This window comes from Actinomadura sp. 6N118, assembly GCF_044326415.1.
GTDB lineage: Bacteria > Actinomycetota > Actinomycetes > Streptosporangiales > Streptosporangiaceae > Spirillospora.
On record NZ_JBIRAZ010000008.1, the window covers coordinates 57,672 to 113,920 of the forward strand.

Sequence of the window (56,249 nt, forward strand, 5' to 3'; positions counted from 1 at the left end):
AGCGGGCATGTGACGTTGGAGCTCTCCAACGTGGCGACGTTGCCGATCAAGTTGTGGCCGGGGATGAAGATCGGGCAGATGTGCTTGTTCCGGACCAGCTCGCCGGCTGAGTTTCCTTATGGGTCGGAGCGGTACGGGTCGCGGTACCAGGACCAGCGGGGGCCGACGCCGTCGCGGAGCTTCCTCAACTTCCACCGTACGAAGGTGTGACCGCGTACGGCCCCTGCCTTTTCTGGCGCTTGTCACGGGACTTTTGTCGTCGGGATCGACGGTGCCATGGGCGTTTCGGAGGAATCGGCCGAGGGCGTTCGGGCCCTGGTCACTGAGGTGAGCCAGGTCACGGAAGGTGAAACATCTGGTGGATAGGGGTAGTTTCGGTTGCCGCAAAGTGTTGGCATCCGGGTGACGCTCCCTTTACCTCGCCGGATGCCTCCCTAGGGAACGGCTAGTTTTCCGCGGCCAGGTGGGTGTGATCGCGGAGACCCGAAAGGAGACCGTGTCCATTCTGCGCGCGGAAAGCGTAACCAAGTTGTTCGGCCGGAGGACGGCTGAGGCGGCCCGGAGACTGGGTTCGGGGGCCGACATCCGGGATTTGGGTGTCACGGCCGCCGTGGCGGATGTCTCGTTCGAGGTCCATCAGGGTGAGATCTTCGTGGTCATGGGACTGTCCGGGTCGGGCAAGTCCACGCTGATCAGGATGCTCAACGGCCTGCTGGAGCCTACGTCGGGCAAGATCCTCATCGATGGGACTGACCTTACGGCGCTACCGCCCAAGGCGCTTCGGGAGTTGCGGCAAAAGAAGGTCAGCATGGTCTTCCAGCACTTCGCCCTGTTCCCGCACAGGACTGTGTTGGAGAACGCGGCGTACGCCCTGGAAGTGCAGAACGTTCCTAAGGGGGAGCGGCTGGAGAAGGCCACGGAGTACCTGCGGTTGGTGGGCCTTGATGGCTGGGGCGATCGGTTCCCGGACGAGCTGTCGGGCGGTATGCAGCAGCGGGTCGGGATCGCTCGCGCGTTGACCGCGGGCACCGAGATCCTGCTCATGGACGAGGCGTTCAGCGCGCTCGACCCGCTCATCCGGCGGGAGATGCAAGAGCTCTTGCTGGAGCTGCAGAGTGAGCTCGGCAAGACGATCGTGTTCATCACGCATGACCTGAACGAGGCGATGCGGCTGGGCGACCGGATCGCGATGCTCCGGGACGGGCGTGTCATGCAGATCGGGACCGCCGAGGAGATTCTTACGGATCCGGCGAATGACTATGTCGCGCAGTTCGTGGCGGATGTGGACCGTACGCGGGTGCTGACGGCGAGCTCGGTGATGGAGAAGCCGCTGTCGGTCGTCGATCCTGGGAACGGTCCACGGGCCGCGGTGCGGACGATGAGGGAGAACCAGACCGCCGGCGCGTTCGTGGTGGGCCGTGACCGCAGGCTGGTCGGGGCTGTCTACGCGGAGCGGGCGGCGGCAGGCGTACGGGACGGTGCCGGTTCGCTGGACGGGCTGGTCGAACAGCTGGAGGTGGTCAGTCCGGATACCCCGTTGGCCGAGCTGTTCAGCCGGAGTGCGGAGAGCGCGTTGCCGGTGCCGGTCACGGACGGGGCCGGGCGGCTGCTCGGCGTCATCCCGCAGGTCACGCTGCTGGCCGCGCTGGGCAATATGAACGGCTCGACCGAGCTCGACACCGATGAGGTGATGACCAGTGCGTAAGCTCCCCATCGGTGACTGGGTGAACGATGCCGTCGGCTACCTGACACGCCACGGCCGGCCGGTGTTCGACGCGATCAGTGACGCGGTCAGCGGCCTGGTCGGCGGGTTGGAGTCGGTGCTCAGTGGTCCGCCCGCGCTGGCCATGGCCGCCATCGTCGCGGTGCTGGGGTGGTGGCTGCGCGGTCCGCTGTTCGCGGTGCTGAGCTTCCTCGGCCTGGCGCTCATCGACAACCTTCGCGAGTGGGACTCGGCGATGTCGACGCTCGCGTTGGTGCTGGTGGCGAGCATCGCGGCGCTGGTCATCGGGGTGCCCCTCGGCATCCTGGCGGCCCGGAGGCCGCGTGTCGCGACGGTGGTCCAGCCCGTGCTGGACTTCATGCAGACGATGCCCGCCTTCGTCTACCTGATTCCGGCGATCTTCTTCTTCGGGGTCGGGCAGGTGCCCGGTGTCATCTCTACTGTGATCTTCGCACTGCCGCCCGGGGTGCGCCTCACGCAGCTGGGCATCAGCCAGGTCGACAAGGAGATGGTGGAGGCGGCCGACGCGTTCGGCACACCGCCCGGCCGCACCCTGACCCGGGTGCAGCTCCCGCTGGCGCTGGGCACCATCATGACCGGCGTCAACCAGGTGATCATGCTGTCGCTGTCCATGGTCGTCATCGCGGGCATGGTCGGCGCGGGCGGTCTGGGCGGCGAGGTGTTCGGCGCGATCACGCAACTGGACGTCGGCCGCGGTTTCGAGGCGGGGCTGTCGGTGGTCATCCTGGCCATCATTTTGGACCGGTTGACTGGTGCGCTGGGCGTTCGGCTGAGCCCGGTGACACGTGCCCGGTCCGCGGCGGCGACCGCCACCCGCGGCTGGCAGGCGGCGCTGCACTACCGGCCGCGGCCCGCGTTCGCACTCGCGGGCGTGCTCGTTCTCGCACTGGTCTCGGCCGGATTCGGGCTGACCGGCGACGACGAGGGGCAGGGTGGCAAGAAGCAGCTGACCATCGGTTACATCCCGTGGGACGAGGACATCGCCGTCAGCTACCTCTGGAAGGGCGAGCTGGAGAAGCGCGGCTACGCCGTCAAGCTCCAGCAGGTCGACGCGGGTCCGCTCTACTCGGGGCTCGCCGCCGGTCAGATCGATCTGTTCCTTGACGCCTGGCTCCCGGCCACGCACGCCGACTACTACGCCAAGTACAAGAACAAGATGGAGGACCTGGGCACCTGGTACGACAACGCCAGCATGCAGCTCGCCGTCCCCAAGGACGACCCGGCCAACAGCGTCGCTGACCTGGCCGCGAACCCCGGGCGCTACAAGGACCGGATCGTCGGCATCGAGCCCAGCGCGGGCGAGATGAAGATCGTCAAGGACAAGGTCATGCCCGGGTACGGCCTGGACGGCAAGTTCAAGCTCATCCAGGGCAGCACGCCCGCGATGCTCGCCGAGCTCACCCGTGCGACGAGCGCCAAGCAGCCGATCGTGGTGACGTTGTGGAAGCCGCACTGGGCGTACTCCACGTTCCCGATCAAGCCGCTGGCCGACCCGAAGGGCACCTTCGGCTCTGCCGAGAAGCTCCACATGCTCGCCCGGCAGGGCTTCAGCAAGGACTTCCCGGAGCTGACCGGCTGGCTGAAGAAGTTCAGGATGGCCGACCCGCAGCTGTTCCCGCTCGAAAACCTGATCATGAACAAGTACAAGGGTCAGGAGCCCAGGGCCGTGGAGGAGTGGGTCAAAGCCAATCCCGACTTCATGAAGAAGATCACCGGCTGATCACCACCCGGCGAACGCGCTGATCACCACCTGGCAAACAGGCTGATCGCCACCTGGCGAACGTTACGAAGGCCGCTCGGACATCGCGTCCGAGCGGCCTTCGGCCATCCTGTCGCGCACAGGGTCAGGACGCGTGGATGGCGACTGTGCGCCCACGGCAAGATCTCCGCCGTACCCCGGCAGGATCTCCGCTGCGGCCAGGTACCAGGAATGCCCGTCGATCTCGGGCAACGGAACGGTAACGATCTTCTCGACCCGCCCCCCACGCTACATGATCACCCGAGTAGCGTCCCTCCCGCAAACGATCTTGATCTTCGACGCCCCGAGACACCCTGAGGCGCCCCGAGACTCCCCTGAGACGCCCCCGCCGAGCCACCCCCGAGACGCCCCGAAGGGAACCGCGCCCATGCGTCGGCTTACCGCCACACTCACCGCCACCCTCGCGTTCGCCGCCATCACCGCTTGCTCCGCCGCCACCCCGAGCCAGGAAGGCTCGCTCGCCGGCGCCCGATCAAGCACGGGCACCAAGACCACGGCACTCGCGGGCAAGCTGCGCACCACCGCCAAGCAGGCGTTCGTCGGCGCCCGCGGCCCCGAGCAGCTGAACGGCCCCAACCTGCAGCCCATCTGGGGCCCGAACGACCCCGGCACCTGGGGCCAGGACACCTACGACCAGATCAAGGCCAAGGGCTTCACCGCGGTCCGGATGGTCCTCTTCTGGGACGACTTCGAGCCGAGCAAGGGCCGCTGGAACGAGACCGCGTTCAGCACCCTCTCCACGGCCCTCAACCGCGCCAAGGCCGCCGGCCTCTACGTGGTCTTTGACTGCGTGCACCTCGTCGGCACGCCCGAGGGCCAGTCGCGCGTGCCCGCCTGGGCGCAGACCGCCGACGGCATGGGCGCGGTGGCGACCAACGGCTTGGGCTTCCTCCAGCAACTGGCGACCCGCTTCGGCGCCAACGAGGCGCTCGCCGCGTACGACCCGGTGAACGAGCCGTACCGCTGGCCGGTTGATCACAAGAGCGTCCTCGCCGACTATACCAAGATCATCAACGCCATCCGCACCAAGGACACCAAGACCAGCATCATGATCGAGCCGACCTACGGCGACGCCAAGGTGCCGGACGCCGACCTCGCCGGGCTCACCCCGGCGAACCGCACCAACCTGATCTGGTCGTTCCACGACTACTACGTCGGCGGCAAGGGCGAGGGCTACAACTCCAACGGCATCGGCGTCACCCCCAACGCCTCCGACGGCGACACCGGCTACGACCCCGCCCACAAGGCCGACCTCGCCACGCATCTCCAGGTGCAGATCAACACGGCGACCAAGGCCGGCATGCCGCTGTGGATCGGCGAGTTCGGCATCGGCGCCGGCGCAACCGGCCACGACCAGTTCATCAAGGACAAGGTCGCCCTCTACAAGTCCAAAGGCATTGGCTACTCCTGGTGGGAGTACAAGGACAACGCGGGCGCCTTCAGCATGATCAATCACGAGGACGATTCCTGGAGGCCTTGGGTCGGCCTTCTCTTCTGACCAATGAACGGATGCTCATGCACCGCATAGCCATATCCCTTGCAGGCGCCGCGGCCCTCGCGGTCACCGCGACCGCCTGCTCCGGCGCCGAACGCCAAACCGGCCTCACCGCCGGGGCCGCTCCGGCCGCCCAAGCTAACCAGTCCAACCGGTCCGACCAAGCCGACCAGTCCAACCAGGCCGCCCAGGCGGCTGCGCTCAGCAAACTGCACACCACCGCCAAGGAGGCCTTCGTCCTTCCCAACGGGAAGGCTGTACGCCTGAACGGCCCGAACCTCCAGCCGATCTGGGACGCGAACTCCTCCGGCACCTGGAATCAGGCCACCTACAACGCCATCAAGGCCAAGGGCTTCAAGGGCGTACGAATGGTCCTCTTCTGGGACGACTTCGAGCCGCGCAAGGGCCGCTGGAACGAGAAGGCCTTCAAGACGCTCTCCACGGCCCTCGCCCGCGCCAAGGCCGCCGGCCTCTACGTCGTGCTCGACTGCGTCCATCTGTACGGCAAGCCCGAAGGCCAGTCCCGGGTGCCCGCCTGGGCCCGCAAGGCCGACGGCATGGGTGCGGTCGCGGCGAACGGACTGCGTTTCCTCCAGCAGCTCGCGTCCCGCTACGGCAAGAACCCGGCGGTCGCCGCGTACGACCCGGTGAACGAGCCGTACCGCTGGCCGGTCAACCACAAGAGCGTCCTCGCCGACTACACCAAGATCGTCAACGCCATCCGAGCCAAGGACACCAAGACCACCATCGTCCTGGAGCCGACCTACGGCGACGCAAAGGTCCCGGTCTCTGCGTTCACCTCGTTCAAGCCCGCCAAGCGCACCAACCTGGTCTGGTCGATCCACGACTACTACGTGGGGAACGCGGGTGTGGGCTACGACCGTAACGGCGTCGGCACTTCACCGAACGCCTCCGACGGCAAGACCGGCTACAAGCCCGCCAACAAGGCCAACCTGGCCAAGCACCTGAACGTCCAGATCGCCATGGCCAAGTCGGTCAAGCTGCCGATCTGGATCGGCGAGTTCGGCATCGGCGCGCGCGCAGCGGGCCATGACCAGTTCATCAAGGACAAGGTCGCCCTCTACAAGTCCAAGGGCATCGGCTACTCCTGGTGGGAGTACCACGACGGCAGCGGCGCGTTCAGCATGATCAACGCCAACGACTCCTGGAAGCCCTGGGCCACCTGGGTCCGCTGAGAGCGGCACCACGCCCGCACGGAAGTCGAGAACCGAAGACGCCCCGGCGATCCATCAGGATCACCGGGGCGTCATCGTTCAAACCCGCACGTCCTACTCGGCCCCGACCGGCTCCTTCTCGGTCGGCGCGGCGCCCTCGCCCTTGATGGAGCGGATGAGCAGCTGGGAGACGTCCACGACTTCCAGCGACTCCTTGGCGGCGCCCTCGTTCTTCTTCTCGTTGATGGCGTCGCCCAGCATCACCAGGCAGAACGGGCAAGCCGTGGAGACGGTGTCCGGGTTGGTCTCCAGTGCCTCGTCCACGCGCTCGGTGTTGATGCGCTTGCCGATGCGCTCTTCCATCCACATCCGGGCACCACCGGCGCCACAGCAGAAGCCGCGGTCCTTGTGCCGGTGCATCTCCTGCGTCTTGATGCCGGGCACCTTGGCCATGATGTCGCGCGGTTGCTTGTAGACCTTGTTGTGGCGGCCCAGGAAGCAGGGGTCGTGGTAGGTGATGTTCTCCTCGATCGGGGTGACCGGGGTGAGCTTGCCCTCGTCGACCAGGTGCGCGAGCAGCTGGGTGTGGTGCACGACCTCGTACTGGCCGCCGATCTGCGGGTACTCGTTGGCCAGCGTGTTGAAGCAGTGCGGGCAGGTGGCGACGATCTTCTTGACGCCCGCCTCGTTCAGCGTCTCGACGTTCTGCTGGCCGAGCATCTGGAAGACGAACTCCATGCCCAGGCGCCGCGCCGGGTCACCGGTGCAGGCCTCCATCGGGCCGAGCACGCCGAACTTGACGCCCGCGATGTGCAGCAGCTCGGCGACCGCCTTGGTCGTCTTCTTGGCCCGGTCCTCCAGGGCACCGGCGCAGCCGACCCAGAAGAGGTACTCCATGTCCTCGGGCATCTTCTCGTCGACGACCTCGACCTCGAAGTCCAGCTCCTCGATCCACTCGAGGCGCTTCATCTCGGACATGCCCCACGGGTTGCCCTTGTTCTCGAGGTTCTTCAGCATGACGCCGGCCTCGCTCGGGAACGAGGACTCGATCATCACCTGGAAGCGGCGCATGTCGAGGATGTGGTCGATGTGCTCGATGTCGACCGGGCACTGCTCGACGCACGCACCGCAGTTGGTGCAGGCCCAGAGGACGTCCGGGTGGATCACGCCGTCCTCGGCGACGAGCTCCTTGTCGACCTGCATGGCGAGCTTCTGCTCGTCGGTGAACTTCTCGCGCTCCTCCTCGGAGGCGAGCATGTACGGCGCCTTGGCGAACGCGTGGTCACGCAGATCCAGGACGACCATCTTCGGCGACAGCGGCTTGCCGGTGTTCCAGGCGGGGCACTGCGACTGGCAACGCCCGCACTCGGTGCAGGTGGCCATGTCGAGGAGACCCTTCCAGGTGAAGTCCTCGATCTTGCCGCGGCCGAAGGTGTCCTCGTCCGGGTCGGCCTCCTCGAAGTCCAGCGGCTTGCCGTTGCTCATCATCGGCTGGGCGGGGCCCAGGCCGTCGGGGCGGCGCTTGAACATGACGTTCAGCGGCGCGATGAAGATGTGCAGGTGCTTGGAGTTGACGACGATGACGAGGAAGACCAGCGCCACGCCGATGTGCAGCAGCAGGCCGACCGACTCCAGCACTTCGAGGGTGTCGTGGCTCATGCCGTCGAAGAGCTTGCCGGTGAGGTAGGAGAAGTACGCGCCCTTGCCGTACGCGAGGTTGCCACTGGCCGACGCGATGCCCCGGAAGAAGAACATCGTCCAGATGACGTTGAAGATCATGAAGAGGATGACCCAGGCGCCGCCCAGGTGCGATCCGCTGAAGCGGGACTTGCGGCCCAGCTTCTTCGGGGCGTTCTTGAACCGGATGGTCGCGAACGTGATCAGACCGGCCGTGCAGAGGAGCGCGATGGTGTCCTGGACGAACCCGATCGGACCCCAGGTCTGGATGAACGGAATGTGCTTGTCGAGCCCGAAGAGCAGGGCGACGCCCGCCTCCAGGTAGACGGTGGCGAGCAGGATGAAGGCCCACATGACCGCGGCGTGGGCGAGGCCCGCGACGGTCCATTTGAGCAGCTTCTTCTGCCCCATGACCTCGACGACCTGACCCTCGACGTCGGCCTTGGGGTCACGCTTGACCTGCAGGACGCGGTCGGGGTCGGGCTGGCCGCTCTTGAACAGCTTCCACAGGAACATCACTCGCCGGCCGGCGAGCGCCAACGCGACCGCCGTCCCGGCGAGCCCAATGATCAATGTGAGCCAGAACACTGTTCCGTCCTCCTGAGGTACGGGCGTTGGCTGTCAGCGTAGGGCTCGCGACAGACTGCATTTCATCCGGGGCCCGAATACTACTCGGCAGTAGCTTACGCGTCATAGCCGTCCCCACGACGAACGGGGCGCCCCCCTCGCCCGACGGCAAGGAGAGCGCCCCGAATCCGACCCCGCGATCAGCCTCCCGCGGCGTCGGCCTTGGTCGGCGCCACATTGGTCCAGCCGGCCCGGTCGATGGTCGACGAGGACAGCAGCGATCCGGCGGGCAGGTTCGCGTTGACCCCGCCCGGCTTCATGATCACGATGTCGTAGGCCAGGGCCCGGCCCCGCTTCTCATCGATGATCAACCGGTGCTCCAGCGTCCCGTTCTTCGTGCGCTCGATGAAGACCAGGGCGGTCCCCGTACGGCCCGCGCCGTCCTGCACCGGCCCGACGGCCTTGATCGCCTTGAGCTGCGCGAGCATCCTGAAGGCACCCGCCCGCACCTTCGGCGTCACCGGCATGTCGGTGATCAAACCCTTGGTCACATTCCAGAGCCAGTCGTCGGCCTTCATCGGCTCGCTCGTCGCCTCGGTGCTGTGTCCCCCGTACCAGCGCAGCAGCGAGGCCTTCAGCAGCTTGGGATCGGCGGGCAGTTCCCGCAAGTCCTTCATCGAGACGTTGCGCCCCAGCCAGAAGACCTTGTCTCCGTTGACCAGCTTCGAGTTGCTGGTCATGGCCTTGCCCGGCGCGACCTCGAAGTCCGCCGGCTTCAGGCGCCCGCTGTTGGGACCGGCCGGGAAGTGGATCTTGAACGTGGTCGGCGAGCCCGCGCGCTGCCAGGCGGCGGTGTCCTTCGCGGTCACCGGCTTGGCGCCCAGATACTGCTGCCGTGCCCAGGCCTTGCCGCCAGGCTTGTTCGGCGTCCACATCTCGTCCTTGTCCATGGTGACGATCATGTAGGGGTTCCCGCTCTTGCCCACCTGGTGGTGGTTCCTGCGGGTCGTCTCGACGTGCCAGTAGGCGCCCGTCGCGAGGGCCTCCTTGTCGGCACCGGCCGCGGCGGACAGCAGCACGGTCTGCGCGTTCATGGTCACCGGGGTCTGGGGCTCCCCCTTCGGCGTGCCACCGGCCTTCGGGCCCACCGTGCCCGGATCCCCCGGGCCGGCAGCGGTCGTGGCCACCACCAGCGCGGCCGCGGCGGCGGCGCCGACCAGGCCCAGCCCCCACATCGGCCGTATGCGGCGGCGCGCCGGGGCCACCGCATGGGAACGGGTCGAACGGGGCGGCACCGTCATCGCCCGCGTCAGTTCGGCCCTTCGGGTGGCCTCGTCGACCGGTGCCTGCGGGTCGAGCTCCCGCGGCCGGGCCTCCGCCAGCATGCGCAGCACATCTCGCGTCATGACAACTCCTCACTGGTGATCCCGACACGGGCACGGACAGCGGGGGCCGCGCCGGGCCCCGGCTCCTCGACCGCCCGCAGGAGCCGCTTGCGCGCCCGGTGCAGCCGTACGCGCAGCGCCGCGGGCGAACACCGCACGACGCGGGCCGCATCGCGCGGCGACAACCCCTCCCAGGCGACCAGGATCAAGATCTCCCGGTCGTCCTCCGAGAGCGTGGCCATGGCCCGCAGTACCGCGAGCCGTTCGGCCACCGCCTCGGCGACGTCCCCTTCCGCAGGTCGGCTCCACCTCCGCAGTTCGGCGTTGAACGCCTCCCGCCGGGCCTCGGCCCGGTAGTTGTCGCGCAGCACGTTGCGAGCGACGCCGAGCAGCCAGGGCAAGGCGGGCTCGGGCACATCCTTGAGCCGCCGCCACGCCACCGCGAAGGTCTCACTCACGACCTCGTCGGCGGCATGGTGCCCAGCACGGCTGACCGCATAGGCCCACACGCGCTGACGGCAGGCGTCATAGATCGCTGTGAAGCGCCGCGCGCTCTCGGAATCACCGGCCTCATCGGCCATCGCCCGCACCTCCGTCCATCCGTCCCGTGTTCTCCATCACCAGGAAGTGGAACGAAGGCGCCCATCGTTACCGATGAATCGCCATCAGGTGTAAATCATGGTCACCGTACCGTCATTGCAGAAGCGATTTCTGTAAGACAGACTTCCAATGATGGAGCTGTCCGGGGTGCGACGCGACATCGCACTCGCCTGCCGGGTGCTCGCGTACCAGGGTCTGGCCGCCGACGTCCTCGGACACGTGAGCGTCCGCGCCGACAACGGCACCAGCACCGACAAGGGCACGGGGACCGGCAGCAACGGCAACGGCAACGGGCGGATGCTGATCCGATGTCGCGGCCCTCAGGAGTCGGGCCTGCTCTTCACCAGACCGGAAGACGTGCATCTGGTCGACCTCGACGGCCCGTACGACGGCCTGCCCGGCGGATACGCGGTGCCGAGCGAGCTGCCCATCCACGCCGAGACCCTGCGCCACCGCCCCGACGCCATGGCCGTGGTCCACGCGCACCCGCCGGCGGTCGTCGCGGCCGACCTGGCAGGTCTGCGCCTCCGCCCGATCGTCGGCGCGTTCAACATCCCGGCGATGAGGCTGGCGGCCGACGGCATCCCGGTCTACCCGCGCGGGGTACTGATCCGGCGCACCGACCTGGCGGAGGAGATGCTCAGGGCGATGGGCCCGGCACCCGTGTGCGTGCTCCGTGGCCACGGTGTCACGACGACGGGCGCCACGATCGCGCAGGCCGTCGTCCGCGCCCTCAACCTCGAAGCACTCGCGCGCATCACCCTCGACACCGCGCGGGCGAGCGGCGCCGTCCAGTCCAGCGGCGCCGTCCATGCGGGTGGCGTCGTCCACGCGGGCGGCGCCGTCCCGCCCGACCTGCCCGCAGCGGACATCGCCGAGCTCCCGGATCTGGGCTCGACCCTGAACGAAGAGTCCGTCTGGCGTCATCACCTGGCCCGGCTGGCCCACGCCGGTCTCGGCCTCTGAAAGAAGGTCAACTGAAAGAAGGTCACCCAGTGCTCGATGTTGCAGCCGTCGTCGCCGACGTCCGGCGCGGCATGATCCCCGCGCACGTCTACAACGATCCGGAGATCTTCGCGCTGGAACGCGACCGGGTGTTCTCCCGCGCCTGGGTCTTCCTCGCCCATGAGTCGGAGATCCCCGAGCCCGGCGACTACGTCGTCCGCCGCGTTCTCGCGGACTCGTTCATCGTCGCCCGGGACGAGGACGGCACAGTGCGGGCCATGTTCAACATGTGCCTGCATCGCGGCATGCAGGTATGCCGGGCAGAGATGGGCAACGCCTCGCACTTCCGTTGCCCGTACCACGCGTGGACTTACCGCAACGACGGGCGGCTGGTCGGCCTGCCGTTCCACGTGGACGCGTACGGCGGCGAGGACGGGTTCGCCAAGGAGGGCCAGAGCCTGCTGCCGGCTCCGGCGCTCGACAGCTACCAGGGCCTGATCTTCATCAGCCTCGACCCGGATGCCCCGCCGCTGCGCGACCACCTCGGTGACTTCGCGTTCTACCTGGACCTCTACGCGCGGCAGAGCCCGGCAGGCCTGGAGCTGCGCGGACCGCAACGCTGGCGCATCAAGGCCAACTGGAAGATCGGCGCGGAGAACTTCGCCGGCGACAGCTACCACACGCCCCACACCCACGCGAGCGTCGTCGACATCGGGCTCTTCCGCGAGCCCAAGGCGAACAAGCGCAAGGAGGGCGCCCTTTACACCGCGGGGCCCGGCGCGGGCACCACCTACAAGCTCCCGCCGGGTGATCTCACCGCCAGGCTCCGCTACGTCGGCTATCCGGACGAGATGATCACGCGCATGCTGGCGTCGTGGACGCGCGCCCAGCGCGGGCTGGTCGAGGACGACGGCTTCATGGTCTCCGCGGCGACGCTCTTCCCCAACCTCAGCCTCGTGCACAACTGGCCGAAGATCGACGACAGGGGCACCGTGGTGCCGTTCATCTCGCTGCGCCAGTGGCAGCCGGTCTCGGCGAACGAGACCGAGGTGCTGTCGTGGTTCGCCGTGGACGCCGCCGCGCCCGAGACGTTCAAACACGATTCCTACAGGGCGTACGTGATGTGCTTCGGCAGCTCGGGCATGTTCGAGCAGGACGACGTCGAGAACTGGGTGTCGATCACCGACGTCGCGGCGGGCACCATGGCCCGGCGGCTCAACCTCAACAGCCGGATGGGGCTGACGTCCGCTGGAAAACCGCTCAAGCCGCCGCTCGCGGGCTTCTCCGGCCCCGGCACCGCCTACCAGGGCTTCGGCGAGTTCAACCAGAGGCACTGGTTGTCCATGTGGGGCGACCTTCTGCTCAGGCCACCGCCCTTGCACACCTCGGCCGACATGGGGGCCGCACAATGACCAGCGCAGTGAATGTGCCGCTCCGCTACACCGACCCCGACCATCAAGACGCGCACCAGTTCCTTGTCGAGGAGGCGGCGACGCTCGACCGCCAGGATTTCGCGGGCTGGCTGCGCCTGCTGACCGAGGACATCCGGTACGTGATGCCCGTCAGGGTCACCACGGCCCGCGGCGCGGGCTTCGACTCGCTCGCCGACATGGGCCACTTCGACGAGGACATGTACTCCCTGCGCAAGCGCGTCGAACGCTTCGGCACCCAGTACGCGTGGACGGAGGACCCGCCGTCGCGGACCCGCCGCCTGGTCACCAACGTCCGCACATTCCGCACGGCCCCCGGCGAACTCCGCGTCGAGTCGTACCTCCTGCTCTTCCGGAGCCGCGGCGACACCCGCGAACACGACCTGCTGTCGGCCGGCCGAGCCGACACGCTGCGCCCGGCGCCAGGCGGCCACCGGCTAGCCCGGCGCGAGATCACCGTCGACGAGTCCGTCCTCCGCACCCAGAACCTGGCCCTGTTCCTGTGACCGGGGTTCCTAGGACGGGTTCCCATGGCCGGGGTTCCCATGACCGAGGCAGGCTCCCATGACCGAACCCATCGTGATCGCCAACGAGTTCGCCGAAGTCCTCGTCGAGAAGGTCGAGACGCGCAACGGCACGCGGCTCCGCATCCGAGCGCCACGCGCGGACCGGGAGATCCTGCTCTGTCCGCTGGAGCTGGAGGCCCTCACCCGGCAGGACCACGATCTCTTCTCCCTGCTCCTTGCCGGCTGATGGGCTGGCTCAACGGGAAACGCGCACTGGTGGTCGGTGCGGGCTCGGGCATCGGCCGCGCCGTCCTCGACGCGTTCGACGCCGAAGGTGCCCGCACCGCCGCAATGGAGGTCGATCCGGCCAAGTGTGAACGGCTCGCCTACGAGCTGCCCGACTGCCTGGTCAACCACGGCGACGCCACCAGCCTGCCGCAGGCCGCGACGGCGGTTGAGGCCGTACGCGAGACGCTCGGCGGGCTGGACGTGCTGGTCAATTGCGTCGGGATCTTCGACTTCTACCGGGGTCTGACCGAGCTGGAGGACGCGACGCTGGACGACGCGTTCGACGAGACGTTCCGCATCAACGTCAAGAGCCAGCTGGTATCGGTGAAGGCCGCGCTGCCCGAGCTGCGGCTGTCGCACGGCTCGGTGGTGCTCACCGTGTCGACGTCGGGCTTCTATCCGGGGCGCGGCGGGATCCTCTACGTGGCCTCGAAATTCGCCGTGCGCGGTTGTGTCGTCTCACTCGCCCACGAACTGGCGCCCGACATACGGGTGAACGGTGTGGCTCCGGGCGGAACGCTCGGCACCGAACTCACCGGACCCCGGAGTCTCGGCCTGGACGAACGACGTCTTGGCGAGGCACCCGGCCGTGAAGAGGACCTCAAGAGCCGCACGCCGCTCGCCGTCGCGTTGACCGGTGCCGACCACGCGGGGAGCTATGTGTTCCTCGCCTCCGACCAGGCCCGTGGCATCACCGGGACGATCGTGCACTCCGACGGCGGCATCGGCATCCGCTGAGCGACCCGAAATAAGGCGGCGGACCCGAGGTCAGGAGTGGTCCCGAAGTCAGGCGGCGGACCCGAAGCCCACCAAGTGGGCCAGCCGTTCGGCCTCCTCGCCCAGGTGTGCGGCCAGGTCCCCGGCGCGTTCCCCGGACAGCCGGGCGACGGGCGCGGAGATCGCCAGCGCCGCGACCGGCCTGCCGTTCGGCCCGAGCACCGCGACCGCCACGGACGCGACACCGTCCTCGCTCTCCTCGTGGTTGACCGCGTGGCCCCGCTCGCGCACGCGGGCCAGTTCGGCCATCAGTTCCACCGGATCGGTGATGGAACGCCCCGTCTCCTTCGGTAGCGGCCGCCCGGCCGGGAAGAGGGCGGCAACCTCGGCCTCGGGCAGGGCCGCCAGCATCGCCTTGCCGGATGCCGTGCAGTTGGCCGCGAGCGTCGTGCCGGTACGGGCGGCCACTCGCAAGGACTTGGTGCTCTCCACCGCGTCCAGGTAGCGGACCATCGGCCCTTCGAGTGCCACCAGGTGGACCGTCTCCCCGGCCCACGCCGCGAGATCTTCCAGCAGCGGCCGGGCATGCAGCCGGATGTCCATGTTGCGGACGGCCGAGAGCCCGATCTCCACGAGCATCGGGCCCGCCACGTACACCCGTGAGTCCGGCTCCTGCCGTACGAAGCCGTGATAGGCCAGCATCGCCAGCAGGCGATGCGCGGTCGAGTGCGCGACGCCGAGGAACTCCCGCGCCTCCGACAACCGCACCTTCTCGTTCTCGCGGAACAGCGTCAGCAGCCGCAGGGCGTTGTCGACCGACGCGATCGGATACGCAGGCCGCGGCCCACCACCATTCCGAAGGCCGTCCTCCTCAACACCATCTTTCTGCACACCAGAACAATAGAGCGGAACGCTATGCGAACACTGTACGCACTTGCGCGCTGCCATCCTCATGCGTACAGTGTTCGCAAGACGGGAACGAGGTTCCCATGGAGTGAGGGGTGTTCTGATGGAAGCAGTGGAAGGTCGCAACCCGCGGCGCTGGTGGATCCTCGTCGTGCTGTGCCTGAGCACGCTGGTGCTGGTGATCGACAACATGGTCCTGACCGTGGCGATCCCGCCGCTGGCCGAGGACATCGGCGCGACCCCCCAGGACGCGCAGTGGATCTTGGAGTCCTACATCCTGGTGTTCGCCGGGCTGCTGCTCACCTCGGGCAGCCTGTCCGACCGGTTCGGCCGCCGGAAGGTCATGATCATCGGCTTGGCGCTCTTCGGGATCGCCTCACTGGCCGCGACCTTCGCAACGAGTCCGGAGCAGCTGATCGCGGCCCGGTTCGCCATGGGCATCGGCGGAGCGCTGATCATGCCCAGCACCCTGTCGATCCTGATCACCGTCTTCGACGACGACGAACGCCGCAAGGCCATGGCCGCCTGGTCCGCCGTCGCGATGCTCGGCCTGGTCGGCGGCCCCATCCTTGGCGGCGCCCTCATCTCCGCCTTCTGGTGGGGTGCCGTCTTCCTCATCAACGTCCCGATCGCCGCCGCCGCCATCATCGCCGCCATCGTCCTGATGCCCGAGTCCAAGGGCCCCTGGCAGAAGCCCGACCCCCTCGGCACCGTGCTCTCCGTGGTCGGCATGACCTCCTTGGTCTGGGCCATCATCGAATACCCCAAGCACGGCCTCACCTCGCCCGTCACCCTCACCGCGTTCGGCATCGCACTGGCCTCCCTCACCGCGTTCGTCATCTGGGAGATGCGCACCGACGCGCCGATGGTCCCGCTCAAGCTGTTCCGTGACCGCAACTTCTCCGGCGGCAGCCTCTCGCTGACCCTGGTCCAAGTGGGCAACGGCGGCCTGCTGCTCGTCCTGACCCAGTACCTGCAGTTCGTCCTCGGCTTCTCGGCCACCAAGGCCGGGCTCGCGTTCATCCCGATGGCCGTCTCGTCGCTGTTCTTCAACGGCCTGGGCGCCGCCCTCGGCAACAAGATCGGCAACCGGGTGCCCGCCGCGATCGGCATGCTCGTGGTGGCCGCCGGCTTCGGGATGATGGCCACGCTGTCCCCCGGGGACGGTTTCGCCAAGGTCGCCGTCGCGCTGCTGGTCTTCGGCGCCGGCGCCGGGCTGGCCCAGCCCGCGATCGTCGCCGCGCTGATGGGCGCCGTCCCCGCCGAGCAGGCCGGAGTCGGCTCCGCCCTCAACGACACCATCCAGCAGGCTGGCGCCGCCCTCGGCATCGCGATCCTCGGCAGCGTGGTGGCGAGCGCCTACACCGGCGCCATGCCGGATGACGCTCCCGAGGGCGCCCGCCACAACATCAGCGAGGCCCTCGCCCTCGGTGACAGCGGGCTGGCCACCACCGCCCGCGAGGCCTTCACCACCGCGATGTCCAGCGCCTTCACCATCAGCGCCGCCGGCGTCGTAGCCGCCGCGGTCCTGGCCTTCCTGGTGATGCGCGACAAGAAGAAGACCACCCCGAACGAGACGGCCCCGAACGCGACTGCCCCGGCCGAGGAGCGGGTCGCCACGGCGCTGAGCCACTGATCGCCCGCCCCTCCTCCGCGCAACCGCCCCGCCGATCCAATCGGCGGGGCGGTTCCGCGTTCCGTGGACGGCTACTCGTCAGGCAGGTAAGCGCTCAGGGCGCGCAGGCCAGCCAGGACCTCCTCGGCAGTCGGGGCGGATTCGGGGTCAGTGAGGTGCTGCATCATCACACCGCTGACCAGGGCCAACTGCACCGCTCCGAGTGAACGGACGGTCTCTTCGGGCAGGTCCTCCTCCGCCTCACCCGTGACCACACGCGCCATGCCGCTGCGCCCCTGCCCCTGACCCGCGGCCATCTGCGCGCGCAACTCCGAATCCCGTTGCGCCCGGAGCACGGTTTCGAGGTTGGCGATCCAGAAAGTCCGGTTGGTCGAGAACGACGCGACCAAGCGCCGCCAGAGAGCAGCAAAGGCCGCCGCGTCGCCGGCCTCCTCGTGCTCGCCGATGAACGCGTCGCCGCCATCGAGCGCCTGGAAGAGCGCCTCGTTCAGCAGCGCATCCTTCGACCCGAAGTGGTAGCCGATGGCGGCCATGCTCACGCCCGCCGCCGACGCGAGGTCGCGCACGGTCGTGCGTTCGTAGCCCTTCTCGAACAGGCACTGCTTGGCGGCCTCGAGCAGCTTCTCCCGGTTGCCCATGGCACGACACTACCAACGATCTGGGACGAGTGTCTTACGCGGACGCCTTGCACACGCGTCTTGCGCGTTTGCCCAAATTCGGGCTACAGTCCTCCCACTGACAGAGCAAGCCCGGTTGGGAGCAGGAATTGAGCACGAAGATGAGCAACAAGAGGCGTCAATCCGCCGCGGTCGCCGTCGCGGTCGTTGCGACCTTCGGCGGCACGGTCGCGGTGGGTTCCGCCACTGCGGCACCGAGCGCCCCCACGCGGGTCATGACCGTTGAGGGCCCGCTGCGGGGTGCGGTCTCCGGGGATGTCCGCACGTTCCAGGGCATCCCCTACGCGGCGCCACCGACCGGTGCTCTGCGGTGGAAGTCACCGCGACCGGTCACGCCCTGGTCGGCTCCCTTGGACGCGCGACAGCCGCGCAGCGCCTGTCCGCAACCCTCCGACCAGCCGATCGCCGTGCCCGGCACAAGCGGCGAGGACTGCCTGTACGCGAACGTGACGACTCCGGCGAAGGCCGCGAAGCGCCTGCCGGTGATCGTGTGGATCCACGGCGGCAGCTTCGTCTACGGCGACGGGGCGACCTACAAGGCCGCCAAGCTGGCGACCAGGGGCAACGCGGTCGTCGTGACCGTCAACTACCGGCTGGGCGTCTTCGGTTTCCTCTCCCACCCGGGCCTGCGCGCCCCGGCCAACCTGGGGCTCCTGGACCAGCAGGCGGCGCTCAGGTGGGTGCGGCGCAACGCGGCCGCGTTCGGCGGCGACGCCCGCAATGTGACGATCATGGGCCAGTCGGGCGGCGGGTACAGCGTCTGCGCTCAGCTCGCGTCACCTGGCGCTCGCGGCCTGTTCGCCAAGGCGATCGTCCAGAGCGCGGGATGCGCCGGGAAGGACGGCTCGATGTCAGTGAAGCAGGCGCATGACAACGGCATCGCCACTGCCAAGGCACTCCACTGCGGTGACGTGGCCGACGCCGACGCGTGCCTGCGGCGCGTGAAGACGGACGACCTGATCAAGGCCACCGCTGCGGGCCACGAGGGTTACCGTCCCGTCGTCGACGGCACGGTCCTGCCCCTGGCTCCGGCGCGTGCCCTCGCCACCGGCCGATTCCATCGGGTGCCGGTGCTGCATGGTTCCACGCACGACGAGATGAGCGGCCCGGTCGGGGCTGAGGAGGCGATGACCGGCAAACCGCTCACGCCTGAGGGTTACGCCGAGAAGGTCAACGAGTCGTTCAGCGACGACGCGGCGGCGGTGCTCGCCGAATACCCCGCCGGGAGCCACGGCTCGCCCGGCGCCACGCTCGCGGCGGTGCTCACCGACTCCGAGTGGTCGACCGCCGCCTTCGACACCCAGCGCACGCTCGCCCGCCATGTGCCGGTCTACGCGTACGACTTCGCCGACGCGGACGCCCCGTACTTCAAGGGCTTCCCCCGGCCGAAGAGCTTCTCCCTCGGCACCGGGCACATGATCGACCTCGCGTACCTCTTCGAGAACGACCTGTTCGAGCCGCTCAACGAACGTCAGGGCGGGCTCTCGGACACGGTGATCTCCTACTGGAGCCGCTTCGCGCACACCGGGCGGCCCGGCGGGCACGGGACGCCGGCGTGGCAGCGATTCACGCCGCGCGACGCGTACGTCCAGAAGCTCGCCTCCGGGAAGGACGGCATCGGCCGCACCGACTTCGCCGCCGACCACCACTACGCGTTCTGGAAGTCGCTCCAGCGATGACACCCTGTTCGGGCGCGTGGACTCCTTGCCGAACGGCTAGGAGTCCACGCGAACGGCTAGGAGTCCACGCGTTCGAATACGGCGGCCAGGCCTTGGCCGCCGCCGATGCACATGGTCTCCAGGCCGTAGCGGGCGCCGCGCCGGTCCATTTCCCGGGCGAGGGTAGCCAGGATCCGGCCGCCGGTCGCGCCGACCGGGTGGCCGAGTGAGATGCCGGAGCCGTTGACGTTGGTGCGGTCCCAGTCGGCGTCCTTGAATCCCCACTCGCGGCTGACGGCAAGCACCTGGGCGGCGAACGCCTCGTTCAGCTCGATCAGATCGATGTCGGCCAGCGTCAGCCCGGCCGCCTCCAGTGCCCTGGCCGTGGCAGGCACCGGCCCGATGCCCATGGTGCGCGGCGGCACCCCGGAACGCGCCCACGACACCAGCCGGACGAGAGGACGAAGGCCCAGCTCGGCAGCCCGTTCCGGCGTCGTCACCACGGCCACCGCGGCGGCGTCGTTCTGGCCGCTGGCGTTCCCGGCGGTGACCGTCGCCTCGGGGTCGGCCTTACCCAGCACCGGCTTCAGCTTGGCCAGGCTCTCCACGGTCGTGCCGGGACGCGGGTGCTCGTCGGCGTCCACGACGGTCTCGCCCTTGCGGGAGCGGACGGTCACCGGCACGATCTCGTCGGCGAAGCGGCCCTCCTTCTGGGCGGCCACAGCCCGCTCGTGCGAGCGTACGGCCAGCTCGTCCTGTTCAAGGCGCCCGATGCCGTACTCGCGACGGAGGTTCTCGGCGGTCTCCAGCATCCCGCCGGGCACGGGGTGGTTGACGCCGCCCGCCGTGACCCTGCCGCGGGCCAGGGCGTCGTGCAGTTCGAGCCCGGCACCGCGGATGCCCCAGCGCGCCTCCGTCGTGTAGAACGGCGCGGTGCTCATGCTCTCGGTGCCCCCGGCGAGGATGAGCTCGCTGACGCCGGTCTGCACTTGCATGGCGGCGTTCAGCACGGCCTGGAGGCCGGAGCCGCAGCGCCGGTCGACCTGGCTGCCGCCCACCTCGACCGGGAGCCCGGCGTCGAGCGCCGCGACCCGGCCGATCGCGGGAGCGTCGGAGTTCGGGTTGCACTGGCCGAGGATCACTTCGTCCACCGCGTCGCCGGGCAGCCCGGTGCGCGCGAGCACCGCCTTGATCACAGTGGCGGCCAGCTCGACCGGCGACACCGTCGTGAACACCCCGCCGAACCGGCCGATCGGGGTGCGCACCGGCTCACAGATCACCGCTTCGCGCATCGTTTGCTCCTTACGCTGGTGTTTCTCGCAGGCTACGGTTCCGGACGGCCCGCACTCCATCGTCCTTCCACTGAGTGGTTGAGTGGCAGGGGCCGGTGGCGTGGGCCACATCACGTATGAATATATTTCTAGAATGTCTTTCTAAGATGAGGGGTCGGGCATGGAGCAGTGGGCGCGGCAGGTATCGGCGATCAGGGTCATCGGCACCGGGGTGATGGGGCGCGGCATCGCCCAGCTCGCGGCGGCGGCCGGGATCACCGTGGAGCTCGCCGATGCCCGCACCGAAGCCGTGGACGAGGCCATTTCCTACATCGGCGGGATGTACGACAAGCTCGCCGCCAAGGGCCGGATGAGCGAGCAGGACGCGGCGGCGGCGAAGACGCGACTCCGTCCGTTGAACGACCCGCTCGCCGCGGCACCGGACTGCGATCTTGTGATCGAGGCCGTACGCGAGGACCTGGAGACCAAGCGGGAGCTCTTCGCCGCCCTGGAGAAGGTCGTCGGCGAGCGGACCGTCCTCGCCACCAACACCAGCTCGCTCTTGGTCACCGCGATCGCCACCGCGCTGTCCGACCCGTCCCGCCTGGCCGGACTGCACTTCTTCAACCCGGTCCCGCTGATGCGCCTGGTCGAGGTCATCGCCGGCGCCCGCACGGCCGGCTGGATCCCGGACGCCCTGACCGATCTCGTTCGGCGTATGGGACACGAGCCCGTGCGCGCTCCCGACACTCCCGGCTTCCTCGTCAACCACGCCGGTCGCGGCCTGCCCACCGAGGCGCTGCAGATCCTCTCCGAGGGCATCGCCGAGCCCGTGGACATCGACCGCATCGCCCGCGACGTGCTCGGCCTCAAGATGGGCCCGTTCGAGCTCATGGACCTGACCGGCCTGGACGTGTCCCATCCCGTTCTGGAGACCGTCTGGTCCGGCTTCTACAACGAGCCGCGCCTCCGCCCGTCCCACATCACCCGTGCCCGCTACGAGGCCGGGCTCCTCGGCCGCAAGACCGGCGAGGGCTTCTACAAGTACGTGGACGGCGCCAAGCAGGAGCCGCCCGAGCCCACCCCGCCGTCCGCCGCGCCCCGTCCGATCTGGGTGGATGTCGAAACCGACTCGGAGGCGCGCGACCGGCTCAACGCCCTGCTGCTGGAGACCGACGTCACGGTCGAACACGGCAAGGAGCCGTCCGACGAGGCGATCGTCCTGACCGCCCCATACGGTTCGAGCGTCACGACACACGGAAGCATCCACGATCTGCCGCTGGAACGCACCTTCGGCGTCGATCCGCTCGGCGGCTTCGCCTCTCGCCTCACACTGGCGGTCCATCCCGGCACGGACCCCGCCGCCGGTCGATCCGCCCTCGCCGCCCTGGCCTCCACCGGACGCCCGGTCACCGTGGTCCGGGACGCTCCTGGATCGGTGGCCCAGCGGCTCCTCGCCTCGATCGTGAACGTCGCGTGCAGCATCGCCGAGCAGCGCCTGGCAGATCCACGCGACATCGACACCGCCGTACGGCTGGGGCTCGGGTATCCGCGCGGTCCGCTGGAGTGGGGCGACCACGTAGGCCCGGAGACCGTCCGGAGCATCCTGGTCAGACTCCAGCGGGGCACCAACGACCCGCGTTACCGGCCGAGCCAGTGGCTGGTCGAGCGCGCGAAGGCGGGACTGCCGTTGACCTCCATCGGGACGACCCCCGCCGACCTCTACCGCTAAGGCCGACGTTTACCGCTAAGGACGTACGACATGGACTTGGAACTCAACGAGACCCAGGCCGCCTTCCGGAAGATGGCGGCGGAGTTCGTGGACGCGGAGATCGTGCCCAACGTGCGGGAGTGGGACCGGCGTGAGGAGGTCGATCTCGGAATCGTGCGGCGCCTGGGCGAGCTAGGCTTCCTCGCCCTCGGAATTCCGGAGGAGTACGGCGGCGTCGAGTGCGACATGGTCGGCTACACGACGGTGATCGAGGAGCTCGGGCGGGGCGACTCGTCGGTGCGCGGCATCGTGTCGGTGTCGCTCGGGCTCGTGGCCAAGTCGATCGCCGCGCACGGCACCGAGGCGCAGAAGCAGGAGTGGTTGCCGCAGCTCACCAGCGGCGAGGCGCTCGCCTGCTTCGCGCTGACCGAGCCAGGCACAGGCTCGGACGCCGGGTCGCTGATCAGCCGGGCGCGCCGGGACATGAAGGGGGCAGGGGAGGCGGGCGGGTGGGTGTTGAACGGTCAGAAGACGTTCATCACCAACGGCACGTGGGCGAAGGTCGCGCTGGTGTTCGCCCGGACGAGCGACGACGGCGGTCGCGGGGTCACGGCCTTCCTCGTCCCGACCGACCTGCCCGGCTTCACCGCCAACACCATCCACGGCAAGCTCGGCCTGCGCGGCCAGGCCACCGCCGAGCTCGTCCTCGAAGACGTCCGTGTGCCGGACTCAGCGCGGCTCGGCGAGGTCGGCAAGGGCCTCGGCATCGCGCTCGGGGCGCTCACCAAGGGCCGCATCTCGGTCGCGGCGGGCGCCACCGGCCTCGCGCAGGGTGCGTTGAACGCGGCGGTGAAGTACGCGGGTGAACGTGAGCAGTTCGGCCGCCCGATCGCCGCGTTCCAGCTCGTCCAGGAGTTGCTCGCCGACTCGGCCGTGGAGGTCGAGGCCGCACGGCTGCTCACCTGGCGGGCCGCGTCGATGGCCGACCGGGGCGCCGGACGTCAGGACCTGGCCACCGCCGCCTCGATGGCGAAGTACCACGCCAGCGAGACGGCGGTGAAGGTGTCCAACAACGCGCTCCAGGTCTTCGGCGGCTACGGCTACACCGACGAGACCCCAGTCGGGAAGTACGTGCGCGACGCCCGCGTCCTCACCCTCTACGAGGGCACCAGCCAGATGCAGAAGCTCATCATCGGCCGGGCACTGACGGGCATCGACGCCCTCGTCCCCCGCTAGAACTCGCCCCTAGGGGCGTGTGCCTGGCGGAGCCCTTAAGCGTGCGCCTGGCGTGTCCTTAGGCGTTGCCTAGCCGAGCTTGCCGAGCGGGTAGTCCGGGACCGTGTTCGTCCAGCCGTACGAGACGATCGCGCGGTAGCCGGTCACGGTCGCGGGCTTGCGCACATCTTGGTGCGCCAGCACGCGCCCGGTCGCCGGGTCGATCACCAGCCACTCCTCGTGCTGGCCGCCCTTGACGACCGGGCGGGCGATCGCCGTGCCCTTCCGGCCGAGCGGGTCGGTGACCTGGCCGACGACTCGGAGCCCCGGGTCGGTGGCGAGCAGCCGGTAGGTCGCGCCGAGCGCCTTCGGCGACGCGGGCGTGATGCCGATCTTCTGCGCGTTGCCGAACAGCCATTCCGCAGGGTCGATCGAGCCGCCCTCGGCCTTCTCCAACCGCTTGAGCGTTCGCGTCAGGAAGGCCTTGAGGGTCTGCGGGTCCTCCGGCAGCCTGCGCACGTCCGGCGGCGTGAGGCTGCCCCATTCCTGGAGGCGGAACGCGTGCCCGCCCGGCACCTTGACCTTCGTCCAGCCGGTCGGGCCGCTGTCGGTGGTGCGTTCGGGCTGCGGCTTGCCGCCGTTCTGGATGGTCCTCGGGCCGCCCTCAGGCGCGGGACCGAGGTAGCGGCTGCCCAGGCTGCGTTCTGCGGACCATGCCTCGCGGCCCGGTCCGGCGTCCCACCACCCCGACTGCCTGCTTGTATCGAACTCGCCCTTGCCCAAAGTCATCGTGTGGCGCTCCTGCGACACCATGTGCCAGTACTTCCCCTGGGTGAGCGGCGTCCGTTCGACCTTCGACGCCGCCGAGAGCAGCACCGTACGGGCCGACATCGGCACCGCCGATCTGGAGGCGTCGGGCGCGCGGGGCGTCGTGCCGGAGGACATCCCGACCGCGATGGCCGTCACCGCGGCGACCGCCCCGGCGGCCAGCGCCGGAGCCGCGATGCTCCAGCGCGGCATCGAGAACCGTGGCGTCCGCCTGGGCGACCGGACCTCCCGCACCAGCCGCGCACGTCCTTCCTCGACCGACCGTTCGGACGGCTGCTCGTCGAGCAGCGTGCTGATCATCCGCATTTCGTCCATCGCTACAGACCTTCCAGTTCGAGGGCGGCGCGCAGCTTGCGGCGCGCGCGGTTGAGACGGGAGCCGACCGTGCCGTACGGGATGCCCAGCGCGGCCGCGACCTCGTCATGGCCGAGTTCGCTCAAGGCCACGAGGAGCACGACGTCGCGTTCCTTCGCCGACAGTGCGGCGAGCGCCCGGGCAAGCTGCGGCTGGAGGCCTTCGGCGGTCACCCACGTGACGACCCGTTCCTCGTGGCTGCCGAGCGCGGGATCGGCCCCGACCTTGGCGAGGGCCTGGTAGCGGCGGGTCTCGGCGCGGCGGTGCTGCGATACGAGCTTCGTCGCGATGCCGAAGAGCCATGACCGCAACGAGCCCTTGCCCCCGTCGAAGCTCTTGCGCCGCCGGAACGCGGCCAGGAAGGTCTCGGCGGCGATGTCGTCGGCCTGCTGCGAGCCGAGGCGGCCCGCGACATAGCGATAGATGACCGTGTAATGGCGGTCGTAGACGGCGGTGAAACGTTCGGGGTCGTGCAACGACTCACTGATGAGCCGCGCGTCCTCCGTGTTGATCGCGTGATGCGGTGAATGCACGTGATGCGCCGCTCCGGAGTCCGACGTTCGGTCGTCGTCGGGCGGCGCATCCACGGGGTAGGTCATGGGGGAACCTTCCGGGATCATGTGTCCGGCTGTCACCCCTACTCCGTCGCTGCGGCCGATCTCTTTCGCTCCGGAGGGCCATCGATTTCCGCGGGCTCGTCATGGCGAGCACGGAAGAGGACCAGGGACAGCAACGAGGCGGCGAGCGTCAGCGCGGCGGCGGAGTACGCGCCGACCGACAGGCCGTGCACGAACGCGTCGCGGGCGGCGTCGGCGAGGGCGGAATCACCGAAACCGAGCGCCTCGCCCAGCGAGTGGCGCGCGGCGGCGGGCGCGTCACCGGGCAGTTCGCGAGCGTAGGCGGCGGAGATGAGGCTGCCGAGCACCGCGACGCCGAGCGCGTTGCCGATCTCCTGTCCCGAGTCGTTCACCGCCGAGCCGATGCCCGCCTCCTCACGCGGAAGGGCGGCCATGAGCGTGCTGTACGCGGGCGGGGAGCCCATGCCCGCGCCGAGCCCGAGAACCGTGAGGCCGGCCACGATCGCGGAGTAGCCGTCGCCCGGTGCGACCATGCCGACGAGCCCGAAGCCGATCGCGATGGCGAAGAAGCCCAGCGTGAGGACGGTCCGGCTGCCGAGCTTGGCGTCCAGGCTCGCACCGAGGCCGTTGCCGACTCCGGCGGCGATCGCGACCGGCAGCAGGGCGAGACCGGCCTTCAGCGGCCCATAGCCCAGGACGAGCTGGAGAAACTGCGTGAGCGCGAAGAGCGTGCCGGCGATCGAGAACGAGAAGACCGCGATCATCAGCGCGGCACCGCTGAATTCGCGGCGCCGCAGCAACCGCAGGTCGAGCATCGGCTCGGGGTTGCGGGCCTGCCACACGACGAAGCCGCCGAGTGCCAGGACGGCCACGACCAGGCCGCCCGCCGTCCGGGTGCCGGTCCAGCCGTGTTCCGGGCCGGAGATGATCGCCCAGACGAGCGCGGACATGCCGAGCGTCGACAGCAGCGCGCCGGGGACGTCCGGGCGGCGGCGCGGCCCGCGCGACTCCGGTACCAGGACGAGCAGCCCGATCACCGCCACCACGGCGACGGGCACGTTGACCAGGAAGACCGAGCCCCACCAGAAGTGCTCCAGCAGCAGGCCGCCCAGCGTGGGCCCGGCCGCGACGCCGACCATCGAGGTGGCGCCCCAGATCCCGAACGCCTTGGCGCGCTCGTCCGGCGCGAACACCTGGGCCATGATCGACAGCGTTCCCGGCATCAGGAACGCGCCACCGACGCCCATCAGCGCGCGCATCGCGACGAGCATGCCCGGCCCGTCGGCGAACGCCGCGAACGCCGAACCGCCGCCGAACAGGGCGAACCCGATGAGCATCGCGCGCCGCCGGCCGAAGCGGTCGCCGAGACTCCCGGCGGTGAGCAGCAGTCCCGCGAAGACGAGCGAGTAGGCGTCGATCACCCACTGCACGTCCGAGGTCGTCGCAGGCAGATCGGCGAGCAGGGACGGGATCGCCACGTTCAGGATCGTGTTGTCCACCACGACCACGAAAAGGCTGAGGCACAGCACGCCGAGGATCTGCCAGCGGCGGGGATGCGGGGTGAACGTCTCGGGAGGGGACATCGGCTCTCTTCTCTCGTACAGTGTTCGAGTTGACTCGCACACTGTACGAGCAAGGTCGCACACCGTTCAAGTCCCGGTACCCTGTACGAGAACCGCGAGGAAGGACTGCCCATGGCGGAGCGACCGACGTCGGTCTGGACACGGCCGCAGAAGGCACGCCGGGAGCAGCCCACTCTCGGCCGCGACCAGATCGTGGCGGCGGCGCTCGAACTGCTCGACGCCGAGGGCCTCAACGGGCTGAGCATGCGCCGCCTCGGCACGCGGCTGAACGCTGGAGCGACCACTGTCTACTGGCATGTGGCGAACAAGGACGAGCTTCTGGAGCTCGCGCTCGACCACGTCATGGCCGAGGTCCACACGCCCGACCCCGCCGGGCACGGCTGGCGGGCCGCCGTCATCGGATACGCGGGCAGCCTGCGCACGATGATCCACCGGCACCCCTGGACGGTGCCGCTCTTCGGCAGCCGTCCCATGCTCGGCCCGAACGCCGCCCGCGCGATGGACGAGCTCCTCGGCGCCTGCGACCAGGCCGGATTCAGCGCGTACGACCTGGAGTACGCGCAGGCGGTCGTCAACGACTACGTGATCGGCGCGGCGGGCAGCGAGGCGAGCTGGCGCGCCAACCAACAGGAGTTCAGTGCCGAGGACTGGATGGCCTCCATGGGGCCCTACCTGGAGGTGAACGACGAGCGGCACCCGCGCCTGACCGCCCACCTTCGGGAGGTATGGGCCAAGGAAACCAACGAGGTCATGGAGGGCCGGTTCGCCTTCGGGCTCGGCTGCCTCCTGGACGGCCTCGAAGCCCGGGCGCAAGACCGCGCCCCCGGAGTCCGTTGACTGCGAGGGCGCGATCCTTGGAGTCCGTTGACTCCGGGGGCGCGATCCTTGGAGTCCGTTGACTGCGGGGGCGCGGTCCTGGAGTCCGTTGACTCGGGGGCGCGGTTCTGGAAGCACGCCGTCGGCCTAGGTCAGAAGGGCAACTCCACCAGTGGCTTGGGTCAGAAGGGCAGCTCCACCAGTGGCTTGGGCTGGCTGTCGGTCCACCCGGCGTCCCGAGTGGCCCAATAGTCGATCACGAACCCGGGCTTCTGCATGCGGTACGGGCCGCCCGGCTTCGTCAGCACCGATTGGTCCGAGAGCACCTCACCGGTCTGGGGATCGATGATGATCTCGCCGCGTGAGCCGAAGTCCCCCTTCTCCGCCTCGGGCTCGTTCGAGAAGGTCGGCAGCGGCACATCGCGTTTGCGCTGCGGCGTGTCGATGGTCACCGCCACACCTCTGCGACCGAGCGGGTCGGTCTTCTCGCCCACCACCCGCGCGTCGGGCTGAGCGGCCAGCGCCCGGAGGAGCCCTGCGCGTACCTGGGGCGATACCGGGATGTTCAGGAGCCCGACCACGTGGCGGGCGGCGGAGTCCACCCCATCGCCGGGCCTTCTCCCCGGCGGCGGCGGCCAAGGCTTGGAATCGCGGAGCAGTTCGGCCAGCTTCGCCGGCTCGGGGGACAGCTCGCGCACCTGCCGGGTCGTCATCGTTCTGCCCCGGACAGAGAACGATCCACCGCCACGCGGGTCGGGGTCGTCCGCCCTCCACGGAGTGGCCCGCCGGCCGTAGATCTGGAAATGGTCGTTGGACCAGACCCGGAACATCGCCGGTGACCCCGCACGCCGCCAGCCCGCCTCGTCCGCCGCGGTCAGCGGCCTGGCGGGGAGGTGACGTCCATAGGACCCGGTGCCGTCGCCCTTCTTGGCACCCAACCATTTGAAGTACTCGGTGTGCGCCCCGACGATCGCGTACTCGCCGGTCTTCGCGCGGATGATGTAGGACTGCCCGGAGACCATGCTGGTGTACCAATAACGGCCCCGCGTCGCCGGGAGGCGTTCGGCCCGGGCGGCCACCGCGAGCAACAGGTCGCGCCCCGCCTGCGCACCCGGCCCGCCCGCCGGACCGCGGTCCGGCTCTGCGGGCGCGCCGCCCAGGAGCACGATGCCGGTGACCGCCGCCGCGGCCGCGGCGACCATGCCCAGCCCCGCCTGCGCACGCCATCCGAACCGGCGGCGCCGACCTGGCGTCGGCTCGTCCGTCGGCCCCACAGTGATCACTTGAACGTCGTCTGTGGCCTCTCCCACTGGTCCGGCGAAGTCGAGGCGGTCCGATCCACGGTCCAGCAGCGCGCGGGCGCGGGCGATCTCGTCCGGTGTGGGCGGCGCCGGCTGTCCGTACGCCTCGCGGACGATCCGCGTCTCATCCATGGTCGTCCTCCAGATCGAGCATCGGGTTGGTCCCGCCCAGCGCCTCGCGCACCTTCTTCCTGGCCCTGCTCAGCCGCGATCCGACCGTCCCGTACGGGATGTCCAGCGCCGCCGCGACCTCCTCGTGGCTGAGGTCGGCGAGCGCGACGAGCAGCAACACGTCGCGGTCACCTTGCGACAGCCTCGCTATGGCGTCGGCCAGCGCGCCGCGCAGGCCCTCGGCGCTCACCTGGTCGTCGACACGGTCGGCATGTCCCTCAGCGCGGTCGGCCGCCCTGCCGAGCCGCGCCCGCGCACGGAGGCCGCGTACCTCGCTGCGCTGGTGCTTCCCGATGAGGTTGGTGGCGATCCCGTAGAGCCACGTCCGGACGCCCGACCGCGCCTCGTCGTAGCGGTGGCGCTTGTTGAACGCCTCCAGGAACGTCTGGGACGCGACGTCGTACGCCGCGTCCCGGCCGAGGCGCTTCGCCGCGTACCCGTGGATCTCCCGGAAGTACGTGTCGAAGACCTCGCCGAACCGTTCGGGATCATGCAGGGACGCCGCCGCGCGTGGCGGCGCGGCGGCGAGGGATTTCCCTGTCGTCATCTGATGCCTTTCCGTGGCACGGGTGGCGGTCACAGGACGTATCACCCGATGCCCGGAATCACTTTCACACCCGCGCCCTCACAGCCCCGTGCCCTCACACCGCCGCGCCCTCACACCCGCGCCACGGACGGCGATCAGCGCGACGGCGATCAGCGGGGCGGCGCCTCGTTCGTCCAGCCCGCGTCCAGCACCGCGCGGCGCTCGACCACCGCGCCGGGCTGCACACCGGGGAAGCGGCCTCCCTTGGTGACGACCACATACTGCTTGCCCAGCACCCGGTACGTCTTCGGATCGATGATGAGCTGGACGTCGAAGACGCCGTCCGCGCCGCCGATGGTCCTTCCGCGCCCCACGAGCGCGATCCCGGTGCGGCCGCGCATGTCCCGCACGCCGTCGACCATCGTGATCCCCGGCTGCCCGGCCAGCAGCCGGAACACCGCCGCGCGCACCTTGGGCGAGGCCGCCTTCGTCAGCACGTCAAAGCTGCCGAGCAACCTGTTCGCCGGGTCGATGTGCAACGGCCGGTCACCGAGCCGTGCCTGCTGCTGCTGTTCCGGGAAGAGCAGCCGCTCCAGCCCGCCGGGCTGGGACGCGAGCTTCTCGCGCTCCATCCACGGCTCGACCTCGCACTTGCACAGCCGCTTCCGTTCGGCGCCGGTCGTGCGGAAGGTCTCTCTCGCACCCGGCCCGGACATCGTCAGCGTGATCGTGCGCGGATCGTCGGCCGTCCGCACGCGGACCGTCCGCGGCGAGCCCGCCTTGCGCCACGCCGCCTGGTCGGTGTCGGTCGCCGGGCCGATGCCCAGCGAGCGGTGGTACGCGACGTACGTGTCGGAAATGGAACGCGGAGTCCACTCGTCGCTTTCCGACTTACGGGCGACGACATAGCCGCCGGGCGCCGCGTACACGACCGGCTCAGCGACCGTTCGCGTCCGGTAGTAGCGCCCCACCTGCTCACGTTCCGCTTGGGCCGCGGCGGCGAGCAGAATAGTGTCACGGCCGTTCTCCGTGGTCGGGATCAGTCCCGGACCAGGCGACTCCGGCCCGCCCCCTCCGCCCAACGTGGTGACGGCCACCGTGACCGCCGCGGCGGTGGCCACGAACCCGGCGAGCCCGGCCTGCAACCGCCACGGCCGCCGCTGCCCGCGCTCGTCCTCCTCCGTCATGCGTTCGCGGGCGGCCGCCACGATCTGCGCGCTGGGCGCGGGCGGATCGTCGAACAACGCCCGCACTTCGGTGAGCTCGTTCAGGTCGGTCATCGGGTCCTCTCCTCGTCGCGCAGTGGATTGGTCCCGCCAAGTGCCTCGCGCAGTTTCTTTCGAGCCCGGTTGAACCGCGAGCACACCGTGCCGAAGGGGACGCCCAGCGCCTGAGCGACCTCCTCGTACGACAGCTCGGCCAGCACCACCAGCAGCAGCACGTCGCGCTGCTTGGCGGGCAGGCCCGCGACCGCGTCGGCCAGCGGGCCCCTGACCTGCTGCTGTGCGCTCACCCGCGCGGCGACCCGGTCCTCGTGGCCGGTCGCGCCACCATCGATCGGCAGGCGCGCGAGGGCGCGGTACTTCCGCGTCTCGTCGCGCCGGTGCCGGCCGATGAGATTGGTGGCGATGCCGTACAGCCAGGGCCGGGCGTCGCCGCGGGTCAGGTCGTAGGTCCGGCGTTTGCGGAACGCGGCGTGGAACGTCTCGGCGGCGATGTCGTCGGCGACATGCACGTCGAGGCGGCGCGCCACGTACCGGTGGATCTCCGCGAAGTAGGCGTCGAAGATCGCGCCGAACCGTTCGGGCTCATGCCAGGACCGTTCGATGACCGACGCGTCGTCCACCCCCTCAGGTGAGGGGGTGGCGACCTCGGGGGGAGCGGTCATGCGTGGCTCCTTCAAGATGAGGCCTCATCCATCGGCGTGGACAGATTTACCCCTTCTCATCCGAAGGCCGCTCCGCACTTCCATCAGGGGGCTTTAGGGATGCTGGGCCGCTCGTCCGTCCAGACGGCCTCCAGGAAGATCACTCTATGGAGCCTGCGCATTTTCGAGAGGACGGCGTACTCGGCAAGGAGCATCCCCGTGTTGGGGTCCACCAGGACCCGTTGGACGCCCTTGGGGTCGAATCGCAGCTCCCGCCCCACCCGTCCCTCGCTGTCCCGGACGTTGCCGCCGCTCTTGATACCCGGTCGCGCCGCCAGGGCACGGAACGCGGCGGCGCGGGTCTTGGGCAGCGCGGGCGTCTGGGCGAGCAACCCCACGAGGAAGCGGTCCACGAATGACTCACGGTAGCTCTCACTGGCCCGTGGGAAGTGCTTCTTGGCAGCCCCTCGTGCCCAGGCGACGACACCTCTGGGATCAGCGGGGATCCCACGGATCTCCTGAAGAGAGAAGGATTGATCCACGATCGAGAAGGGACGTGACGACGGGCGTGAAGGCTTCCCCAAACCCGCATTGCCCTTGTACGGGCCCTCCAGGTGACGGCTGCCGCCTTGGTACCGGCCGTCCTTGCCGAACCAGTAGACATCCAACTGCCTGTACGTCGCGGTGCCCCTCGTCCAGCTCTCCCGGATGCTGGTCACACGCCAGTACGCACCGTCGGTCAACGACTTTCGCTCCGCCGTGTCCGCGGCCGCCAGCAGGACCTGCTGCGTCGACATCGTGTCCAGCGCGAGCGCACGCGGAGTCGAGGCCGAGCGCGTGGGGCCGGGCTCGGGAGTTTCGCCGCCCGTCACGGTCACGGCGGCCGCCGCTACGGCCGCCGCCGTGGCCAGGGCCGCAAGGCCGAGCGGAATGGTCCAGGGCACTCGCCGGCGACGGCGGGTGCGGCGACGGGAGTGCGGGCGGCCGGAGATCTCGTCGTCCAGACGGGCGAGGGCGTGGGCGGAGACCTGGGGGGTCGGCGGGGGCGGTTCCTGGAGCAGGTCGCGGACCAGTTTCATCTCGTTCATGCGGGCGACTCCTCAGTGGTGAGCGTGGGGTTGACCCCGCCCAGCGCCTCACGAAGTTTTCTCCGAGCCCGGTTCAGCCGTGAGGCCACCGTTCCGTTCTTGAGATCCAGCGCCTGCGCGACCTCGTCGTAGCTCAGGTCGGCGAGCGCCACCAGCAGCAGCACGTCCCGGTCGCCTGCGGGCAGCCGCGCCAGCGCCCCGGCGAGCTCCTTGCCGACCTCGCCGGCGCTCACCTGGGCGGCGACACGTTCCTCGTGACCGGGGGCGACGTGCTCGGCGGGTGTCCTGGCGAGCGCCCGGAAGAAGCGCCGCTCCGAACGCCGGTGCACGGACACCAGGTTGGTGGCGATCCCGTAGAGCCAGGGCCGGACGGCTCCCTTGGCGGGATCGAAGCGGTCGCGCCTGCGGAACGCCGCGAGGAACGTCTCGGCGGCGATGTCGTCGGCGGCGTCGGTGCCGAGCCGCCGAGCGACATAACGATGGATCTCGTCGAAGTACCGGTGGAAGATCTCGGCGAACACCTCGGGCTCATGCCACGACTTCTCGATCACGGCCGCGTCGCCGTCCGGGGCTCTGGCGGCATGCGAAGCGTGGCTCTCGTTCATGTGGGTCCTTCTGTGGGGGGCCGGTCACCCTGTTCTCATCCGGAACCCCGACCGCCCTTCACACGGGATCTCTTCCTACACCCGGACAGCACTCGGCCGCGGCTCCCGGGAGGTGTGGGAGGGAGCCGCGGCCGAGGTTTCCGGGTAGGTCAGTGGTGGGTTATCGGTGGGTCAGCGGACGTTGTAGGTCCTGATGATCTGCTGGTCGATGGTGCTGCCGCCCGCGTCACCGGCGGCGACACGGAGCGAGACCGACTGGCCCTTGACCGGGGCCGGGAGCGGTGCCGAGAAACGGCCGCCGCCGAGCGCCTTGACCGTGACGGGCGTCCAGGTCTTGCCGTCGTCGATCGACGTCCAGAACTTCAGGCCGGTGACCTTGGCGGTGCCGCTGCCCTTGACGCGTGCGACCGTGAAGACGGCGGGCTTGCCCACCGGCTGGTTGCGCAGGTCGAGTCCGAGGTCGTAGTCCACGGTCAGCAGCGGCAGCCGTTCGGTGCCGGTCCCGGCCGGCGCCTTCGACCGGAACGTCCAGTCGGTCGAGGTCCGGGTGGAAACGGGCAGCACGGCCGAGGTGTCGTTCTCGTAGTGGAGCCGGTAGGTCGCAGCCGACGTCGGGACCGTGAAGCGGGCACCCCGCGCGGCCACCTCCCGGATCTTGTCGTCTCCGGCGTAGAGGGTCATCGTCCGCTTGGTGGGGTCAGGCTGCTGCGGGAGGTCGCAGTCGAATCCGTCGGGCCGGGTCTGCAGGTCGACCAGGACGACGGTCATGACGCCGCGCGACCGGACAGACGCGGGCGGCTCGCAGCCACTCACCATCACGGTGGTCGCGGAGTTGGGGCCCGGCCGCATCGGCAAACGGCCCCAGGTCTTGGTGACCCGGCTGCCGGGCTTGAGCGGAGAGAACGGCTCCTGGTCCACCCAGCCGTCCATGGCCCCGGGGAACGCCTCGTCGTTCCACAGGAGCCCACGTCCGGCGGACACGTAGTCGGTGCGAGTGGTGCCCGTGGGAACGTTGCCGTCGCCCTCCTGGAGCAGGACGCCCTCGGGTGTCATGCCATAGCGCTTCTGCCCGTCCTGCTTGGTCGTGTCTCCGTCGAGGGCGGCGAAGCGCTGGTCGATACGGGCGAGCCGTGCCTGGACGGCAGGAGTGACGACGAACGTCGGGTCGGCGGGGACCCGGTCGCCCATCGGCTCCAGGAGGTCCCACACGGTGCCCGGCGCCTTGAGCCGGAAGGCGCTGTACGCCTTGAAGGTGCCTGCCGTGACCGCCTCGGTCGGCTGTGCGTACACCTTCTCCGCGGAGCTGAGCGCGTAGACGGAATCGCCCCACAGGGCCTGCCCATTGCCGCGAACGTAATGCACGGCGGCCATGGTCGTCTCGGTCTCCTTGCCGGGGACCGTGGCCTTGACCTCCTTGGACCCGGCGCCGTCGAGGGTGACGGTGACGTCGCGGTCCACCAAGACCTCGGGGTCGCCGACGAGCGCGGCCCGCTGCTTGCCGTCGGTGCTGTCGGTCACCGCGCCCATGACGCTGTAACGACCGCTCGGAACCCGGAGCTTCGCCGTGCCGCTCGGGTCGGTCTCGGTGGTGCTGACGTACTGGGCCGCGTCATCCAGGTTGAGGACGCCGGTGTAGGCGGAGAAGGCGCCCTCCGGGGTGTCCGGCAGCGCGGTCGCCTTGACCGTCAGGGTGTGGCTGGGCGGCTCGACGTAGAACGTGACGAGCGTGCGAGGCCCGCCCTTGGCGTCGACCTCCGCCGCGTACAGGCCCGGCTTGGCCTTGAGCTTGGCGACGTCGATCTGCAGTGTCGCCGTGGCGGTGCCGTTGGCGGGGACGTCGACCTTGGTCTCCGACAGCGTCGCCGCGCCGTCGACCACACCGCCGCCGTTACGGCGGAGGAGCCGCACGGAGAGCGGCAGGCTCACGGCCTTGCGCCCGGTCCAGCTCACCTTGGTGGTCAACGTCCCGGTCTGCGGGTAGGCGGCAGTGCCCAGGTGGGCCACGCCCGTCGACGACACCGCGGGTGCGGTGACGGCGGTCCCGGCGTTCAGGCGGCCGGTGCCGCGTTCGAACGCGTCGCCGCCCTTCGCCGAGTCGGCCGCACCGGTCAGCGCCGACTTGAGCTGCGCCGCCTTCCAGTCCGGATGCCGCTGGGCGACGAGGGCCGCGGCACCCGCGACGTGCGGCGTCGCCATGGAGGTACCGGAGGCGGCAGTGTAGCGCTCGTCCACCGGCTCGCCCATCGTGGTGCCCGCAGCGCGCGCGGCGACGATGTCCACGCCCGGCGCGACGATCTCCGGCTTGGCCGCGTACCGGCCGGGGCGCGGTCCCCGCGAGGAGAACTCCGCGAGGGTGTCCTTGCCGTCGACGGCGCCCACGGTCAGCGCCGAGTCGGCGGCGGCAGGAGTCGAGATATCGGCCAGGCCGCCGCTGTTGCCGGCGGCCACCACGAACAACGAGCCATGCTCGGCGGTCAGCTTGTCCACTGCCTGCGACACCGGGTCGGTGCCGTCGGAGGGATCGGAGGCGCCCAGGCTCATGTTCACGATCTTGGCGCGCGGGGCGGCCCACTCGGCCCCGGCGATGACGTCGGAGAGCTCGCCCTCGCCCTCGTCGTTCAGGACCTTGCCGATCAGCAGGGACGCGTCCGGCGCGACGCCCGTGCGCTCGCCGCCCGCCGCCTTGCCGGTGCCCGCGACCGTGGCCGCGACATGGGTGCCGTGCCCGGCGCGGTCCACGACGTCCGGGGACGTGCTGAAGTTCTTGGTCTCGGTGATGCGCCCGGCCAGGTCCGGGTGCGTGGCGTCGACTCCGGTGTCGAGCACGGCGACGTTGATCCCGCGCCCGGTGAATCCCGCCTTCCAGGCGACCGGCACCCCGACCTGCGTGAGATTCCGGTCCTGCTTGGGCGCAAGGATGGCCGACGAGGACACCGTCGGCGAGGACACGGTCGGCGAGGACGAGGTCTTGACCTTCTGATCCAGCCAGATGTGCCGGATGCCGCTCGACCGGCTTGTGAGGGCCGGGCCCAGCCGCACTCCCTGTCCCTTCGGCTGGCGCACGGCGACCGCCCCGATGCTGGACAGCTCGCGCTCCTGGCGGGCCCCGAGCGTCCGCACGCCCGCGTTCCCCGCCACGATCAGCGGCAGCTCCTTGCTCCGCGCGTCGTCGTACCCCTGCCGGATCAACGTGGTCACGTCGAACAGGCGGGGGTCGAGGACCCGGCCCACCTGCGACGCGACGTCCACCGGCGTCACGACCACGTGCCCGTTCGGACGGAACGAGGTGTGGAACAGCTTGTTGGCCCTCCCCTTGCCCGGCTTCACCGACACCATGGGCAGGCGTCCCTTGACGGTGCTGACCTTCACCACGTCACCCGTCACCAGGGTGACCGTCCAGGATTTGCCGGCGGGGAGCACGCCCGACCCCTTCGGCGCGGTCCCGCCCGCCTGCGCGGTCGCCATGGGCAGGACCGCCAGGCCGCCGCCTGCCAGCACCACGCAGAGCGCCACCCGCCCCGCAGTTCTTCGTCCCACCAGACCTCCTCGTGATGATCGTCCAGAGATGATCACCCGAAGTGCCGATCACCTTTCCCGGACTTTGATCACAAAGAGGTCCCTTCGGACGGCCGGTTCTTACAGGCGCCGCGTTCTTCCGGGCGCCGCGTCCTCCCGGGCGCCGCGTCCTCCCGGGCGCTGGACCCTTACGGACACCCGGTCTCCTTCCTGAGGGCGAGGCGCCGGGGCCGGAGCTCCTCCGGGGTGAGGAAAACGGCCCTGAGGAGGCTGTGGACGGGAACGGGAATGCCCCGCTCACTCGTCCTGTTAGAGAGAACAGCAGTAAAGTTGAGTCGGGTCGACTCAAGTCATTTGACAAGTGGATCCGTACCAGGCAATCTTGCGGACTGGAGACTCAGCCGGCCGCCCTCCGGGGGCGACGGCGGCCGGGTCTCCTTCCGACGCAACACACAACGCACCACACACAACGCACCACACTCGACGAAGCAGCATCACGACGGAGGACGAGAGACATGGCACGTGCGGTCGGCATCGACCTCGGGACGACCAACTCGGTCGTCGCGATCCTTGAGGGTGGCGAGCCCACCGTCATCGCCAACGCGGAGGGGTCGCGGACCACGCCGTCCGTCGTCGCCTTCGCCAAGAACGGCGAGGTCCTGGTAGGCGAGGTGGCCAAGCGCCAGGCCGTGACCAACGTTGATCGCACCATCCGGTCGGTCAAGCGTGAGATGGGCACGGACTGGAAGGAGACCATCGACGGCAAGGACTTCACCCCGCAGCAGATCAGCGCGTTCGTGCTGCAGAAGCTGAAGAGGGACGCCGAGTCCTACCTCGGTGAGACCGTCACCGACGCGGTCATCACCGTCCCGGCGTACTTCTCGGACCACCAGCGCCAGGCCACCAAGGAGGCCGGCCAGATCGCGGGGCTCAACGTCCTGCGGATCATCAACGAGCCGACGTCCGCGGCGCTGGCCTACCACCTGGAGAAGGAGAACGAGGCCACGATCCTCGTCTTCGACCTCGGTGGCGGCACCTTCGACGTCTCCCTGCTCGAAGTGGGCGACGGCGTGGTGGAGGTCAAGGCCACCAGCGGTGACAACCACCTCGGCGGCGACGACTGGGACCAGAAGGTCGTCGACTGGCTGGTCGGGAAGTTCAAGAACGCCAACGGCGTCGACCTCTCCAAGGACAAGATGGCCCTCCAGCGCCTGCGTGAGGCCGCGGAGAAGGCCAAGATCGAGCTGTCCAGCTCGACCGAGACCCAGATCAACCTGCCCTACATCACCGCCTCGTCCGAGGGGCCGCTGCACCTGGACGAGAAGCTCAGCCGCGCCGAGTTCCAGCGGCTCACCACCGACCTGCTCGAGCGCACGAAGGCGCCGTTCCACAACGTGCTCAAGGACGCGGGCATCTCCGTCGACGGCATCCACCAGGTCGTCCTGGTCGGCGGCTCGACCCGCATGCCCGCCGTCTCCGAGCTCGTCAAGGAGCTGACCGGCGGCAAGGAGCCCAACAAGGGCGTCAACCCCGACGAGGTCGTGGCCATCGGCGCCAGCCTCCAGGCGGGCGTGCTCAAGGGCGAGGTCAAGGACGTCCTCCTGCTGGACGTGACCCCGCTGTCGCTGGGCATCGAGACCAAGGGCGGCATCTTCACCAAGATCATCGAGCGGAACACCACGATCCCGACCAAGCGGTCGGAGACGTTCACCACCGCCGACGACAACCAGCCGTCCGTGGAGATCCAGGTCTTCCAGGGCGAGCGCGAGATCGCCGCGTACAACAAGAAGCTCGGCACCTTCCAGCTCACCGGCCTGCCGCCGGCGCCGCGCGGCGTCCCGCAGATCGAGGTCACCTTCGACATCGACGCCAACGGCATCGTCAACGTCAGTGCCAAGGACCAGGGCACCGGCCGCGAGCAGTCGATGGTCATCACGGGCGGCTCGGCGCTGCCCAAGGACGACATCGAGAAGATGATGCGCGAGGCCGAGGAGTACGCCGAGGAGGACCGCAAGCGCAAGGAGGAGGCCGAGGTCCGCAACCAGGCCGACACCCTCGCCTACTCGACCGAGAAGTTCCTGCGGGAGAACGACGAGAAGGTCCCCGAGGAGCTCAAGAAGGAGGTCGGGGACGCGGTCGCCGACGTCAAGAAGAACCTCGAGGGCACCGACGTCGACGCGATCCGCACCAGCGCCGAGAAGCTCGCCCAGGTGAGCCAGAAGATGGGCGCCGCGATGTACGCGCAGAACCCCGAGGGCGCCTCGGCCGCCGGTGACGCCGGCCCGACCGCGGGCGACCAGGACGGCGCGCAGGCGCAGGACGACGAGGTCGTCGACGCCGAGATCGTGGACGACGACAAGCCGAAGGACGGTGCCGCGTGACGAACCCTCCCATCGAGGGCGAGGAGCGCGAGGGTCCGGTGATCCGCGACAAGCGGCGCATCGATCCCCAGACCGGCAAGGTCCGGGAGCCGGCGGAGCAGCCGGCCCCCGGCCCCCCGGGGGGTGGGAGCGCCGCGGCCTCAGCGGGCACCATGACCAGCGAGGAGACACAGGCCCTCAAGACGCAGCTCGACGAGCGCACCCTGGACCTCAAGCGGCTCAAGGCGGAGTACGACAACTACCGCAAGCGAGTCGAGCGGGACCGGGTGGCCGTTCGCGAGCAGGCCCTCGCCAACGTGCTCAACGAACTCCTTCCGGTGCTCGACGACATCGGCCGGGCCCGTGACCACGAGGAGCTCACCGGCGGCTTCAAGTCGGTGGGCGAGGCGCTGGAGGCGGTGACCGGCAAGCTCGGGTTGGAACGCTTCGGCGAGAAGGGCGAGCCCTTCGACCCGGTGGTGCACGAGGCGCTGATGCACGCGTACTCGGCCGACGTGACCGAGACGAGCGTGGTGGACGTACTCCAGCCCGGTTACCGCATCGGCGAGCGGGTCCTGCGACCCGCCCGTGTCGCGGTGGCCGAGCCCGATCCCGACGCCGACGCCGTCGACGGCGAGAGCGGCGGCGAAGGCGAGTGACCCGGGTCCGGGTGGTCCCGTTCCTTCCTCCGGGGAACGGGGCCACCCGGGGGTCAAGTTAGACGGATGACGAAGACGCAGTGGCACTAGCAGAAAGCGGGGCGCCGTGAGCACCAAGGACTACCTGGAGAAGGACTACTACAAGGTCCTGGGTGTCTCGAAGTCCGCCTCGCAGGACGAGATCAAGAAGTCCTACCGCAAGCTGGCGCGCAAGTACCACCCGGACGCCAACAAGGGTGACGTCGACTCCGAGGAGAAGTTCAAGGAGGTCTCCGAGGCCTACGACGTCCTCTCCGACGAGAAGCGCCGCAAGGAGTACGACTCCATGCGGGCCATGCCCGGTGGCTTCCGCGGCCAGCAGGGCGGCGGCTTCGGTTTCGACCTGGGCGACCTCTTCGGGCAGACCGGGACCTCTGGTGGCGCGGGTGGCGCCGGCGAGCGCATAGGCGACATCTTCGGCGGCCTGTTCAACCGCGGCGGCGGGGCCGGGAGCCGGACGGCCGGCACGCGGCGCGCACGGCGCGGGTCGGACGTCGAGACCGACGTGACGTTGTCGTTCGGCCGCTCGATGAACGGCGTGACCGTCCCCATCAAGCTGACCAGCGAGGCCGCCTGCCCGACCTGCCGCGGCACCGGCGCCAAGGCCGGGACCGTGCCACGGGTCTGCCCCTCCTGTGAGGGCACCGGGCACGAGACGCGCAACCTGGGCAACTTCGGCTTCCAGGAGCCGTGCAGGGAATGCCGCGGTCGCGGGCTCGTCGTCGACGACCCGTGCACCACGTGCCACGGCAGCGGCCGCGCGACCGGCACCCGGACGATCCAGGCCCGTATCCCGGCGGGTGTCGCCGACGGGCAGAAGATCCGGCTGAAGGGCAAGGGCGCACCCGGCGAGAACGGCGGCCCGGCCGGCGACCTCTACGTGAACATCAAGGTCCTGCCGCACAAGGCGTTCGGCCGCAGCGGCGACAACCTGACCCTGACGGTCCCGGTGACGTTCCCCGAGGCCGCGCTGGGCGCCGAGATCAAGGTGCCCACGTTCCAGGGCCAGCCGGTGACGTTGCGCCTGCCGGAGGGCACACCCAACGGCCGCACGCTCCGCGTGAAGGGCCGCGGCGCTCCCCGCCGCGACGGCACCAAGGGCGACCTGCTCGTCACGCTCGACGTGCAGGTGCCGCAGAAGCTCGACGACACGACCCGCGAGGCACTGGAGCGGCTGCGCGCCGCCGGTGACGGCGAGGACCTGCGCAGCGAGTTGCTCCAGCAGGCCCGAGAGGAGTGATCATGGACCCGTTCGGCGACGACACCCCGGTCTATGTGATCTCGGTGGCGGCGCAGCTGTCCGGTCTCCATCCGCAGACGCTGCGGACGTACGACCGGCTCGGCCTGGTCTCTCCCGGCCGCACCGCGGGCCGCGGCCGCCGCTACTCGATGCGCGACATCGTGCAGTTGCGGGAGATCCAGCGGCTCTCCCAGGAGGAGGGCATCAACCTCTCCGGCATCAAGCACATCCTCGAGCTGCAGCGCGACAACATCCATCTCCGCGAGGAGCTCGCCAAGGCGCACGCGGCGATCGACGACCTCGCCAACGAGCTCGAGTCGACCCGCGCCGTGGCGGCGCGGCTGGCGCAGCAACGCAGGCGCGGCGACGTCGCCGAGTCACCGGGCACCGACCTCGTGCCGATCCGCCACACGGGCGTCGTGATCTGGCACGAACGCCACTCTGACTGACGACGCCACTCTGACTGACCATCACAGATCACGGGGCGAACGAAGAACCATGGACAACAAGCTGACATTGAAGAGCCGCGAAGCGCTGACCGTGGCGCTTCGCCAGGCCGCGGGCGAGGGCAACCCACAGGTCGAGCCCCTTCATCTGCTCGCGGCGCTGCTGACCGTCCCGGAGGGCACCACCGTGCCGCTGCTGAAGACAGTCGGCGCCGACCCGCAGGCGGTGCGCCGCCGGGTGGAGGAGCAGCTCGCCCAGCTGCCCAAGGCGTCCGGTTCCACCGTTCCCGAGCCGCGCCTCTCCGGCCAGCTCCAGCGCGTCATCAACACCGCGCAGCACCGAGCCGAGGAGCTTGAGGACGAGTACGTCTCGACCGAGCACCTCCTGGTGGGCCTGGCCGCCGACGGGGGCCCGACGGCCGCGCTCCTCAAGGAGTTCGGTGCGACCCCGCAGGCGCTGCTCGACGCGTTCAAGGACGTGCGCGGCAACGCCAAGGTGACGAGCGAGAGCCCGGAAGACACCTACAAGGCGCTGGAGAAGTACGGCGTCGACCTCACCTCGGCGGCCCGCGAGGGCAAGCTCGACCCGGTCATCGGCCGTGACACGGAGATCCGCCGTGTCGTTCAGGTGCTCTCCCGCCGCACGAAGAACAACCCGGTCCTCATCGGCGAGCCCGGCGTCGGCAAGACCGCCGTCGTCGAGGGCCTCGCCCAGCGCATCGTCGCCGGTGACGTGCCCGAGTCGCTGCGCAACAAGCGGCTGATCTCGCTCGACCTGGGCTCGATGGTCGCGGGCGCCAAGTACCGCGGCGAGTTCGAGGAACGCCTCAAGGCGGTGCTCACCGAGATCAAGGAGAGCAACGGCCAGGTCGTCACGTTCATCGACGAGCTCCACACGGTCGTCGGCGCGGGCGCGGCCGAGGGCGCGATGGACGCGGGCAACATGCTCAAGCCAATGCTGGCGCGCGGCGAGCTGCGCATGATCGGTGCGACCACGCTCGACGAGTACCGCGAGCGGATCGAGAAGGACCCGGCGCTGGAGCGCCGTTTCCAGCAGGTCTTCGTGGGCGAGCCGTCGGTCGAGGACACGATCGCGATCCTGCGCGGGCTCAAGGGCCGGTACGAGGCGCACCACAAGGTGGTGATCTCCGACGCCGCGCTCGTCGCCGCCGCGACGCTCTCCGACCGCTACATCACCGCGCGGTTCCTGCCGGACAAGGCGATCGACCTCGTGGACGAGTCGGCGTCCCGGCTCCGCATGGAGATCGACTCGCGGCCGGTGGAGATCGACGAGCTGCAGCGCGCCGTCGACCGGCTCAAGATGGAGGAGCTGACGCTCGCCAAGGAGACCGACGAGGCGTCCAAGCAGCGCCTGGAGCGGCTCCGCAAGGACCTCGCCGACCGGCAGGAGCAGCTCGACTCGCTGAACGCCCGGTGGGAGCACGAGAAGGCCGGGCTCAACCGGGTCGGTGAGATCAAGGAGCGCATCGACCAGTTGCGCGGCGAGGCCGAGCGCGCCCAGCGCGACGGCGACCTGGAGACGTCCGCGCGCCTGACGTACGGTGAGATCCCGGCGCTGGAGAAGCAGCTGGCCGAGGCATCCGAGCAGGCCGAGACCGACAACGCCGACGCGATGGTCAAGGAGGAGGTCGGCCCCGACGACATCGCCGACGTGGTCGCCTCTTGGACCGGCATCCCGGCGGGCCGCCTGCTGGAGGGCGAGACCGCCAAGCTGCTCCGCATGGAGGACGAGCTCGGCAAGCGCCTCATCGGGCAGCGCGCCGCTGTGAAGACGGTCTCGGACTCGGTGCGCCGTGCCCGTGCGGGCATCTCCGACCCGGACCGCCCCACCGGCTCGTTCCTCTTCCTCGGCCCGACCGGCGTCGGCAAGACCGAGCTGGCCAAGGCCCTGGCGGAGTTCCTCTTCGACGACGAACGGGCCATCACACGCATCGACATGAGCGAGTACTCCGAGAAGCACTCGGTGGCCCGCCTCGTCGGTGCCCCTCCCGGCTATGTCGGCTACGAGGAGGGCGGCCAGCTCACCGAGGCCGTCCGGCGCCGGCCCTACTCGGCCGTGCTGCTGGACGAGGTGGAGAAGGCGCATCCCGAGGTCTTCGACATCCTGCTCCAGGTGCTGGACGACGGCCGGCTCACCGACGGGCAGGGCCGCACGGTCGACTTCCGCAACACGATCCTGATCCTGACGTCCAACATCGGCTCCCAGTTCCTCGTGGACCCGACGCTGGAGAACGGGGCCAAGCGCGACGCGGTCATGAACGCGGTGCGCAGCTCGTTCAAGCCGGAGTTCCTCAACCGGCTCGACGACGTGATCCTCTTCGACGCGCTGACGACCGACGAGCTGACCCGGATCGTGGACCTGCAGGTCGATCGCCTGGCCGCGCGCCTGGCCGACCGGCAGCTCGAACTGGAGGTCACCGACGCGGCCCGCGAGTGGCTGGCGCTGACCGGCTTCGACCCGCTGTACGGGGCGCGCCCGCTGCGCCGGCTCGTGCAGACCGCGATCGGCGACGAGCTCGCCCGGGAGCTGCTGGCGGGCGAGGTCCGCGATGGTGACCGGGTGGTCGTGGATCTCGACGAGGCCGCCGACACCCTCACTGTCAGCCCGGCGAAGGGCCTGTCCCTGGCCAAGTGAATACGCCGAGTGGCCGACCGTGTATACACCGAGTGGTCGGCCGTGTATGTATACGCCGAGTCATCGGCCGGCAGAGGCCGCCGCCCAGTGCTGTGGGCGGCGGCCTTTCGCATGCACAAGGCGGCGGCCTTTCGCATGCACACGAATTCTCCGGAGAAAGGGGTTGACGGGCGGGGGACTCGTATATAAAGTCTCCCGCATGGAGTCCTGATCCTCACGGTTGAGCACAGTCGCCGCTTCGCGCGGCCCGCTCCCATCGCATCGCTCCCGGCATGTCAGCCCTGGTTCTCTTCGTCCGCAGCAGACGCGTTCCCGCGTCCGCACCGGACGTGACCTTGTCCTGAACGCTCCGGCGAGCGCTCCTCGTCCATTTACCGGTCCGCCATGACCGCTATTCGGCGACCGTTCACAAGCGTGCTCGGAGGTTTATCTTATGCGTGCCCAAAACCAGGACCTCGCCAATATCCTCGCCGCCAAGAACCTGAGCGACAACGGCAAGAAGAAAAACAAGAAGAAGCACCAGCAGCGCAACGTCGACCCCAAGTCCGCCGCGGCCTTCGCGCGCGGCGGAGCGGGGCGCCGGAACGCCCGGCAGCTGCCCACCCGGCAGCTCAACCGGGGCCGCTGAGACGACGAGCGGGCCCTGGTTCCCATGAACCAGGGCCCGCTCGCCCCCCGTGCACCTTCCCCCGGCGCGTTCTTCTAGGGCGTCATGTGCCGTCCTTCTACCGCGTCATGTGCTGTCCTTCTACGGCGTCATGTGCTGTCCGCTGCCGGAGCCGGTGAACTTCTCGAACGTGTTCGCCGGGTGCGGTACGACCGACGACGCCGCGCCGAGCCCGATCAGGAGCGCGGCCACGGTCAGGCGCCGGCGCAGCCTGCCCTGGCCGCCCGCCGCGGTCCTGACGGCTTGCACATCGTGTCGGTTCATCGCCCGTTCCTCCGAAGATCGTCCTGCATCGAAACTACGGAACGGGCACAGCCGTCACTATCCGTTCAGCTCCCCAACTCGAGGTAGGGCTATCTCCCCCATGACCTAGGCATGCGTACTCAGGCAGCGACGTCTCAGATGGCGACGTCTCAGGCAGCGACGGCTCAGATCTCAGCGAGGGGCAGCGCCGTCCTTCACCGAACCGCTGCAGCCCGAAGCCGACTTGACGTGCGGGATCGTCTTGGATGAGCCCCCAGGGCGCTTGTAGCCCGAACGGCCGCTGTTCTTGTAGGCGTAGTTGTGCTTGGCGCATCGGCGGTCACGGGAGAACCACCAGTACGTGACCATCCCGTTGGAGCCCGCGTTCCGGAACTTGTTGGCCGAGGCGTAGACGTAGCTGCTGCCGTCGCTCATGCGGATCGGGTCGCCCGAGATCGTGTCGAACGTGTTGCCCTTGACGACGTTGTACGCCCTCTTGCTGCCGGAGCTGCGAACGGCGAAGTAGACCCCGTGCATGTTGCCGTACTTGTCGATGACCTCCAGCTTGCCGTTCACCCGCTTCTTGTAGCGCTGCGAGTTCTCCAGCCGCAGGAACGTGTTGCCGGTGATCTTCGCCGACCGGACGTTCTTGAGATGGACCGCGCCGAAACCGTTCTTGCCGCGGTTCTTCTTCCGCTTGGTGCCGAGGTCGCTGAACGTGGTCTTCCTGACCACGATGCCGCTGAGCGCCCCGCTGCCGCTGGCGAGCACGCCACCCACCGTGTAGTTCTTGATCCTGCAGCCCTCGACGCTGGACCTGGAGGTCCGCAGGGTGATCGCGTAGCCCGCGGCACCCTTGCCGTCCAGGGTCGCGTTCCTGCACTTCACCGCGAGGCTGGTGGCGGGCAGGTCCGCGCCCGGGTCGATCGAGCCGGAGTAGACGCCCGGGGCGAGCACCATCGTCGCCTTGGACACCCCCGCGCCTCTCGCCTTCACCACCCGCACCGCGTCGGAGAGCGTCCGGACGGCGCGGTCCGCGGCGAGACCGGCGCCCGCGGCCGAGGCCGTCGCGGTGTCGGCCTCGGCCGAGGCCGTCGCGGTGCCGGACGGGTTCACGTACACCGTGATCTCCGTCGGCGCCGCCGCGGCGGCGGGAGGCACGCCGAGGACGGTGCCGATGGCGGTCGCACAGGCAAGTGAGGTGGTGACGAGTGTGCGCATCGTGCTCCTCTGGAGGAGAGTGATCATCCGGGCGGTGCACATTGTTCACCACCGACCGGATCGCGAGGGTGTATCTGGCTACACCCCGGTTTCGGGAGCCTGCTCGCTCGTTCCGGCGATCCCCGTCCAGCAGAGTGGATCACGTTCCCGACAGCTTCCCGACCCGCGGAGGAATCCCGTGAAAGCCCTGCTCTGGATCGTGCTCGTCGCCGGCCTCGCCGCCAACGTCGTCTTCAGCCTCATCGAGGACGGCGCACTCAAGATCGCGGTGAACGTCACGACGGGCGTGCTCGTGCTCGCCGCCATCGCGGGCCTGGTGATGCTCCGCCACCGAAGCCGCTTGTAGCCGGGGCCCGCCGCGCCCGGAAAAACTCCGGTCCGATCGCCCGGTCCCCGGCATGTCTCTCGCCCAGAGGGCATGTAACGTACGTCGTACATTTGTTCATGGCGCGAGTGACAAACGGTGAGGAATTAATGGACCTGACCGGCGCAGTCTGGCGTAAGAGCAGCTACAGCGGCCCGAACGGCGGTAACTGTGTGGAAGTCGCCCGGCTCCACGGTCGGGTGATGTTCCGGGATTCGAAGAACGGCCCCGGCGGGCCGGTTCTCACCCTCGCCGACGAAGAGTGGCGCACACTGCTGCGGGCCATTCACCGCTCCCGGAAAACTTTCTGATTGAAACTGCAACCACCACGGGTCCGGTGGGGTTCGGCTAATTGAAAGCTCATTAAGAGCTCTCTCCGTCCACCAGGACGGGACCGTACCTCTCAAGGTGGGAATATGGACCTGCAGCTTTCCGGCCGTATAGCAATCGTCACCGGTGCGTCCAAGGGGATGGGTCTGGCTATCACCCGCACCCTGCTGGAGGAAGGCGCCCGCGTCGTCGCCGCCTCCCGCAAGAGCAGCCCCGAGCTCGACGCGCTGGCCGGGCCCAACCTCGTCCACGTCGCGGTCGACCTCATGGACGCGGACGCGCCGGGCCTGCTGGTCGAACGGGCGGTGGAGGAGTTCGGCGGGCTGGACATCCTGGTCAACAACGCGGGCGGCCCTCCGCCCGGGGTGTCCCTGCCACGTTTCGGTTTCCTGACGCCGAACGACGACGACTGGCGGCAGATGTTCGAGTTCAACCTCTTCTCCGTCGTACGCGCGGTCCGGGCCGCCATCCCGGTGATGCTGGAGCGCGGCGGAGGCTCCATCGTGAACATCTCCTCGACCCTCGCCCGGCACCCCGGCCCGATGAACTACGACTACACCGCCGCCAAGGCCGGCCTGAACACCCTCACCAAGGGACTGTCCGAGGAGTTCGGCCCTCAGGGCATCCGGGTCAATACGGTCTCCCCTGGCCCGGTGCGCACGGCGTGGTGGACCGAGGAGGGCGGCGCGGCCGACATCCTGGCGGGTGCCACCGGCGCCGACCGCGACGCCGTGATGGACACGGTCGCGCCCGAGATGATGAACCTCGTCACGGGCCGCCTGGTGGAGCCGCAGGAGGTCGCCGACGCGGTCGCCCTGCTGGTCTCGCCTCGTTCGGCCAGCACGACCGGTGCGGAGCTCGCCGTGGACGGCGGATTCCTGAAGGAGCTCTGACGACCTCTTTGCGCGGCTGAACGATTTCTCTTGCCGAACGGACGGGCACAATCGAGCCTGTAATTCGGAAGAGCCTGCCACTGGCCCGGAGGGCCGGCGACCCGGTCGGACTGCCGGGCGCACGCCCCCGGGCCGGGGCAGGGCGAACAGTCGCGGAAGACCTTCCGACCTGGGCCGTCCCGCCCTATGGTGTGCGGCGTGCCGAAAAGCGACACCCGAGTGAAGCCGCGCAAGCCTGGTCCCGAGGCGGCCAGGGTGAAGATCGAGCCCATCCGCCGCGCCCGGCGCCGGGAGCTCAGCCGCCAGGCATGGGCACGGCTGGGCCGGACGCAACTGATCGTCGCGAGCCCCCTCATCGTCCTCGTGGTCCTCGTGGCGATCGCGCTGACGGTCTACCCGCCGCTGTACGCGCTGTACGGCACGGCTGTGCCCGGTCTGGTGAACGAGGCCGGCGACAAGGGGCCGGTGTCGATGGGTGAACGGGTCGAGGCCTGGGGGATCTGGATCCCCTGGATGGCGATTCTCGGCTTCGTCGTCTGGCGCCAGATCCGGGCCCGGTTCGGCACGCCGTACCTGGCCGTCGATCCCCGCGGAATGTGGCCGGTCTTCGGCGGGCGGATCGAAGGCGGGCTGGAGTGGGCGCAGATCGCGGCAGTCCTCATCGAGGAAGGGGACGCGCCCCGTGCTGAACTGTTCCCGGTCGACGCCATCAAGGATTCGGACCGTCCGACCTTGCTGGACTGCTTTGTGGTCAACGCTCCACCGCCCGCGCCAAGACTGCGCGGAAAGCGCTATGTCATCGAGCTGCCGGAGGGCGAGTCCGCAGCTCTGCGGGAGGCCGTCGAACGGTTCGGTCCCGGCAAGCTGCTTTCGCTATAGCCCAGGACCGTCACTGACACCGCGTTCGAACCCTGCCGTATAGGCCTCATCACATAGGGCCTCGCGTACCGCAGCGGAGATGCGGTCCACATCTCCTCGTTCGGCCTTGGGCAGGGGAGCACCGACCGACTCGCGGAGAGCGGTGGCCGCCCCCAGCAACCGGGCCGCCTGCCCCGGCTCCCCGGCAAGCAAACGCACCCCAGCAATGCCTTCGAAAGCAAGCGCAACCGCACGCGGATCGCCGATCTTGCGGGCGGACGCGAGCCCGTCCAGATGGAAGGCAAGGGCGGCCTCGGCGTCACCGCGTTGCTCAGCCGCGAAGCCGAGCTCGGCCAACACAAGGGCCAAACCGGGTTCGCCGTCCACACCGCGGATCCACTCGACCCACTTACCGAGATGAGCCTCGGCCTGGTCGAACTTGCCCTGCCGCCGTGCGCTCAGCGCAAGGCCGACCTCGGCGAAGTGTTCGGCCACCTTGTTGGACTGCCCGGCGGCCAGCCGCATCGCCCGTCCGTGGAACTCGTCGGCCGCCGCGAAGTCGCCGGTGAGCAGGGCGATCCGGCCAAGTCCCGAGAGGCGGAACGAGGCGTCGGTCCAGAGTTCGAGCTCCTCGGCCATGCGCAGACCCTCACGGTGCAGCCGCGCCGCCCGGTCGTAGTCGCCCGAGATCTCGGCCAGCTCGCCGAGCGTATTGGTCGCCTTCAGCTGCCCCCACCTATCACCGACCTCACGGAAACCCGCCTCGCTTTCCGCAGCGTCCAGGCGTGCCTGCACAAGATCCCCACGTGCCCTCCCAACGGTGGCCCGCACACCCAAGGCCGCCGCGACTCCCCAGCGGTCCCCCAGCTCCCGGAACTCCTCAAGCGCCACGCCGACCAGCTCACTCGTACGGTCGAGATCGTTGAAACCGCGCTGCGCGAACCCCATGAACCATCGGGCCCGAGCACGCAGCACCGGATCGTCGATCAGCTCGTATTCCGCGCCGCCCCGTTCGGCACCGTCGCTGCCCAGCAACGCAAGACCCGCCTGCCACACCCGGGCCTGTGCGCGCCCCGCCTCCGGCCCGCCGTCAAGCCCGACCGCCCACTCCAGTGACCGCTGCGCCTCGGTCCACCTGCCGCGCAGATACCAATACCAGGCCAGCGCGTTGACCAGCCGCAACGCGCTCTCCGCAGTCGTCGCGCCCTCGAACGCGGCGCGCAGCTCGGCGGTCTCCCGGTCGAGCCGTTCGAGCCACTCCCGCTGGCGGGGACCACGCAACTCAGCACGCTCAGCCAGCCCGGTGTAGAACGCGAGATGCCTGCGCCGGATCTCCTCGTACTCCCCCGCCTCCCGCAGCCGCTCGACGCAGTACGCCTTGACCGATTCGAGCAGTCGGTAACGCGGGCCGTCGGCCACGAGGACGAGCGATCGGTCCACCAGCCGCGACAGCACATCGAGGACGTCCTCGCCGGTCACGTGCTCAGCCGACGCCAGCGTGAAACTGCCCGCATGAACCGCCAGCCGCCGCAGGACAACCTGGTCCGGCCCGGTCAGCAGCTCCCAGCTCCAGTCGATCATGGCGCGCAACGTCTGCTGGCGCGGTGGGGCACCACGCCGCCCGGACGTCAGTACGCGGAAACGGTCGTCCAAACGACTGGCCAGCTCCTCGACACCCAGCGCACGCACGCGGGTGGCCGCCAGCTCCAAGGCCAGCGGGATCCCGTCAAGCCGCCGGCAGATCGCTGTCACGACCTCTGCGTTCTCCGGCGTCAGCTCGAATCCGGACGCGGCCGCCGTCGCCCTGGCCACGAAGAGCCGTACGGCGCTGGACTCCGCGAGCGGCGGCACATTCCACAGCGTCTCCCCGTCCACCCCGAGCGGCTCCTGGCTCGTAGCCAGAATGCGCAGCTCAGGCGCCGCCTTAAGGAGCGATTCAGCCAAATCCGCAACAGGCTCAATCACGTGCTCGCAGTTGTCCAGCACCAGCAACAACCTGCGCCCGCGCAGAGCACTCTCCAGCTGACCGCCCAAATCCCCAGCCTCGTCATCACGGATCCCAAGCGCCGTCGCGACGACATCGGCCGGTGTGGCGCTGGACGCAGGTTCGAGCCCCGCCAGCTCGACGAGCCAAACCCCATCGGGGAACGCACCGGAGGCCGCCCGCGCCGTCTCCAAGGCAAGCCGGGTCTTGCCGACGCCGCCGGGCCCGGTGAGCGTGACCAGCCGCGCCTCGTCCAGCAGCCCGCGCACCTGCCGTACCGCATCCTCCCGCCCGACGAGATCGGTCAACGAGGCAGGCAAGTTGCCCCGCACAGCCCCTTCCGAGCCAGAAGCACCCCCCGACCCAATCGCGCCACCCAAGCGCGAAGCGCCACCAGCTCCAGAACTGCCGACTGAACCAGATGTGCCACCGGGGCCAGGCAAGCCACCTGAACCAGAAGAGCCACCATCTGGCGCCAAACCGCCCCCGGACCCAGAACCGCCGCCGGACGCAAAACGAAACGAGTCGAGGGCAGGGTCCTGGCGGAGGATCGCGTCGTGGAGGATGGCGAGCTCGGGGCTTGGATCCAGGCCTAGCTCGTCGGCCAGCCGTTCGCGCAGGTCGGCGTAGCTCGCGAGCGCTTCGTTCTGCCGTCCTGCCTGGTAGAGAGCGCGCAGATGCACGGCGCGCAGACGTTCGCGGAGTGGATGCCGGGCCACCAGGTCGCCCAGCTCGCCGAGCAGCAGGATGTGCTCGCCCAGCTCCAGCCGAGCGTCCGCGTGCTCCTCCAGGACGGCGAGCCGTTCTTCCTCCAGACGTGTCGCTGCGGGGCGCACGAACTCCTCGTCGGCGAAGTCCGCGTATGCCGGGCCCCGCCACAACGCCAAGGCCCCAGCCAGGAGTTCCGCCCTGGCACGGAGATCATCCGTCGCCCCCGCCTGCTCGACGAGCGCGCGAAAGCGCGCCATATCCACAGCCTGTGGATCCACTGCCAGCAGATAGCCGGGGGCCCGCGAGACCACTAGTTCCCGTGCCCCTGGCTCGGCGGCCTCCAGGGCACGCCGCAACTGCGACACCCGCGTCTGGAGCGTGTTGATCGGATTGCGCGGCAGCCGGTCGCCCGTACTCCACAGGTCATCGATCAACCGGTCGACCGACGCCGGCCGCCCCTCGTACGCCAGGAGGTCGGCGAGCAGCGCGCGGACCTTCAGTTCGGGGAGGCGAACGGGCCGCCCGTCGTCGGTCCAGGCGGCGAGCGGACCGAGCACCCCGAATCGCATGAACGCAGGTTAACCGCCGCTGCGGGTCGACCTACAGCGGACCTACAGGGGACCCGAAGCGCACACCGACAGAGTGAGGACATCGAACGAAACACCCTGCGAAAGGCACTGATGATGATTTCCCGTGAGATCCGCCTTGCGTCCCGCCCCACCGGCGAGCCGGTGCCGGACAACTTCGAGCTCACCGAGGTCGAAGTCCCACAGCCGGGCAAGGGCCAGATTCTGGTCCGCAACACCTGGATGTCCGTGGACCCCTACATGAGGGGCCGCATGGACGACGCCGAGTCGTACATGCCGCCGTTCCAGATCGGCGCGCCGCTGGAAGGCAGCGCCGTCGGTGAGGTGATCGCCTCCGGTGACCCGGGCATCCCGGTCGGCGCGAAGGTGACGCACTTCCTGGGCTGGCGCGAGCACGTCGTCCTGAACGTCTCAGACGCCGTCGTGATCGACACCGGCCTCGCCCGCCCGGAGGACTACCTTGGGGCGCTCGGGACAACGGGCTTGACCGCCTACCTGGCCGTCACCGACATTGCTCCGGTTAAGGAAGGCGACGTGGTCTTCGTCTCCGGCGCGGCGGGCGCGGTGGGCAGCGTCGCCGGCCAGCTCGCCCGCAAGCTCGGCGCGGCCAAGGTGATCGGCTCGGCGGGCGGCCCGGAGAAAGCCAAAAAGCTGGTCGAGGACTTCGGCTTCGACGCCGCGATCGACTACCGGACCGGCGATCTCCCTGCCCAGCTGGCCGAACATGCTCCCGAGGGCATCGACGTCTATGTGGACAACGTCGGGGGCGACCACCTGGAGGCCGCCATCGAAACACTCAACGTCCACGGCCGCGTCGCACTGGTCGGCATGATCAGCGAGTACAACGCGCCGGTCCCAGGTCCCCGCAACCTCTACAGCGCCGTCACAAAGCGCCTCACCCTGCGCGGCGTCCTGGTCACCGACCACCTCGACCGTTTCCCCGAGTACATCGGCAAGGCCGCGGGCTGGCTCGCCGACGGCACCCTGCACACCGAGGAGACAGTGGTCGAAGGCCTGGAGAACGCCCCGGCCGCCTTCCTCGGCGTGCTGCGCGGCGCCAACACCGGAAAGATGCTGGTGCGCCTCTGATGAACAAGGCACTGCTGGTCGTCGCCCACCCCCGCCGCGACTCCCTCACCGCCCAGGTCGCCGAGCAAACCCGTGATCACCTAACCAAGAACAACTACACGGTCGACGTCCTCGACCTCCACGCCGAAGGCTTCGACCCGCGAATGACCCTGGAGGACGAACCCGACTGGACCAACCGCGACAAGCCCTACTCCGCCGAAGTCCGCAACCACATGAAGCGAATCGACGCGGCCGACTTCATCGTGGTGGTCTTCCCAGTCTGGTGGTACGGCCTCCCGGCCATCCTCAAGGGCTGGATCGACAGGGTCTGGAACTACGGCTTCGCGTACGGCCGCAGCAAGGCGCGCCTAGCCGAGAAGCGCATGCTGTGGCTTGGCCTAGCCGGCGAGTCCCAGGAGTCGTACGCCGAACACGGCCTGAACGACCTCTTGGCCCGCCAACTCCAGGTCGGGATCTCCAACTACTGCGGCATCAAAGACGTCTCGGTGCAATTCATCTACGGAACGATCCCCGACGGCAGCACACCCACCGACCCCCTGACCACTGCCGACACTGTCCTAACCACCTTCATCTGAAACATCCTGGCGGCGCCCCAATCCGATGGGGCGCCGCCAGACGTCAGCTAAGGAAAAGCCTGCCCGCAGGCTCCTGATGCCCCTCAGTCACGTGCCAGTAATCACGCACCTCGGCGACAAGCCCGTCCGGCGCAAACCGCACGAACGCACACCCCGCCAGAGTGATCGGCCCGTCAGCGAGCACCCGGAACTCCACCACCGCCCGGTCGCCATCGACGATCGGCGTCCCGAACCGCACGTCCGACGCAGGCTCCTCAGCGAAGCTCGCCCGCAGATACTCAACCAACGCAACCCGCCCCACATGCAGCGGTCGGAACGGCATCGACCGATGAACACAATCCTCCGCGTACAACTCGGCGATCGCGTCCACATCAGACCGAGCCCACGCCGCCTCCCAAACCCTCGCAAACCGTTCCGCAGCCTCCCGCATGTCCACCCGTCCAAGAAATCACATTGCCCAAGCCCACAGCATGGAGCGGCCACCGGGAGACTTCTCGATAGGCTGCTGAGCTGGATGACCACGTTCGCAAAGGAGCATCGCAATGCCGCTCCCCGTTTGGGCCACGGATCCGTCCAGCCTGCTGATCACGGAGGAGGAGTACGAGGCGCTGCCCGATGAGGTCTGCAAGAGCATCGAGGTCGTGGACGGCAGGGTGGTGTTCTGCGAGTCTCCGACGCCAGAGCATCAACTGGTTTCCCGCAACCTGACCATGGCCTTGCTCGCCGTCCGGCCTGCCGAACCGTGTCTCACGGTGCTTCAGGACACCGACATGCGCTATCGGCATCGCAATCCACACGTCGTCCGAACTGGGAAACGCTTCACCTTCCGCCGCCCGGACGTCAGTGTCCTGCGGTGCCTGGATCGGGGAGCCCGGCTCTGGTCGGATGACGTGATCACAGCCGTCGAGATCACGTCCTCGGACGAGGAGGTGGACTTCAACGACAAGCGTGCCGAATACGCAGCCCAGGGCATCCCCGTCTACCTGATCGTGGTCATGGACGGAGACCGGATCGGTTCGGTCGAAGAGCATCGCCTGGACTGGAGCGGCCGCAACTACCAGCTGGCTGCGGTCCATCGCGGATCCCTGGTCACCGAGCTTCCCGAGGGCATCAAACTCAACGTGTCTTTCGACGAGCTAGAACAAGTCTGACCGCCAACTGGCGTACGGAGCGAACGGCAAAGGCGAGCGCCCCGGCTACGCGGTGTTCGACGTCGCGGTCTCCACCGACGCCGGCATCCGCTGGCTGGACCCCGCCGATCTCACCGAGATCCTCACCACCGTTGGCCTCCCATCCGCCCCCGTCCTCGACGCCGGCCCGTACAACGCCGACGCACTGATGGCCCTGGCCAACGGCCGCGAAACCATCTCGGGCAAGGACGCGCACCTGCGCGAAGGCCTGGTCGTTCGAACGGCAACCGATCGCTACAGCCCCATCACCGGCGGCCGGGCGATCGGCAAGTTCGTATCGCCCGCGTACCTCACCCGCAAGGGCGGCACCGAGTACGAGTGAAAGGCGAAAAGTGGTAGCCGGTTTCCACAGTTTCTTCTGGAACAACAGCGACCTGGACGAGGAGTTGAATCAGGCGCTCGACGAGCTGATGGAGCCGACGGAGGAGGGCGCGTACCTGCGCGCGTTCAGGACCATGCTGCACAGCGGCGACACGGCCGCCGCAGGTATCGCGCTCGACCACTTTCAGTACTCCGGCGCGCTGACCCGCTTCGGCGGCGAGAGCGTGGTCGAACAGTATGAAACAGAGGTGCTCGCCGTAGCGCGCGACCTCCTCCGGCAGCCGCCCATGCCGGACGGCTCCAACCACGCGAGCGCCCTCAACGCGATGATGAACATCGCCGAGCCGGCGGACGCCGACCTGATCGCGGACGCCCTGGAGACCACGAACGGCAACGTGCACGACCCCGCGTGCGCAGCGGCCGGCACGGCGCTCGCCAGGAGTGACGTGCCGAGCCCGCGCCTGCTGGCGGTCCTCGCCGCGCTGGCGTTCGACGAGGCCATCGACATGGAGGACCGGACCAGGGCGCTCTCCAGCGTGGCCGAGGCGGACTGCCCTGAAGCGATCCGCCTGCTGATCCGGGCGACCGAGTCCCCCGCACTCGAAATGCAGGTCGCGGGTGCGGTGGGCCTCGGCATCCATGACCGCCTGCCCGTCCACCGCGAGCTGCTCGAACGCCTGGTGGCGACGTGGCCGGAGGAGGCGGGCTATCAGGCGATGGTGCTCCGTGACCAGCTCACCGGCTTCCACAGCACTCATTGGCGCGGGCAAGAGCTGGACGACCCTGAACTTCGCCTCGCCCACCAGGAGTTGATGTTCCCGTCCGGGGAGGAGACCTACCGCCGCGCGTTCCGTGCCCTTCTCGCCGGCGACCACCCCATGGCCGTCGGCGTCGCTCTCGACCACCTGGAAAGCTACGAAGGCCTTCGGAAGGTCCTCGACGATGTCGACGAGTACCTGCCCGAGGCCCTGACCCGTGCCCGCGACCTGCTCCGGCAGTCCACCTTGGTCTCCGCTCACCTGAGCGCTCTCGATCTCATCGGCACCGCCCACGGCGAAGCCTCAGACGCCGAACTGATCACAGACCTGCTAGCCGGAACGCCATCGGAAGACGTTCGCCACAAGGCTCTCTGGGTCGCCGACGGAATCCTGCGCAGCCACCCGGATACCGAACTCATCGACGTCGTCAGCCGCCTGGCGTCTGATCAACATCACTCCGGGA

At 69.2% G+C, this 56,249-nt stretch carries 50 protein-coding genes (2 of these 50 cut by a window edge); 30 read left to right on the forward strand and 20 right to left on the reverse strand.

What is annotated here, in order from left to right:
• From dcd to ACH34W_RS21745, 5 genes are all read left to right on the forward strand, one after another.
• On the forward strand, positions 1 to 210 hold the 3' end of the coding sequence (gene dcd, locus ACH34W_RS21725) for a dCTP deaminase (RefSeq protein WP_395962781.1). Its footprint begins 366 nt before the window's first position; only the last 210 of its 576 coding nucleotides appear in the window; its start codon lies beyond the left edge, outside the window; its stop codon occupies positions 208 to 210.
• A gap of 286 nt (positions 211 to 496) precedes the next feature.
• Positions 497 to 1,705: a glycine betaine/L-proline ABC transporter ATP-binding protein gene (locus tag ACH34W_RS21730; RefSeq protein ID WP_395962782.1), complete on the forward strand. Its 1,209-nt coding sequence runs from the start codon at positions 497 to 499 to the stop codon at positions 1,703 to 1,705.
• Positions 1,698 to 3,464 (forward strand): ABC transporter permease/substrate binding protein, encoded by a 1,767-nt coding sequence (locus ACH34W_RS21735; protein ID WP_395962783.1) that lies wholly within the window; start codon positions 1,698 to 1,700, stop codon positions 3,462 to 3,464. The genes ACH34W_RS21730 and ACH34W_RS21735 overlap by 8 nt, the downstream gene beginning before the upstream one ends.
• Positions 3,465 to 3,870: 406 nt before the next feature.
• The gene (locus ACH34W_RS21740; protein ID WP_395962784.1) at positions 3,871 to 5,001 is read left to right on the forward strand and encodes a glycoside hydrolase family 5 protein; all 1,131 of its coding nucleotides are present in this window, start codon (positions 3,871 to 3,873) and stop codon (positions 4,999 to 5,001) included.
• Positions 5,002 to 5,018: 17 nt separating this feature from the next.
• Complete coding sequence (locus ACH34W_RS21745; protein WP_395962785.1) at positions 5,019 to 6,194, forward strand: glycoside hydrolase family 5 protein; 1,176 nt, start codon at positions 5,019 to 5,021, stop codon at positions 6,192 to 6,194.
• Positions 6,195 to 6,287: 93 nt separating this feature from the next.
• On the opposite strand, the gene ACH34W_RS21750 is transcribed toward ACH34W_RS21745, so the two are convergent.
• The 3 genes from ACH34W_RS21750 to ACH34W_RS21760 all read right to left on the reverse strand — a co-directional run bounded on the left by ACH34W_RS21750 (position 6,288) and on the right by ACH34W_RS21760 (position 10,383).
• Positions 6,288 to 8,438 (reverse strand): (Fe-S)-binding protein, encoded by a 2,151-nt coding sequence (locus ACH34W_RS21750; protein WP_395962786.1) that lies wholly within the window; start codon positions 8,436 to 8,438, stop codon positions 6,288 to 6,290.
• A gap of 179 nt (positions 8,439 to 8,617) precedes the next feature.
• Positions 8,618 to 9,823 (reverse strand): CU044_5270 family protein, encoded by a 1,206-nt coding sequence (locus tag ACH34W_RS21755; protein WP_395962787.1) that lies wholly within the window; start codon positions 9,821 to 9,823, stop codon positions 8,618 to 8,620.
• Positions 9,820 to 10,383 carry an RNA polymerase sigma factor gene (locus tag ACH34W_RS21760; RefSeq protein WP_395962788.1) on the reverse strand — a complete coding sequence of 188 codons (564 nt, stop codon included), beginning with the start codon at positions 10,381 to 10,383 and terminating at the stop codon, positions 9,820 to 9,822. The genes ACH34W_RS21755 and ACH34W_RS21760 overlap by 4 nt, the downstream gene beginning before the upstream one ends.
• Before the next feature lie 166 nt (positions 10,384 to 10,549).
• On the opposite strand from ACH34W_RS21760, the gene ACH34W_RS21765 reads away from it, so the two are divergent.
• Genes ACH34W_RS21765 through hcaB form a run of 5 tightly spaced genes read left to right on the forward strand, consistent with a single transcriptional unit; the run spans position 10,550 to position 14,309 of the window.
• Positions 10,550 to 11,368, forward strand: coding sequence for a class II aldolase/adducin family protein (locus ACH34W_RS21765; protein WP_395962789.1), 819 nt, complete (start codon positions 10,550 to 10,552; stop codon positions 11,366 to 11,368).
• A gap of 29 nt (positions 11,369 to 11,397) precedes the next feature.
• Positions 11,398 to 12,759, forward strand: coding sequence for a Rieske 2Fe-2S domain-containing protein (locus ACH34W_RS21770; protein WP_395962790.1), 1,362 nt, complete (start codon positions 11,398 to 11,400; stop codon positions 12,757 to 12,759).
• Positions 12,756 to 13,283 carry a 3-phenylpropionate/cinnamic acid dioxygenase subunit beta gene (locus ACH34W_RS21775; RefSeq protein ID WP_395962791.1) on the forward strand — a complete coding sequence of 176 codons (528 nt, stop codon included), beginning with the start codon at positions 12,756 to 12,758 and terminating at the stop codon, positions 13,281 to 13,283. Before ACH34W_RS21770 ends, ACH34W_RS21775 begins: the two co-directional genes overlap by 4 nt.
• Positions 13,284 to 13,341: 58 nt before the next feature.
• On the forward strand, positions 13,342 to 13,530 hold the full coding sequence (locus tag ACH34W_RS21780) for a hypothetical protein (protein WP_395962792.1): 189 nt from the start codon (positions 13,342 to 13,344) through the stop codon (positions 13,528 to 13,530).
• Positions 13,530 to 14,309 carry a 3-(cis-5,6-dihydroxycyclohexa-1,3-dien-1-yl)propanoate dehydrogenase gene (gene hcaB / locus ACH34W_RS21785; protein WP_395962793.1) on the forward strand — a complete coding sequence of 260 codons (780 nt, stop codon included), beginning with the start codon at positions 13,530 to 13,532 and terminating at the stop codon, positions 14,307 to 14,309. Before ACH34W_RS21780 ends, hcaB begins: the two co-directional genes overlap by 1 nt.
• Before the next feature lie 48 nt (positions 14,310 to 14,357).
• On the opposite strand, the gene ACH34W_RS21790 is transcribed toward hcaB, so the two are convergent.
• Positions 14,358 to 15,179, reverse strand: a complete 822-nt coding sequence (locus tag ACH34W_RS21790; protein ID WP_395962794.1) for an IclR family transcriptional regulator — start codon at positions 15,177 to 15,179, stop codon at positions 14,358 to 14,360.
• Positions 15,180 to 15,297: 118 nt separating this feature from the next.
• Here ACH34W_RS21790 and ACH34W_RS21795 point away from each other — a divergent pair, with 118 nt between their 5' ends.
• Complete coding sequence (locus ACH34W_RS21795) at positions 15,298 to 16,830, forward strand: MFS transporter (protein WP_395962795.1); 1,533 nt, start codon at positions 15,298 to 15,300, stop codon at positions 16,828 to 16,830.
• 71 nt (positions 16,831 to 16,901) lie between these two features.
• Here the strand turns inward: ACH34W_RS21795 and ACH34W_RS21800 are convergent, their stop codons facing one another.
• Positions 16,902 to 17,468 carry a TetR/AcrR family transcriptional regulator gene (locus ACH34W_RS21800; RefSeq protein WP_395962796.1) on the reverse strand — a complete coding sequence of 189 codons (567 nt, stop codon included), beginning with the start codon at positions 17,466 to 17,468 and terminating at the stop codon, positions 16,902 to 16,904.
• Positions 17,469 to 17,608: 140 nt separating this feature from the next.
• On the opposite strand from ACH34W_RS21800, the gene ACH34W_RS21805 reads away from it, so the two are divergent.
• A complete protein-coding gene (locus ACH34W_RS21805) occupies positions 17,609 to 19,186 on the forward strand; it encodes a carboxylesterase/lipase family protein (protein ID WP_395962797.1) in 1,578 nt (525 codons plus the stop codon).
• Positions 19,187 to 19,242: 56 nt separating this feature from the next.
• Here ACH34W_RS21805 and ACH34W_RS21810 read toward each other — a convergent pair whose 3' ends face one another.
• Positions 19,243 to 20,457, reverse strand: a complete 1,215-nt coding sequence (locus ACH34W_RS21810) for an acetyl-CoA C-acetyltransferase (protein ID WP_395962798.1) — start codon at positions 20,455 to 20,457, stop codon at positions 19,243 to 19,245.
• 160 nt (positions 20,458 to 20,617) lie between these two features.
• On the opposite strand from ACH34W_RS21810, the gene ACH34W_RS21815 reads away from it, so the two are divergent.
• Positions 20,618 to 22,168 (forward strand): 3-hydroxyacyl-CoA dehydrogenase, encoded by a 1,551-nt coding sequence (locus ACH34W_RS21815; RefSeq protein ID WP_395962799.1) that lies wholly within the window; start codon positions 20,618 to 20,620, stop codon positions 22,166 to 22,168.
• Between the two features lie 30 nt (positions 22,169 to 22,198).
• Positions 22,199 to 23,383, forward strand: a complete 1,185-nt coding sequence (locus ACH34W_RS21820) for an acyl-CoA dehydrogenase family protein (RefSeq protein WP_395962800.1) — start codon at positions 22,199 to 22,201, stop codon at positions 23,381 to 23,383.
• Between the two features lie 69 nt (positions 23,384 to 23,452).
• Here the strand turns inward: ACH34W_RS21820 and ACH34W_RS21825 are convergent, their stop codons facing one another.
• Genes ACH34W_RS21825 through ACH34W_RS21835 form a run of 3 tightly spaced genes read right to left on the reverse strand, consistent with a single transcriptional unit; the run spans position 23,453 to position 26,705 of the window.
• Entirely contained in the window at positions 23,453 to 24,505 is a 1,053-nt protein-coding gene (locus ACH34W_RS21825; RefSeq protein WP_395962801.1) for a CU044_5270 family protein, read from the reverse strand.
• Between the two features lie 2 nt (positions 24,506 to 24,507).
• On the reverse strand, positions 24,508 to 25,143 hold the full coding sequence (locus ACH34W_RS21830) for an RNA polymerase sigma factor (protein WP_395962802.1): 636 nt from the start codon (positions 25,141 to 25,143) through the stop codon (positions 24,508 to 24,510).
• Between the two features lie 38 nt (positions 25,144 to 25,181).
• Positions 25,182 to 26,705: an MFS transporter gene (locus ACH34W_RS21835; protein WP_395962803.1), complete on the reverse strand. Its 1,524-nt coding sequence runs from the start codon at positions 26,703 to 26,705 to the stop codon at positions 25,182 to 25,184.
• 111 nt (positions 26,706 to 26,816) lie between these two features.
• Between ACH34W_RS21835 and ACH34W_RS21840 the strand changes: the two genes are divergently transcribed.
• On the forward strand, positions 26,817 to 27,542 hold the full coding sequence (locus ACH34W_RS21840; RefSeq protein WP_395962804.1) for a TetR/AcrR family transcriptional regulator: 726 nt from the start codon (positions 26,817 to 26,819) through the stop codon (positions 27,540 to 27,542).
• A gap of 161 nt (positions 27,543 to 27,703) precedes the next feature.
• On the opposite strand, the gene ACH34W_RS21845 is transcribed toward ACH34W_RS21840, so the two are convergent.
• The 7 genes from ACH34W_RS21845 to ACH34W_RS21875 form a co-directional block, all read right to left on the reverse strand.
• Positions 27,704 to 28,954 (reverse strand): CU044_5270 family protein, encoded by a 1,251-nt coding sequence (locus tag ACH34W_RS21845; RefSeq protein ID WP_395962805.1) that lies wholly within the window; start codon positions 28,952 to 28,954, stop codon positions 27,704 to 27,706.
• A complete protein-coding gene (locus tag ACH34W_RS21850) occupies positions 28,947 to 29,540 on the reverse strand; it encodes an RNA polymerase sigma factor (RefSeq protein WP_395962806.1) in 594 nt (197 codons plus the stop codon). The genes ACH34W_RS21845 and ACH34W_RS21850 overlap by 8 nt, the downstream gene beginning before the upstream one ends.
• A 149-nt stretch (positions 29,541 to 29,689) precedes the next feature.
• Positions 29,690 to 30,799 (reverse strand): hypothetical protein, encoded by a 1,110-nt coding sequence (locus ACH34W_RS21855; protein WP_395962807.1) that lies wholly within the window; start codon positions 30,797 to 30,799, stop codon positions 29,690 to 29,692.
• Entirely contained in the window at positions 30,796 to 31,407 is a 612-nt protein-coding gene (locus ACH34W_RS21860; RefSeq protein ID WP_395962808.1) for an RNA polymerase sigma factor, read from the reverse strand. The genes ACH34W_RS21855 and ACH34W_RS21860 overlap by 4 nt, the downstream gene beginning before the upstream one ends.
• A gap of 83 nt (positions 31,408 to 31,490) precedes the next feature.
• Positions 31,491 to 32,474: a CU044_5270 family protein gene (locus tag ACH34W_RS21865; protein ID WP_395962809.1), complete on the reverse strand. Its 984-nt coding sequence runs from the start codon at positions 32,472 to 32,474 to the stop codon at positions 31,491 to 31,493.
• Positions 32,471 to 33,079, reverse strand: a complete 609-nt coding sequence (locus tag ACH34W_RS21870; protein ID WP_395962810.1) for an RNA polymerase sigma factor — start codon at positions 33,077 to 33,079, stop codon at positions 32,471 to 32,473. The genes ACH34W_RS21865 and ACH34W_RS21870 overlap by 4 nt, the downstream gene beginning before the upstream one ends.
• Positions 33,080 to 33,250: 171 nt before the next feature.
• Entirely contained in the window at positions 33,251 to 36,616 is a 3,366-nt protein-coding gene (locus ACH34W_RS21875; protein WP_395962811.1) for a S8 family peptidase, read from the reverse strand.
• A gap of 494 nt (positions 36,617 to 37,110) precedes the next feature.
• On the opposite strand from ACH34W_RS21875, the gene dnaK reads away from it, so the two are divergent.
• The 6 genes from dnaK to ACH34W_RS21905 all read left to right on the forward strand — a co-directional run bounded on the left by dnaK (position 37,111) and on the right by ACH34W_RS21905 (position 44,623).
• Positions 37,111 to 38,976: a molecular chaperone DnaK gene (gene dnaK / locus ACH34W_RS21880; protein WP_395962812.1), complete on the forward strand. Its 1,866-nt coding sequence runs from the start codon at positions 37,111 to 37,113 to the stop codon at positions 38,974 to 38,976.
• The gene (gene grpE / locus ACH34W_RS21885) at positions 38,973 to 39,614 is read left to right on the forward strand and encodes a nucleotide exchange factor GrpE (RefSeq protein WP_395962813.1); all 642 of its coding nucleotides are present in this window, start codon (positions 38,973 to 38,975) and stop codon (positions 39,612 to 39,614) included. The genes dnaK and grpE overlap by 4 nt, the downstream gene beginning before the upstream one ends.
• A 106-nt stretch (positions 39,615 to 39,720) precedes the next feature.
• Positions 39,721 to 40,893, forward strand: a complete 1,173-nt coding sequence (gene dnaJ, locus ACH34W_RS21890) for a molecular chaperone DnaJ (RefSeq protein ID WP_395962814.1) — start codon at positions 39,721 to 39,723, stop codon at positions 40,891 to 40,893.
• Positions 40,894 to 40,895: 2 nt separating this feature from the next.
• On the forward strand, positions 40,896 to 41,342 hold the full coding sequence (locus tag ACH34W_RS21895) for a heat shock protein transcriptional repressor HspR (RefSeq protein WP_395962815.1): 447 nt from the start codon (positions 40,896 to 40,898) through the stop codon (positions 41,340 to 41,342).
• Between the two features lie 49 nt (positions 41,343 to 41,391).
• Positions 41,392 to 43,995, forward strand: a complete 2,604-nt coding sequence (gene clpB, locus ACH34W_RS21900) for an ATP-dependent chaperone ClpB (protein ID WP_395962816.1) — start codon at positions 41,392 to 41,394, stop codon at positions 43,993 to 43,995.
• A 433-nt stretch (positions 43,996 to 44,428) separates the two neighbouring features.
• Positions 44,429 to 44,623, forward strand: a complete 195-nt coding sequence (locus ACH34W_RS21905; protein ID WP_395962817.1) for a hypothetical protein — start codon at positions 44,429 to 44,431, stop codon at positions 44,621 to 44,623.
• Between the two features lie 120 nt (positions 44,624 to 44,743).
• Here ACH34W_RS21905 and ACH34W_RS21910 read toward each other — a convergent pair whose 3' ends face one another.
• Both ACH34W_RS21910 and ACH34W_RS21915 read right to left on the reverse strand, forming a co-directional pair.
• On the reverse strand, positions 44,744 to 44,926 hold the full coding sequence (locus tag ACH34W_RS21910; RefSeq protein ID WP_395962818.1) for a hypothetical protein: 183 nt from the start codon (positions 44,924 to 44,926) through the stop codon (positions 44,744 to 44,746).
• A 171-nt stretch (positions 44,927 to 45,097) separates the two neighbouring features.
• Complete coding sequence (locus ACH34W_RS21915) at positions 45,098 to 46,126, reverse strand: right-handed parallel beta-helix repeat-containing protein (RefSeq protein ID WP_395962819.1); 1,029 nt, start codon at positions 46,124 to 46,126, stop codon at positions 45,098 to 45,100.
• Positions 46,127 to 46,304: 178 nt separating this feature from the next.
• On the opposite strand from ACH34W_RS21915, the gene ACH34W_RS21920 reads away from it, so the two are divergent.
• The 4 genes from ACH34W_RS21920 (at position 46,305) to ACH34W_RS21935 (ending at position 48,592) form a co-directional block, all read left to right on the forward strand.
• Positions 46,305 to 46,472: a hypothetical protein gene (locus tag ACH34W_RS21920; RefSeq protein WP_395962820.1), complete on the forward strand. Its 168-nt coding sequence runs from the start codon at positions 46,305 to 46,307 to the stop codon at positions 46,470 to 46,472.
• Positions 46,473 to 46,600: 128 nt separating this feature from the next.
• Positions 46,601 to 46,801 carry a DUF397 domain-containing protein gene (locus ACH34W_RS21925; protein WP_395962821.1) on the forward strand — a complete coding sequence of 67 codons (201 nt, stop codon included), beginning with the start codon at positions 46,601 to 46,603 and terminating at the stop codon, positions 46,799 to 46,801.
• A 105-nt stretch (positions 46,802 to 46,906) separates the two neighbouring features.
• The gene (locus ACH34W_RS21930) at positions 46,907 to 47,713 is read left to right on the forward strand and encodes an SDR family NAD(P)-dependent oxidoreductase (protein ID WP_395962822.1); all 807 of its coding nucleotides are present in this window, start codon (positions 46,907 to 46,909) and stop codon (positions 47,711 to 47,713) included.
• A 198-nt stretch (positions 47,714 to 47,911) separates the two neighbouring features.
• Positions 47,912 to 48,592, forward strand: coding sequence for a hypothetical protein (locus tag ACH34W_RS21935; RefSeq protein ID WP_395962823.1), 681 nt, complete (start codon positions 47,912 to 47,914; stop codon positions 48,590 to 48,592).
• Here the strand turns inward: ACH34W_RS21935 and ACH34W_RS21940 are convergent.
• Positions 48,587 to 51,835: an AfsR/SARP family transcriptional regulator gene (locus ACH34W_RS21940; protein ID WP_395962824.1), complete on the reverse strand. Its 3,249-nt coding sequence runs from the start codon at positions 51,833 to 51,835 to the stop codon at positions 48,587 to 48,589. The two genes, ACH34W_RS21935 and ACH34W_RS21940, sit on opposite strands and share 6 nt — an antisense overlap.
• 111 nt (positions 51,836 to 51,946) lie before the next feature.
• Between ACH34W_RS21940 and ACH34W_RS21945 the strand changes: the two genes are divergently transcribed.
• Both ACH34W_RS21945 and ACH34W_RS21950 read left to right on the forward strand, forming a co-directional pair.
• Positions 51,947 to 52,942, forward strand: a complete 996-nt coding sequence (locus ACH34W_RS21945; RefSeq protein ID WP_395962825.1) for an NADP-dependent oxidoreductase — start codon at positions 51,947 to 51,949, stop codon at positions 52,940 to 52,942.
• Positions 52,942 to 53,517, forward strand: a complete 576-nt coding sequence (locus ACH34W_RS21950) for an NAD(P)H oxidoreductase (protein WP_395962826.1) — start codon at positions 52,942 to 52,944, stop codon at positions 53,515 to 53,517. Before ACH34W_RS21945 ends, ACH34W_RS21950 begins: the two co-directional genes overlap by 1 nt.
• 43 nt (positions 53,518 to 53,560) lie before the next feature.
• Here the strand turns inward: ACH34W_RS21950 and ACH34W_RS21955 are convergent, their stop codons facing one another.
• Positions 53,561 to 53,947 carry a nuclear transport factor 2 family protein gene (locus ACH34W_RS21955; RefSeq protein ID WP_395963126.1) on the reverse strand — a complete coding sequence of 129 codons (387 nt, stop codon included), beginning with the start codon at positions 53,945 to 53,947 and terminating at the stop codon, positions 53,561 to 53,563.
• 112 nt (positions 53,948 to 54,059) lie between these two features.
• Here ACH34W_RS21955 and ACH34W_RS21960 point away from each other — a divergent pair, with 112 nt between their 5' ends.
• The 3 genes in view from ACH34W_RS21960 to ACH34W_RS21970 are tightly spaced (at most 10 nt apart) and all read left to right on the forward strand, a layout consistent with a single transcriptional unit that may run on beyond the window.
• On the forward strand, positions 54,060 to 54,668 hold the full coding sequence (locus tag ACH34W_RS21960) for a Uma2 family endonuclease (RefSeq protein ID WP_395962827.1): 609 nt from the start codon (positions 54,060 to 54,062) through the stop codon (positions 54,666 to 54,668).
• Positions 54,669 to 54,675: 7 nt separating this feature from the next.
• Positions 54,676 to 55,029: an RNA ligase family protein gene (locus ACH34W_RS21965; RefSeq protein WP_395963127.1), complete on the forward strand. Its 354-nt coding sequence runs from the start codon at positions 54,676 to 54,678 to the stop codon at positions 55,027 to 55,029.
• Between the two features lie 10 nt (positions 55,030 to 55,039).
• Positions 55,040 to 56,249: the 5' portion of a hypothetical protein gene (locus tag ACH34W_RS21970; protein ID WP_395962828.1), read on the forward strand. The gene runs 251 nt beyond the window's last position; 1,210 of the gene's 1,461 nt are visible here — the first part of the coding sequence; the start codon lies at positions 55,040 to 55,042; its stop codon lies off the right edge, out of view.

Excerpts from the sequence above, each read along its gene's own strand:
- ACH34W_RS21755 (WP_395962787.1), bottom strand. The coding sequence starts at position 9,823 with ATGACGCGAGATGTGCTGCGCATGCTGGCGGAGGCCCGGCCGCGGGAG.
- ACH34W_RS21960 (WP_395962827.1), top strand. The coding sequence starts at position 54,060 with ATGCCGCTCCCCGTTTGGGCCACGGATCCGTCCAGCCTGCTGATCACG.
- ACH34W_RS21815 (WP_395962799.1), top strand. The coding sequence starts at position 20,618 with ATGGAGCAGTGGGCGCGGCAGGTATCGGCGATCAGGGTCATCGGCACC.
- ACH34W_RS21945 (WP_395962825.1), top strand. The coding sequence starts at position 51,947 with ATGATGATTTCCCGTGAGATCCGCCTTGCGTCCCGCCCCACCGGCGAG.
- ACH34W_RS21955 (WP_395963126.1), bottom strand. The coding sequence starts at position 53,947 with ATGCGGGAGGCTGCGGAACGGTTTGCGAGGGTTTGGGAGGCGGCGTGG.
- ACH34W_RS21915 (WP_395962819.1), bottom strand. The coding sequence starts at position 46,126 with ATGCGCACACTCGTCACCACCTCACTTGCCTGTGCGACCGCCATCGGC.
- ACH34W_RS21820 (WP_395962800.1), top strand. The coding sequence starts at position 22,199 with ATGGACTTGGAACTCAACGAGACCCAGGCCGCCTTCCGGAAGATGGCG.
- ACH34W_RS21840 (WP_395962804.1), top strand. The coding sequence starts at position 26,817 with ATGGCGGAGCGACCGACGTCGGTCTGGACACGGCCGCAGAAGGCACGC.
- ACH34W_RS21780 (WP_395962792.1), top strand. The coding sequence starts at position 13,342 with ATGACCGAACCCATCGTGATCGCCAACGAGTTCGCCGAAGTCCTCGTC.
- ACH34W_RS21905 (WP_395962817.1), top strand. The coding sequence starts at position 44,429 with ATGCGTGCCCAAAACCAGGACCTCGCCAATATCCTCGCCGCCAAGAAC.
- ACH34W_RS21835 (WP_395962803.1), bottom strand. The coding sequence starts at position 26,705 with ATGTCCCCTCCCGAGACGTTCACCCCGCATCCCCGCCGCTGGCAGATC.
- ACH34W_RS21845 (WP_395962805.1), bottom strand. The coding sequence starts at position 28,954 with ATGGATGAGACGCGGATCGTCCGCGAGGCGTACGGACAGCCGGCGCCG.
- ACH34W_RS21950 (WP_395962826.1), top strand. The coding sequence starts at position 52,942 with ATGAACAAGGCACTGCTGGTCGTCGCCCACCCCCGCCGCGACTCCCTC.
- ACH34W_RS21795 (WP_395962795.1), top strand. The coding sequence starts at position 15,298 with ATGGAAGCAGTGGAAGGTCGCAACCCGCGGCGCTGGTGGATCCTCGTC.
- clpB (WP_395962816.1), top strand. The coding sequence starts at position 41,392 with ATGGACAACAAGCTGACATTGAAGAGCCGCGAAGCGCTGACCGTGGCG.
- ACH34W_RS21910 (WP_395962818.1), bottom strand. The coding sequence starts at position 44,926 with ATGAACCGACACGATGTGCAAGCCGTCAGGACCGCGGCGGGCGGCCAG.
- dnaK (WP_395962812.1), top strand. The coding sequence starts at position 37,111 with ATGGCACGTGCGGTCGGCATCGACCTCGGGACGACCAACTCGGTCGTC.
- ACH34W_RS21895 (WP_395962815.1), top strand. The coding sequence starts at position 40,896 with ATGGACCCGTTCGGCGACGACACCCCGGTCTATGTGATCTCGGTGGCG.
- ACH34W_RS21865 (WP_395962809.1), bottom strand. The coding sequence starts at position 32,474 with ATGAACGAGATGAAACTGGTCCGCGACCTGCTCCAGGAACCGCCCCCG.
- ACH34W_RS21805 (WP_395962797.1), top strand. The coding sequence starts at position 17,609 with ATGAGCAACAAGAGGCGTCAATCCGCCGCGGTCGCCGTCGCGGTCGTT.
- ACH34W_RS21830 (WP_395962802.1), bottom strand. The coding sequence starts at position 25,143 with ATGACCTACCCCGTGGATGCGCCGCCCGACGACGACCGAACGTCGGAC.
- ACH34W_RS21850 (WP_395962806.1), bottom strand. The coding sequence starts at position 29,540 with ATGACGACAGGGAAATCCCTCGCCGCCGCGCCGCCACGCGCGGCGGCG.
- ACH34W_RS21825 (WP_395962801.1), bottom strand. The coding sequence starts at position 24,505 with ATGGACGAAATGCGGATGATCAGCACGCTGCTCGACGAGCAGCCGTCC.
- ACH34W_RS21800 (WP_395962796.1), bottom strand. The coding sequence starts at position 17,468 with ATGGGCAACCGGGAGAAGCTGCTCGAGGCCGCCAAGCAGTGCCTGTTC.
- ACH34W_RS21810 (WP_395962798.1), bottom strand. The coding sequence starts at position 20,457 with ATGCGCGAAGCGGTGATCTGTGAGCCGGTGCGCACCCCGATCGGCCGG.
- ACH34W_RS21855 (WP_395962807.1), bottom strand. The coding sequence starts at position 30,799 with ATGACCGACCTGAACGAGCTCACCGAAGTGCGGGCGTTGTTCGACGAT.
- ACH34W_RS21745 (WP_395962785.1), top strand. The coding sequence starts at position 5,019 with ATGCACCGCATAGCCATATCCCTTGCAGGCGCCGCGGCCCTCGCGGTC.
- ACH34W_RS21930 (WP_395962822.1), top strand. The coding sequence starts at position 46,907 with ATGGACCTGCAGCTTTCCGGCCGTATAGCAATCGTCACCGGTGCGTCC.
- ACH34W_RS21740 (WP_395962784.1), top strand. The coding sequence starts at position 3,871 with ATGCGTCGGCTTACCGCCACACTCACCGCCACCCTCGCGTTCGCCGCC.
- ACH34W_RS21775 (WP_395962791.1), top strand. The coding sequence starts at position 12,756 with ATGACCAGCGCAGTGAATGTGCCGCTCCGCTACACCGACCCCGACCAT.
- ACH34W_RS21940 (WP_395962824.1), bottom strand. The coding sequence starts at position 51,835 with ATGCGATTCGGGGTGCTCGGTCCGCTCGCCGCCTGGACCGACGACGGG.
- ACH34W_RS21870 (WP_395962810.1), bottom strand. The coding sequence starts at position 33,079 with ATGAACGAGAGCCACGCTTCGCATGCCGCCAGAGCCCCGGACGGCGAC.
- ACH34W_RS21860 (WP_395962808.1), bottom strand. The coding sequence starts at position 31,407 with ATGACCGCTCCCCCCGAGGTCGCCACCCCCTCACCTGAGGGGGTGGAC.
- ACH34W_RS21925 (WP_395962821.1), top strand. The coding sequence starts at position 46,601 with ATGGACCTGACCGGCGCAGTCTGGCGTAAGAGCAGCTACAGCGGCCCG.
- hcaB (WP_395962793.1), top strand. The coding sequence starts at position 13,530 with ATGGGCTGGCTCAACGGGAAACGCGCACTGGTGGTCGGTGCGGGCTCG.
- ACH34W_RS21760 (WP_395962788.1), bottom strand. The coding sequence starts at position 10,383 with ATGGCCGATGAGGCCGGTGATTCCGAGAGCGCGCGGCGCTTCACAGCG.